General features: G+C 65.7%; 53 protein-coding genes, 1 tRNA gene and 1 pseudogene (2 of these 55 cut by a window edge). 31 read left to right on the top strand and 24 right to left on the bottom strand.

Annotated elements, in window-relative coordinates; all coding sequences use genetic code 11:
* The 4 genes from BDOA9_RS07095 to BDOA9_RS07080 all read left to right on the top strand — a co-directional run.
* Positions 1-2,476, top strand: the 3' portion of a protein-coding gene (locus tag BDOA9_RS07095; RefSeq protein WP_025033244.1) for a bifunctional diguanylate cyclase/phosphodiesterase. Its footprint begins 665 nt before the window's first position; only the last 2,476 of its 3,141 coding nucleotides appear in the window; the start codon falls outside the window, past its left edge; the stop codon is at positions 2,474-2,476.
* Entirely contained in the window at positions 2,476-3,513 is a 1,038-nt protein-coding gene (locus BDOA9_RS07090; protein WP_025033243.1) for a sensor domain-containing diguanylate cyclase, read from the top strand. Before BDOA9_RS07095 ends, BDOA9_RS07090 begins: the two co-directional genes overlap by 1 nt.
* A 62-nt stretch (positions 3,514-3,575) precedes the next feature.
* Positions 3,576-3,652 (top strand) — tRNA-Arg (locus BDOA9_RS07085).
* Positions 3,653-3,931: 279 nt separating this feature from the next.
* On the top strand, positions 3,932-4,702 hold the full coding sequence (locus BDOA9_RS07080; protein WP_042335572.1) for an alpha/beta fold hydrolase: 771 nt from the start codon (positions 3,932-3,934) through the stop codon (positions 4,700-4,702).
* 99 nt (positions 4,703-4,801) lie between these two features.
* Here the strand turns inward: BDOA9_RS07080 and BDOA9_RS07075 are convergent, their stop codons facing one another.
* Positions 4,802-5,011 (bottom strand): hypothetical protein, encoded by a 210-nt coding sequence (locus BDOA9_RS07075; RefSeq protein WP_025033242.1) that lies wholly within the window; start codon positions 5,009-5,011, stop codon positions 4,802-4,804.
* A 207-nt stretch (positions 5,012-5,218) separates the two neighbouring features.
* Here BDOA9_RS07075 and dinB point away from each other — a divergent pair, with 207 nt between their 5' ends.
* Positions 5,219-6,319, top strand: coding sequence for a DNA polymerase IV (gene dinB / locus BDOA9_RS07070; protein WP_025033241.1), 1,101 nt, complete (start codon positions 5,219-5,221; stop codon positions 6,317-6,319).
* Positions 6,320-6,419: 100 nt separating this feature from the next.
* On the opposite strand, the gene BDOA9_RS07065 is transcribed toward dinB, so the two are convergent.
* Positions 6,420-6,710, bottom strand: a complete 291-nt coding sequence (locus BDOA9_RS07065; protein WP_025033240.1) for a hypothetical protein — start codon at positions 6,708-6,710, stop codon at positions 6,420-6,422.
* A gap of 203 nt (positions 6,711-6,913) precedes the next feature.
* A complete protein-coding gene (locus BDOA9_RS07060; protein WP_025033239.1) occupies positions 6,914-7,600 on the bottom strand; it encodes a DNA-3-methyladenine glycosylase I in 687 nt (228 codons plus the stop codon).
* A 207-nt stretch (positions 7,601-7,807) separates the two neighbouring features.
* On the opposite strand from BDOA9_RS07060, the gene BDOA9_RS07055 reads away from it, so the two are divergent.
* On the top strand, positions 7,808-8,635 hold the full coding sequence (locus tag BDOA9_RS07055) for a metallophosphoesterase family protein (protein ID WP_025033238.1): 828 nt from the start codon (positions 7,808-7,810) through the stop codon (positions 8,633-8,635).
* On the opposite strand, the gene BDOA9_RS07050 is transcribed toward BDOA9_RS07055, so the two are convergent.
* The 4 genes from BDOA9_RS07050 to BDOA9_RS07035 all read right to left on the bottom strand — a co-directional run bounded on the left by BDOA9_RS07050 (position 8,574) and on the right by BDOA9_RS07035 (position 10,908).
* Positions 8,574-9,059, bottom strand: coding sequence for a Crp/Fnr family transcriptional regulator (locus BDOA9_RS07050; RefSeq protein WP_025033237.1), 486 nt, complete (start codon positions 9,057-9,059; stop codon positions 8,574-8,576). The two genes, BDOA9_RS07055 and BDOA9_RS07050, sit on opposite strands and share 62 nt — an antisense overlap.
* Before the next feature lie 101 nt (positions 9,060-9,160).
* The gene (locus tag BDOA9_RS07045; protein ID WP_025033236.1) at positions 9,161-9,901 is read right to left on the bottom strand and encodes a di-trans,poly-cis-decaprenylcistransferase; all 741 of its coding nucleotides are present in this window, start codon (positions 9,899-9,901) and stop codon (positions 9,161-9,163) included.
* A 28-nt stretch (positions 9,902-9,929) separates the two neighbouring features.
* The gene (locus BDOA9_RS07040) at positions 9,930-10,304 is read right to left on the bottom strand and encodes a transcriptional regulator (protein WP_025033235.1); all 375 of its coding nucleotides are present in this window, start codon (positions 10,302-10,304) and stop codon (positions 9,930-9,932) included.
* The gene (locus tag BDOA9_RS07035; RefSeq protein WP_025033234.1) at positions 10,291-10,908 is read right to left on the bottom strand and encodes a hypothetical protein; all 618 of its coding nucleotides are present in this window, start codon (positions 10,906-10,908) and stop codon (positions 10,291-10,293) included. The genes BDOA9_RS07040 and BDOA9_RS07035 overlap by 14 nt, the downstream gene beginning before the upstream one ends.
* Before the next feature lie 205 nt (positions 10,909-11,113).
* Here BDOA9_RS07035 and BDOA9_RS07030 point away from each other — a divergent pair, with 205 nt between their 5' ends.
* Entirely contained in the window at positions 11,114-12,358 is a 1,245-nt protein-coding gene (locus BDOA9_RS07030; RefSeq protein WP_025033233.1) for a S1C family serine protease, read from the top strand.
* Between the two features lie 23 nt (positions 12,359-12,381).
* Here the strand turns inward: BDOA9_RS07030 and BDOA9_RS07025 are convergent, their stop codons facing one another.
* From BDOA9_RS07025 to BDOA9_RS07010, 4 genes and pseudogenes are all read right to left on the bottom strand, one after another.
* Entirely contained in the window at positions 12,382-13,119 is a 738-nt protein-coding gene (locus BDOA9_RS07025; protein ID WP_025033232.1) for a DUF899 domain-containing protein, read from the bottom strand.
* Positions 13,120-13,136: 17 nt separating this feature from the next.
* Positions 13,137-13,472 (bottom strand): annotated as a pseudogene (locus BDOA9_RS07020) (SRPBCC family protein); the annotation flags it as partial.
* Between the two features lie 8 nt (positions 13,473-13,480).
* Positions 13,481-13,933 (bottom strand): ArsR/SmtB family transcription factor, encoded by a 453-nt coding sequence (locus BDOA9_RS07015; protein ID WP_025033230.1) that lies wholly within the window; start codon positions 13,931-13,933, stop codon positions 13,481-13,483.
* A 105-nt stretch (positions 13,934-14,038) separates the two neighbouring features.
* Positions 14,039-15,013, bottom strand: coding sequence for a Bug family tripartite tricarboxylate transporter substrate binding protein (locus tag BDOA9_RS07010; RefSeq protein WP_025033229.1), 975 nt, complete (start codon positions 15,011-15,013; stop codon positions 14,039-14,041).
* Positions 15,014-15,137: 124 nt separating this feature from the next.
* Between BDOA9_RS07010 and BDOA9_RS07005 the strand changes: the two genes are divergently transcribed.
* Entirely contained in the window at positions 15,138-15,542 is a 405-nt protein-coding gene (locus BDOA9_RS07005) for a VOC family protein (RefSeq protein WP_042335570.1), read from the top strand.
* 233 nt (positions 15,543-15,775) lie between these two features.
* Complete coding sequence (locus BDOA9_RS07000; protein ID WP_025033228.1) at positions 15,776-17,356, top strand: AMP-binding protein; 1,581 nt, start codon at positions 15,776-15,778, stop codon at positions 17,354-17,356.
* 125 nt (positions 17,357-17,481) lie between these two features.
* On the opposite strand, the gene BDOA9_RS06995 is transcribed toward BDOA9_RS07000, so the two are convergent.
* The 3 genes from BDOA9_RS06995 to BDOA9_RS06985 all read right to left on the bottom strand — a co-directional run bounded on the left by BDOA9_RS06995 (position 17,482) and on the right by BDOA9_RS06985 (position 21,734).
* On the bottom strand, positions 17,482-18,576 hold the full coding sequence (locus BDOA9_RS06995; RefSeq protein ID WP_025033227.1) for an HD-GYP domain-containing protein: 1,095 nt from the start codon (positions 18,574-18,576) through the stop codon (positions 17,482-17,484).
* Positions 18,577-18,960: 384 nt separating this feature from the next.
* Positions 18,961-21,246, bottom strand: coding sequence for a xanthine dehydrogenase family protein molybdopterin-binding subunit (locus BDOA9_RS06990; RefSeq protein ID WP_025033226.1), 2,286 nt, complete (start codon positions 21,244-21,246; stop codon positions 18,961-18,963).
* Complete coding sequence (locus BDOA9_RS06985) at positions 21,243-21,734, bottom strand: (2Fe-2S)-binding protein (RefSeq protein ID WP_025033225.1); 492 nt, start codon at positions 21,732-21,734, stop codon at positions 21,243-21,245. The genes BDOA9_RS06990 and BDOA9_RS06985 overlap by 4 nt, the downstream gene beginning before the upstream one ends.
* 501 nt (positions 21,735-22,235) lie before the next feature.
* On the opposite strand from BDOA9_RS06985, the gene BDOA9_RS06980 reads away from it, so the two are divergent.
* From BDOA9_RS06980 to BDOA9_RS06970, 3 genes are all read left to right on the top strand, one after another.
* Entirely contained in the window at positions 22,236-23,000 is a 765-nt protein-coding gene (locus BDOA9_RS06980; protein ID WP_025033224.1) for an alpha/beta fold hydrolase, read from the top strand.
* 23 nt (positions 23,001-23,023) lie between these two features.
* Complete coding sequence (locus tag BDOA9_RS06975) at positions 23,024-23,359, top strand: hypothetical protein (protein WP_025033223.1); 336 nt, start codon at positions 23,024-23,026, stop codon at positions 23,357-23,359.
* Between the two features lie 165 nt (positions 23,360-23,524).
* Positions 23,525-24,196 carry a dienelactone hydrolase family protein gene (locus tag BDOA9_RS06970; protein ID WP_025033222.1) on the top strand — a complete coding sequence of 224 codons (672 nt, stop codon included), beginning with the start codon at positions 23,525-23,527 and terminating at the stop codon, positions 24,194-24,196.
* Between the two features lie 147 nt (positions 24,197-24,343).
* Here the strand turns inward: BDOA9_RS06970 and BDOA9_RS06965 are convergent, their stop codons facing one another.
* Complete coding sequence (locus BDOA9_RS06965) at positions 24,344-25,090, bottom strand: polysaccharide biosynthesis/export family protein (protein WP_025033221.1); 747 nt, start codon at positions 25,088-25,090, stop codon at positions 24,344-24,346.
* A gap of 207 nt (positions 25,091-25,297) precedes the next feature.
* Complete coding sequence (locus BDOA9_RS06960; RefSeq protein WP_025033220.1) at positions 25,298-25,615, bottom strand: hypothetical protein; 318 nt, start codon at positions 25,613-25,615, stop codon at positions 25,298-25,300.
* A 423-nt stretch (positions 25,616-26,038) separates the two neighbouring features.
* On the opposite strand from BDOA9_RS06960, the gene rpsT reads away from it, so the two are divergent.
* From rpsT to murA, 12 genes are all read left to right on the top strand, one after another.
* Positions 26,039-26,305, top strand: coding sequence for a 30S ribosomal protein S20 (gene rpsT / locus BDOA9_RS06955; protein ID WP_024338506.1), 267 nt, complete (start codon positions 26,039-26,041; stop codon positions 26,303-26,305).
* 1,271 nt (positions 26,306-27,576) lie between these two features.
* On the top strand, positions 27,577-28,986 hold the full coding sequence (gene dnaA / locus BDOA9_RS06950) for a chromosomal replication initiator protein DnaA (RefSeq protein WP_025033219.1): 1,410 nt from the start codon (positions 27,577-27,579) through the stop codon (positions 28,984-28,986).
* A 270-nt stretch (positions 28,987-29,256) separates the two neighbouring features.
* Positions 29,257-30,375, top strand: a complete 1,119-nt coding sequence (dnaN, locus tag BDOA9_RS06945; RefSeq protein WP_025033218.1) for a DNA polymerase III subunit beta — start codon at positions 29,257-29,259, stop codon at positions 30,373-30,375.
* 56 nt (positions 30,376-30,431) lie between these two features.
* A complete protein-coding gene (locus BDOA9_RS06940; protein WP_025033217.1) occupies positions 30,432-30,719 on the top strand; it encodes a GIY-YIG nuclease family protein in 288 nt (95 codons plus the stop codon).
* Between the two features lie 46 nt (positions 30,720-30,765).
* Complete coding sequence (recF, locus tag BDOA9_RS06935; protein WP_025033216.1) at positions 30,766-31,902, top strand: DNA replication/repair protein RecF; 1,137 nt, start codon at positions 30,766-30,768, stop codon at positions 31,900-31,902.
* A 118-nt stretch (positions 31,903-32,020) separates the two neighbouring features.
* The gene (locus BDOA9_RS06930) at positions 32,021-32,764 is read left to right on the top strand and encodes a hypothetical protein (protein ID WP_025033215.1); all 744 of its coding nucleotides are present in this window, start codon (positions 32,021-32,023) and stop codon (positions 32,762-32,764) included.
* A 115-nt stretch (positions 32,765-32,879) separates the two neighbouring features.
* Positions 32,880-35,030: a hypothetical protein gene (locus BDOA9_RS06925; RefSeq protein WP_025033214.1), complete on the top strand. Its 2,151-nt coding sequence runs from the start codon at positions 32,880-32,882 to the stop codon at positions 35,028-35,030.
* Positions 35,031-35,151: 121 nt separating this feature from the next.
* The gene (locus tag BDOA9_RS06920; protein WP_025033213.1) at positions 35,152-35,835 is read left to right on the top strand and encodes a hypothetical protein; all 684 of its coding nucleotides are present in this window, start codon (positions 35,152-35,154) and stop codon (positions 35,833-35,835) included.
* 281 nt (positions 35,836-36,116) lie between these two features.
* Positions 36,117-38,552 carry a DNA topoisomerase (ATP-hydrolyzing) subunit B gene (gene gyrB / locus BDOA9_RS06915; RefSeq protein ID WP_025033212.1) on the top strand — a complete coding sequence of 812 codons (2,436 nt, stop codon included), beginning with the start codon at positions 36,117-36,119 and terminating at the stop codon, positions 38,550-38,552.
* A 124-nt stretch (positions 38,553-38,676) separates the two neighbouring features.
* Positions 38,677-39,690: an IS5 family transposase gene (locus BDOA9_RS06910; protein ID WP_025033211.1), complete on the top strand. Its 1,014-nt coding sequence runs from the start codon at positions 38,677-38,679 to the stop codon at positions 39,688-39,690.
* Between the two features lie 369 nt (positions 39,691-40,059).
* Positions 40,060-40,527 (top strand): hypothetical protein, encoded by a 468-nt coding sequence (locus BDOA9_RS06905; protein WP_025033210.1) that lies wholly within the window; start codon positions 40,060-40,062, stop codon positions 40,525-40,527.
* Between the two features lie 127 nt (positions 40,528-40,654).
* Positions 40,655-41,947, top strand: a complete 1,293-nt coding sequence (gene murA, locus BDOA9_RS06900; RefSeq protein WP_025033209.1) for a UDP-N-acetylglucosamine 1-carboxyvinyltransferase — start codon at positions 40,655-40,657, stop codon at positions 41,945-41,947.
* Between the two features lie 2 nt (positions 41,948-41,949).
* Here the strand turns inward: murA and BDOA9_RS06895 are convergent, their stop codons facing one another.
* From BDOA9_RS06895 to BDOA9_RS06875, 5 genes are all read right to left on the bottom strand, one after another.
* On the bottom strand, positions 41,950-42,252 hold the full coding sequence (locus BDOA9_RS06895; protein ID WP_025033208.1) for a hypothetical protein: 303 nt from the start codon (positions 42,250-42,252) through the stop codon (positions 41,950-41,952).
* 78 nt (positions 42,253-42,330) lie between these two features.
* Complete coding sequence (locus tag BDOA9_RS06890; RefSeq protein WP_025033207.1) at positions 42,331-42,780, bottom strand: periplasmic heavy metal sensor; 450 nt, start codon at positions 42,778-42,780, stop codon at positions 42,331-42,333.
* Positions 42,777-43,202 (bottom strand): hypothetical protein, encoded by a 426-nt coding sequence (locus BDOA9_RS06885; RefSeq protein WP_025033206.1) that lies wholly within the window; start codon positions 43,200-43,202, stop codon positions 42,777-42,779. The genes BDOA9_RS06890 and BDOA9_RS06885 overlap by 4 nt, the downstream gene beginning before the upstream one ends.
* Positions 43,199-43,765, bottom strand: coding sequence for an RNA polymerase sigma factor (locus BDOA9_RS06880; protein ID WP_025033205.1), 567 nt, complete (start codon positions 43,763-43,765; stop codon positions 43,199-43,201). Before BDOA9_RS06880 ends, BDOA9_RS06885 begins: the two co-directional genes overlap by 4 nt.
* A gap of 79 nt (positions 43,766-43,844) precedes the next feature.
* On the bottom strand, positions 43,845-44,573 hold the full coding sequence (locus tag BDOA9_RS06875) for an outer membrane protein (protein WP_025033204.1): 729 nt from the start codon (positions 44,571-44,573) through the stop codon (positions 43,845-43,847).
* Between the two features lie 157 nt (positions 44,574-44,730).
* On the opposite strand from BDOA9_RS06875, the gene BDOA9_RS06870 reads away from it, so the two are divergent.
* From BDOA9_RS06870 to BDOA9_RS06860, 3 genes are all read left to right on the top strand, one after another.
* Entirely contained in the window at positions 44,731-46,131 is a 1,401-nt protein-coding gene (locus BDOA9_RS06870; RefSeq protein ID WP_025033203.1) for an MATE family efflux transporter, read from the top strand.
* Positions 46,128-46,616, top strand: a complete 489-nt coding sequence (locus BDOA9_RS06865; protein ID WP_025033202.1) for a DUF2867 domain-containing protein — start codon at positions 46,128-46,130, stop codon at positions 46,614-46,616. The genes BDOA9_RS06870 and BDOA9_RS06865 overlap by 4 nt, the downstream gene beginning before the upstream one ends.
* A 134-nt stretch (positions 46,617-46,750) precedes the next feature.
* On the top strand, positions 46,751-48,064 hold the full coding sequence (locus BDOA9_RS06860; protein ID WP_025033201.1) for an SMI1/KNR4 family protein: 1,314 nt from the start codon (positions 46,751-46,753) through the stop codon (positions 48,062-48,064).
* A 6-nt stretch (positions 48,065-48,070) separates the two neighbouring features.
* Here the strand turns inward: BDOA9_RS06860 and BDOA9_RS06855 are convergent, their stop codons facing one another.
* The gene (locus tag BDOA9_RS06855; protein ID WP_025033200.1) at positions 48,071-49,186 is read right to left on the bottom strand and encodes an FUSC family protein; all 1,116 of its coding nucleotides are present in this window, start codon (positions 49,184-49,186) and stop codon (positions 48,071-48,073) included.
* A gap of 117 nt (positions 49,187-49,303) precedes the next feature.
* On the opposite strand from BDOA9_RS06855, the gene BDOA9_RS06850 reads away from it, so the two are divergent.
* Entirely contained in the window at positions 49,304-50,671 is a 1,368-nt protein-coding gene (locus BDOA9_RS06850) for an MmgE/PrpD family protein (protein WP_025033199.1), read from the top strand.
* A gap of 68 nt (positions 50,672-50,739) precedes the next feature.
* Here the strand turns inward: BDOA9_RS06850 and BDOA9_RS06845 are convergent, their stop codons facing one another.
* Both BDOA9_RS06845 and BDOA9_RS06840 read right to left on the bottom strand, forming a co-directional pair.
* Positions 50,740-52,167: a serine hydrolase domain-containing protein gene (locus BDOA9_RS06845; protein WP_025033198.1), complete on the bottom strand. Its 1,428-nt coding sequence runs from the start codon at positions 52,165-52,167 to the stop codon at positions 50,740-50,742.
* 143 nt (positions 52,168-52,310) lie between these two features.
* Complete coding sequence (locus tag BDOA9_RS06840; protein WP_025033197.1) at positions 52,311-53,366, bottom strand: helix-turn-helix domain-containing protein; 1,056 nt, start codon at positions 53,364-53,366, stop codon at positions 52,311-52,313.
* A 292-nt stretch (positions 53,367-53,658) separates the two neighbouring features.
* On the opposite strand from BDOA9_RS06840, the gene BDOA9_RS06835 reads away from it, so the two are divergent.
* The 3 genes from BDOA9_RS06835 to BDOA9_RS06825 form a co-directional block, all read left to right on the top strand.
* The gene (locus BDOA9_RS06835) at positions 53,659-54,576 is read left to right on the top strand and encodes a pirin family protein (RefSeq protein ID WP_025033196.1); all 918 of its coding nucleotides are present in this window, start codon (positions 53,659-53,661) and stop codon (positions 54,574-54,576) included.
* 63 nt (positions 54,577-54,639) lie between these two features.
* The gene (locus BDOA9_RS06830; RefSeq protein WP_025033195.1) at positions 54,640-55,554 is read left to right on the top strand and encodes a phosphoribosylaminoimidazolesuccinocarboxamide synthase; all 915 of its coding nucleotides are present in this window, start codon (positions 54,640-54,642) and stop codon (positions 55,552-55,554) included.
* 150 nt (positions 55,555-55,704) lie between these two features.
* On the top strand, positions 55,705-56,227 hold the 5' end (the start) of the coding sequence (locus tag BDOA9_RS06825; protein WP_025033194.1) for an SLC26A/SulP transporter family protein. The gene runs 1,688 nt beyond the window's last position; only the first 523 of its 2,211 coding nucleotides appear in the window; its start codon is at positions 55,705-55,707; the stop codon falls past the right edge of the window.

The raw sequence follows: 56,227 nt of genomic DNA, 5'->3' as shown, positions 1-56,227 counted from the left end.
ATATTTCGCATCGGTCGCGCTCGCCGAGGGCACGGCCATCTCGCTGTTCGATCGCGAGGGCAAGATGCTGGCGCGCTATCCGCATGTCGAGGAGCTGATCGGGCGGAGCTTCAAGGAGGGGCCGCTGATGCAGAAGGTGCTGGCCCAGGGCGGTCAGCTGACGCTCCGCGGCAAGAGCCCCATCAACGGCGAGGAGCGGCTCGGCTCGGCCGCGTCGCTGAAGCATTTCCCGCTGGTCATCATCGCCACCAACACCACGGCAGCGGCACTTGCGGACTGGCGCCAGCAGACCGGCTTGCTGGTGATGACCGCGATGCTCTCGGCCGCAATCATCGCGATGATCCTCTATCTGATCATTCGCCAGATCAACCGGCAGAACCGCGAGGCCCAGCAGCGGATCGAGGCCGAACGGCTGCGGCTCGACACCGCCCTCAACAACATGTCGCAAGGGCTGATCCTGTACGACGCCGCCGGATACATCGTGACCTGCAACCGGCGCTATGCGGACATGTTCGGCCTGTCCCACGACGTCATCAAGCCCGGCTGCCATATCCGCGAGGCGATGTACCATCGCCAGGAGCGTGGTGCGTTCGACGGCGATGTCGAGGAATTTTGCGCCGACGTGATGAGGGTCGTCGCCGAAGGCACGGTCTCCACGAGAGTTCATCAGCTGGCCGACGGCCGCGCCTTCCAGGTCATCAACACCCCGCTCGCGCAGGGCGGATGGGTCGCCACCATCGAAGACATCACCGAGCGCCGCAACCTCGAACAGGAGCGCGACCGCAACTATACCTTCCTGCGCGAGATCATCGACCACATCCCCTCCCGGATCACCGTGAAGGACGCCCGGACGCGTCGATACCTCCTCGCCAACCGGGTGGCCGAGGAACAGCTCGTCGACTCCACCGGGACCATCGTCGGCAAGACCGCTTTCGACCTCTACCCGGCACACGACGCCGGAGTCATCACCCGGGACGACGACAAGCTGCTGCAATCGCCGGACGGGCTGTTCCTGGATGAACACATCTGGAATACGCCGGCGATCGGCCGGCGCTACATCACCTCGCGCCGGATCGGCATCCGCGACAAGACCGGGGAGCCGCGCTACATCATCAACGTCGTCGAGGACGTCACCGAGCAGCGACGGGCCGACGAGAAGATCGCGCACATGGCGCACTACGATGCGCTGACCGACCTGCCGAACCGCACGCTGTTCCGCGAGCAGATCGAACGCCAGCTCGCGCATCTCGCGGACGGCTGCCAATTCGCGCTGCTCTACATCGACGTCGACGAGTTCAAGGGCATCAACGATTCGCTCGGCCACCACGTCGGCGACGAGCTGTTGAAGGCGATCGCTTCCCGGCTGCGCGGCTGCCTGACGCAGGGCGACCTGATCGCGCGGCTCGGCGGCGACGAGTTCGCGGTGATCCAGACCGGGATCCAATCGCCCGCGGACGTGATGTCCTTCGTGGCGAGGATCTACCAGGCGATCCGGCAGCCCTTTCATTGTCTCGGCCATCAGCTCTCCACCGACGCGAGCATCGGGATCGCGCTGGCGCCGCAGGACGGATTGGACCTCGATCAACTCATCAAGAATGCCGACCTCGCGATGTACGGCGCCAAGGCCGAAGGACGCCGCACCCACCGGTTCTTCGAGCCGGCGATGGATGCGAGCGCCAAGGCGCGCCTGACCATGGAGCAGGACCTGCGCCAGGCCCTGGTCAACGGCGGCTTCGAGATTCACTATCAGCCGCTGGTCGACCTGCGCTCAGGCGAAGTCTCCGGCTGCGAGGCGCTGCTGCGCTGGCGCCATCCCGAGCGCGGCATGGTGTCGCCGGCCGAGTTCATTCCGGTCGCCGAGGACACCGGCCTGATCACCGAGCTCGGCGAATGGGTGCTGCGCATGGCCTGCAACGAGGCCGCGACCTGGCCGGCGCATGTGCGCGTCGCGGTCAACGTCTCGCCCGTGCAGCTCAAATGCGACACGCTGGCGCTGCGGATTGCGAGCGCGCTGGCCGCCTCCGGGCTGGACCCGCGCCGGCTCGAGCTCGAGATCACCGAGGCCGTGCTGATCCGCGACGACGAGGCGGCGCTCTCGATCCTGCACCAGCTGCGGTCGATCGGCGTGCGCATCGCGCTCGACGATTTCGGCACCGGCTATTCCTCGCTGAGCTATCTGAAGCGCTTCCCGTTCGACAAGATCAAGATCGACCGCTGCTTCGTCGTCGACATCGCCGAGGCCACCGGCTCGCCGGTCATCGTGCAGGCCGTGGTCAACATCGCCGCCGCCAGCAACATGACGACGGTCGCGGAAGGCGTCGAGACCGAGGCGCAGCGCGACATGCTGCGCGCGCTCGGCTGCACCCAGATGCAGGGCTATCTGTTCAGCGCGCCGAAGCCGGCCAGCGAGGTACGCAAGCTGTTCGGCGCAGGCGATGGCTCGCCCGGGGCCATGCCCGTGGCCGCGGTGGCCTGATGGCGAAGTCGCGCAAGACGCTCGATGTCGCCGATTCCTACGCGGTGCGGCTGATGCAGCACCTGGTGGTGCCGACCTTCGTGATCGACCCGAAACGCCGGGTCGTGATCTGGAACCGGGCCTGCGAGCGGCTGACCGGCGTCGGAGCCGCCGAGGTGATCGGCACCAGCAGGCACTGGCAGGCGTTCTACGAGACCAAGCGCCCCTGCCTTGCCGACCTCGTCGCGCTCGACCGGCCCGAGCAGCTGCCGGAGTACTATTCGGAATACGCCGCGCGCGGCCACAACGGGCTCGGCTTCTCCGCCGAGAACTGGTGCGTGATGCCCAAGCTGGGCAGCCAGCTCTATCTCGCCATCGACGCCGGCCCGATCCACGACGAGGCCGGCAATTTGATCGCGGTGGTGGAGACGCTGCGCGACCTCACCGACCAGAAGCGCGCCGAGATGGCGCTGAAGGAGCTCGCCACAAAGGACGGACTGACGAGCCTGGCGAACCGCCGCGCCTTCGACCAGATGCTAACGAGCGAATGGGTCCGCGCCCAGCGCACGCAGAAGCCGCTGGCGCTGCTGTTCGTCGACGTCGACCATTTCAAGCTGTTCAACGACCAGCACGGCCATCAGAACGGCGACGAATGCCTGCGCGCGGTCGCGGCCGTCGTCAGCCGCCACGCGGTGCGCCCGCTCGACCTCGCCAGCCGCTATGGCGGCGAGGAGTTTGCGCTGATCCTCCCCGAGATGGATTGCGACAGCGCCTGCGTGGTGGCCGAGGAGATCCGCTGCGCCGTGATGGCGTTGGCGATCGCCCATGGCGCGATGGGCGCGGGCGATCACGTCACCCTCAGCGTCGGCGTCGCCAGCCACATTCCCGGCGGTGACGACGGCGGCCCCGACCGGCTGCTCGGCGCCGCCGACGAGGCGCTCTATGCCGCCAAACGCCTCGGCCGCAACCGCGTCGTCTGCGCCGAACGGGCGCTTGCCGAATTCGCCGCCCTCGGCGGCAAGCGGGTTCCGGCCCCGTTCAGGCGCAAAACGGCCTGAAGCGCGCTACGGCGAGAAGCGGTTGCCCGCCCCGCGCCAATCGGCTAAGGAACGTTCCACTAGCACCCGTAGCTCAGCCGGATAGAGCGTTGCCCTCCGAAGGCAAAGGTCACACGTTCGAATCGTGTCGGGTGCGCCAGCTCAGGAATTTGCGCGAGGCCGCGTGATTCTCCTAGAAGCACGATGCGATTGAGATGAGTGGTCATCGCGCTCTAGGTGGTTGTTTGAACATCGTCTTTCCGGAAAACCGCTTCACACTTTTCCGGACCACGCGCTAGGACACGCCTCGAAGATTGGCCATACGCGATTGCAAGGAGCCGTTTGAGGCTTGACGTCAGCGATCGACGGGTCGCCCCAGCCCCCTTACCCGCATCATTGCCCGAGAAGCCTGGAATGCCGGTGGATACGGAGATGACCAATGAAGCTCGCGCGTGAAGGTATCCAACTGTCGTTCGATATCGCCGGGAAGGGATCGCCTCAGTTCCTGTTCGTCCATGGCCTTGGCGGGGATCGCACCCACTTTGCGCCACAGATGGAGTACTTCGGCCGGCACGGTCGTGCATTGAATGCCGAGCTGCGAGGACACGGTGAGAGCGACAAGCCGCACCAGGACTACTCGATCGAAGGCTTCGCCGAGGATCTCGTCTGGCTGTGTGTCCGCCAAGAGATAACGAAGCCGGTCATCGTGGGCCAAAGCATGGGCGGCAACATGGCACTCGAAATTGCGGCCCGTTACCCGGATTTTCCCGCCGGGCTGGTGCTGCTCGATTCCGGGGTGCTCTTCCCTGCCTCGGCGGGAGCGGTGTTCACCAGCTACCTGGAGGGCCTGCAGGGGCCGAACTTTGCGGACGAGGTACGAAAAATCGTGACTGACTCCTGTCTGCCGACCGACAGATGCCACGCCCATGTCGAACAGACCTTCCTGGCGACGCCACAGCACGTGCTGGTGTCGACGTTCAAGAGTCTGTTTCCCTGGGATATGCATCGGGCGGGTCAGTGCGCCCAAGCATGCCGCGTCCCGGTGCTGTATATCGAAGCCGCCCATCGGCTCGCCGATCTGGACCGCTTTGCGGCACTCTGCCCGCAACTGGTTACGGCCAAGGCCGTTGGCTCCGGGCATTTCCTGTCGCTCGAGGTGCCGGAGCAGATCGACGCCATGATCGATCGATTCATCTCGCTTTACGTGTGAAGACGCGAATGAACTTTGCATGAGCGTGACCTTTGCCAACCGCGACGAGGACAACACATTGGCAGGGCGGACCAAGATCGGACGAGATCGTGCCGACACTCACGTCAGCATCGCCACAATCGCCTGGAGCTGATCGGACGCAGCCGTCACCAATCCGTCGTACGAGGTCTGGCCGTGTGCGGCGGCCTTCAGGATGCATTCGGCGACGGCCGCTTTCAGGCCAAACACGGATTGATGGGCCGGCACGCTCGCCATCACGGCCTCCAGCGCTTGACGCATCGTGTGAATGAGCTCGGAGCTGTATTGCATGAACCTGTCCTCCGCGGGCTCATATGGGACCACCTCCCTGGGCTTGCCACTCACAAGACTGAGATTGATCTTTGAACCCGTCGAGGCTGAACGCCTCGATTCGAACGCCGGATGGCCGCACTGAGCACGCCGGCAAAGGCGACTCGCATCGACAACTGACGCACCCATCACCTCGCGCTTCTTTTCACGCGATTGTATCATCTTGCCATGAGCGAATCCGATACGATGCCTGGCGCCCCCGTGGCCGTGCGCAAGATCATCCATATCGACATGGATGCGTTCTACGCGTCGGTGGAGCAGCGCGACAATCCGGAGCTGCGCGGCAAGCCGGTCGCGGTCGGCGGCTCCGCGGCACGCGGCGTCGTCGCGGCCGCGAGCTATGAAGCCCGCAAGTTCGGCGTGCGCTCGGCCATGCCGTCGGTGACGGCGAAGCGGCAATGTCCCGATCTGATCTTCGTCAGGCCGCGCTTCGAGGTCTACAAGGCGATCTCCAGGCAGATCCGCGACATCTTCGCCGAGCACACGCCCATCATCGAGCCGCTGTCGCTGGATGAAGCCTATCTCGACGTGACGGAGAACCTGCAAGGCATCCCGCTGGCGCGGGACATCGCGCTGAAGATCCGCGCCAAGATCAAGGCCGAGACCGGCCTCACCGCGTCGGCCGGCATCTCCTACAACAAGTTCCTCGCCAAGCTCGCGTCCGATCATCGCAAGCCCGACGGCCAGTTCGTGATCTCGCCGGAGATGGGACCGGCCTTCGTCGAAACGCTGCCGGTCGGCAAATTCCACGGCATCGGTCCGGCGACGGCGGCGAAGATGAACGCGCTCGGCCTGTTCACCGGCCGCGACATCCGCAACCAGTCGCTGGAATTCATGAACGCGAATTTCGGCAAGTCGGGCGCGTATTATTATTGGATATCACGCGGCGTCGACGAGCGGCCCGTGCGCGCCAACCGGACCCGCAAATCCGTCGGCGCGGAGAACACGTTCTCGACCGACCTCGACGCCTTCGATGCGCTCGTCGCCGAGCTCAGGCCGCTCGTCGACAAGGTCTGGCGGCATTGCGAGGCGACCGGCAATCGCGGCCGCACCGTCACGGTGAAGATCAAGTTCGCCGACTTCGAGATCATCACGCGCAGCCGATCCGTCGCGGCGGCCATTGCCGGACGCGACGAGCTGGAGCGGCTGGCCTGCGGCCTGTTAGAAGCCGAGATGCCGCTGCCCAAGCGCGTCAGGCTGCTGGGGGTCTCGCTTTCCTCGCTCCACACCGCCGGCGAGGCGGAGCCGCAGCTGACGCTGGGCATCTGAACGCGGCCCAAGCTTCGGCGACGGAGCGCACCAAGCGTGACGAACGGCGGCGGATCGTCCGATCCGCCACCCATGGAGGTCGATCGCGCTCGGGGCCGTTTCAATGCTTCATCTGCTCGAACACCACGATCACGCCGGTCGGCTCGGGCTCATGCGCCATCAACCGCGTCAGGTCGGAATCGCCCCAATCGGCGAGGCTGACGACCTCGCCGCTCTGGTCGCTGCCGGGCGACGCCGTCGGCTCGAGAACCTTGAGTCCCATCTCGTCGACGAAGAAGGTGTGCTCGCCGAACATGCTGTTGAGCTGCGGCATCGCCGGATGTTCGTCGGGCAGCACCTGAGCGCCGAGCTGGTTGACGGTCTGCTTCACCTGTTCAGATGTGAGCTTCATGAGCTGCTCCGTTGTTGTATCCGCTTTCATCGAGCCAGGCGGGAGCGAGCATTCCCTGCGCCCTTGTGCGCCTGGCTCAGAGTCCCGAACAGGGGCTGCGGACAAATGTTCCTGCGAAATGTATTTCGTGATCGCGCGGTTTCATCGGCCGCGTTCGCAGCACAAGATCGCCACAGGATTTACACGATCGGTCGATCGACGCGCTACTCGCTGCTGTTCTCGCCGACCGACAGCGCGCAGATGCGCGACAGATAGGTGTACGGCAAGCCGGTCTCCTCGGCCCAGGCATTGAACTGCGCCTGCACCTTGGCGAGATCGCCCTTCGACTTGACCTCCTCGGCGATATCAAGGCCGGCATCGCGCAGGCAGGCCACCACGTCCTTCGACGTCACGAAGCCATCCCAGCCGACGAAGCGCAGCAGCATCTGGCCGGTGTTGCCGCCCAGCCGGCTGCCGCGCTTGGTGAGGAGATCGAGCAGGCCGATCTCGTCGGACGACGGCCACTTCGCCAGAAACTTGCCGAAGCTGCCGTGCTCCTTCGCGATCTCCTGCACGAAGGCGGCATTGTCGCGCACCGACATGATCTTGGCACCGTTGCGCACGATGCGCGCGTCGCGCAGCAGGCCTTCCCAATAGTCTTCGGGCTGGAAGGTGAGCTTGGCGGGCTGGAAATGCAGGAAGGCGTGTTCAAAGCCGTCCCATTTCGAATCGATCACGCTCCAGGCAAAGCCGGCGCAGAACACCCGCTTGGTCATTTCGGCGAGGATACGATCGTCCCCGAGCTTCGCCAGCCGCTTGAGGTCCGGCTTGGCCGGCATCAATTTGTCCAGCGCCTTGGGCCCGCCCTTGCGCTTCTCGGCGCGAGCGCGAATGGTCTTGAAGGGGGTCATGTGAACACAGGTGTTGAGGCAGGCCACGACACCAGAATTCGGCGATCCGGTCCAGCCCCCGCGTTGCCGCCCCTTGCGCTCCGCGCCGGGACGCAGCATGCTGTCGCTCATTGGATTGACGCAAAGGGGCGGCCGGGCTGGTCTGCTTCTTGCTTTATGCCGTTTTGGAATTCCCTGACATTTTGATCTCTGGCCGTCGGATTTTCCATGCGCTGCCTGGTCGTGGCCGACCTGCACTATTCGCTGCCTCAGCTCGACTGGCTGGTCAGCGCGGCGCCGCGATTCGACCTCGTGATCTTCGCCGGCGACGCGCTCGACATCGGCTCGATGGTGGATTTCCGCGCCCAGATCGTTGTGGTGAAGAAGTACCTCGCGCTGCTCGCCGCGACGACCCGCGTGATCCTCTGCTCGGGCAATCACGACCTCGACGAGCGTAACGCCGAAGGCGAGAAGATTTCGCGCTGGATCTCGGAGGTGCGCGAGCTCGGCATCGCCTGCGACGGCGACAGCCTCAACGTCGGCGATACCCTGTTCACCGTGTGCCCGTGGTGGGATGGACCTCAGGTCAAGCAACGTCTCATCGCGCAGTTGCGTGATGCCGCGGCCGTCAGACCTCCGCGCTGGATCTGGGCGCATCACGCGCCGCCGGCGGATTCACCGACGAGCTGGGGCGGCAAGCGCTTCTTCGGCGACGTCGAGCTGGTGCAGTGGATCATGCAATACCAGCCGTCGATGGTGATCTCGGGCCATGTGCATCAATCGCCCTTCATCAGCAATGGATCGTGGTTCGACCGGCTGAGCCAGACCTGGGTCTTCAACACGGGCCTGCAACCCGGCCGTCCCCCGACCTACATCGTGCTCGATCTCGATGCCGACAAGGCCTTCTGGCTGGCGGCCGGCGAGGCGCAGTGGATCGACCTGAGTGCGCCGCTGCAGCGGCCCGCCGCCGCCATCGAGGCGCCGCCGGACTGGCTCACATTCTTGGATCGGATTGCCGATCCGAGCCTGGCGAAACCTCAAGCGGCGGCAGGTTGATCATGCTCTGGAGCACCTCGCCGACCATGGCCAGATGCGTGCCGTGGTCGGCATATTGCCGTTTCAAATCGGCGAGGTAGGTATTGGCGACGTTGAGCCGCTGCGCCAGCATTTTTGCGATCAGCAAGGCGATGCCCGGCTCCTGCTTGAGGAAAGAGGCGGCGTCCTCGAATTCATAAATGACGGCATCGGAGCAGGCGCGCACCGTCGCCGTATGCGGCTGGCCCAGCAGCACGGACATCTCGCCCAGCACCGCTCCGGGCTCGGTGACGGTGGCGACCACCATCTCGCCCTTGAGCACCTCGAGCCTGCCTTGCATCAGCACGAAGAGATGGCCGGAGGTGCCCCCCTCGGCGACGATGATCGTGCCGGCGGCAAGCTGCCGCTCCGTTCCGCCGGTGCAATAATCGAGGACTGCACGCATCGTACGAAAGCTCCCGTCGCGGGGGTACCCAGTCGCCGGAATACTAGAGCACGATCCATGCCAGGCGGCAATCGGCGGGGAGCCGGCTGGCGCGAGGCGCGTCAGACCCGAGAGAGAGAGGGCACCTCGCCGGGCAGGATGGCCTGCAGTCCGCCGAAGCGGCGCTCGCGGTTGTGGAAGGCGGCGAGCGCCTCGGCAAGATCGCCCGCATCGAATTCGGGCCACATCCGATCGGTGAAGTGCAGCTCGGCATAGGCGCCTTCCCAGAGCAGGAAGTCCGACAGCCGCTTCTCGCCCGAGGTGCGGATGATGAGGTCGACGTCGCGAAGGCCAGCCTCGCCGGTCACGAGCTGCGAGAACGCTTCGCGGGTGAGGCTCGTCAACGCAGCCGCCTTGGCCGCAGCATTGAGGATGGCCTCGCGCGCGGAATAATCGACGGCGATGCGCACATGCAGCGCGCGGCCGTCGGCGGTGGCTGCCTCGGCGCGCGCGATCGCGGCGGCGATGCCCTCGGGCAGGCGATCGCGGCGGCCGATGACGGAGAGGCGCACGCCATTCTTGACGAGGCTCTGCACCTCGTTGGCGAGATACAAGCGCAGCAAGGTCATCAGCGCCGCGACCTCGGCCTTCGGCCGCCGCCAATTGTCGGTGGAGAAAGCGTAAAGCGTCAGCGTGCCGATGCCCTGCTTGGGCGCGGCCTCGACGATGCGGCGGATGGTCTCGACGCCGGCCTCGTGGCCGCGCACGCGCGACAGGCCGCGGCGCGTCGCCCATCGGCCGTTGCCGTCCATGATGATGCCGACATGAAGCTTCTCGTCACGGGACGTGATGTCACTTTGCATTGCAAAGTCTCCGGTCAAAAGGGGGAGATCAGGTCGAGGCGATGCCGAGGCGGCCGAGCGGCGGCGCCTCGCGGCCGGCGGCCTTCGCCGCGTCGCGCACCAGGCGTTCGAGCACGGCGAGATAGTCGAGGAAGCGGCGGCGGCCGGCCTTGGTGAGGCGGCAGGTGGTGTGCGGGCGATTGCCTTCGTAGCCCTTGGTCACCTCGACGAGCCCGGCCTCCTGGAGCACGGCAAGGTGCCGGCTGAGATTGCCGTCGGTGAGGCCGCAGAGCTGCTTGAGATCGCCGAAGGCCAACCCCTTGGGATGCGCCATCAGCGAGGTCAACAGGCCGAGCCTCGCCTTCTCGTGGATCACGCGGTCGAGCCCTTCATAGGAGAAGGGCGCGCTGTCAGTCTTCGACATCGTTGTCTCCGGACGCGAAATGCAGAATGGCCGCCATCACCGATTGCCCGATCACGAAGGGCAGCCCCATGGTCCATGGCGACAGCGTGTGGGTTCGGCTCGCGAGCACCACGACCGCAAACCCCGACACGAAATACCAGGCGCCCGCGAGCGCGACGGTGCGCGGCAGCGAGCGGACCGAGGCGAAGATGCCGAGCGACACCAGTATCTGCCACAGGCCCGGCAGCAGCCACAGCGTCTCGCTCGCGAACTTCCACATCACCACGGCGAGCAGAATGCCGGCAACTCCGGCCGGCAGGAACTGCTCGACCGCCTGGTGAATCATCGCGTCGGCAAGACCGGAATGATGCCGTCGCGACCGCGCCCGCATCTCGATTCCGATGATCAGCCCCGAAAGCGCGGCGGCGATGAACCAGCCGATGAAGAAACCGAGCGGCTCGCCGGTGGGATCATCCAGCAGCCAGAATTGCAGAGCGGCGGTGACGAGCGCAACAGCGCCGGTCGCAGCCATGGCTGCCGGGCCGTAGCCGCGGAAGGCGGTGCCCGCCGCGATCTGGCTGCGGATCGCCACGATGTCGGCCAGCGCCTTGTCTAGATCGCGCATCGGCAATGCCAAAACCTCGTTCCACCCGGGCATTCACGGGACAGCCGGTCCCGTTACTTTGTGTTGCAAAGTATACGGCACTACAAAGTAAATGCAAGGCCGAATCGCTGCGGGGCCGCCGCACGATCGGGGCAGACAACTGACGGTTGCGCCTCGCCTGCCGTCGCGGATAAGATGGATGCGAGTGCGTTTGCCGGGGGTTGGTATGTGGTTGAGGTCGCTGGTCGTTGCGTTCGTGTTGCAGGTGAGTGTGGTCGGGGCGAACGCGGCGGGGCCTTTCGGCACCGTCAATGTCGGCAATTGGATCGGCGGCGCCTTCAGCAATGACGAGACGGGCGCCTTCTCCCATTGCGCGGCGACGGCCCCTTACGCAAGCGGCGTCATTCTCGTCGTCGGTTACAATTCCGTCGGCACCTGGACGCTGGCCTTCGCCAGTCCGAGCTACCGCTTCAACAAGGGCGAGAGCGCCGCGATCGACGTAACCTTCGACGGCCGGGAGCAAGCCAGGCTGTACGCCACGGCGTATCAGTCCAACATGCTCACGGCCGTCATGCCGCTCAATGTCGTGCGTACGTTCCAGAAGGCGAGCCTCATGGTGGCGACAGCCGGCCGCGCCGTCCTGAATTTCGATCTGACCTCGACCGGGCCGGTGATCGCGGCATTGACCAATTGCGTGAGCAAGGTCAAAGCCGACGGGCTCGACAAGGCGGGCGATTTCACCAAGGGTGCGGCCAAGCCGGCGGCGACTGCGGAGAAGCAGGCGGCACCGCCCTCCGGCGGCAAGCCTGCCCGAGCCAGGAGCGGCACCGGCTTCGTCGTCAGCACGGGCGGGCACATCGTCACCAACCACCATGTGATCGACGGCTGCGTCGGCGACATCAAGGGCAACCTCACCGGCGAGGCCGCCATGGTGCTGCGCATCGTCTCGAGCGACGCCAACAACGATCTCGCTTTGTTGCAGGCGCCGTCGACGACGACCTTCAAGGACTTTGCCCGGATCCGCGACCGCTCGATTCGCTCCGGCGATTCCGTCGTCGCGATCGGCTTTCCCTATCACGGCATCCTGACCTCGGACTTCAGCGTGACCACCGGCATCGTGAGCTCGCTCAGCGGCATGCGCAACGACTCGCGCTTCCTGCAGATCAGCGCCCCCGTGCAGCCCGGCAACAGCGGCGGACCGCTGTTCGACGGCACCGGTCAGGTCGTAGGCGTGGTCACCGGAAAGATCCCGGCCCTGCGTATCGCCGTGGCGACCGGCAACATCCCTGAGAACATCAACTTCGCCATCAAGACCGGCATGCTGCGCGATTTCCTCGACAATTCGATCGTGCCCTATCAGACCGCCGAGCCGAAGAGCGAGCTGAAGACCACCGACATCGCCGTCAACGCCCGGCCGTATACGATGCTGATCTCGTGCAACGCGACGGAGCAGGCGGACGCGAAGCGGTAGGAAGGCGACGCGACCAGCTCCCCTCACCCGTGGCAGCACGCCGCCTTCGCCGGCTGCGGCTCGTACTGGTCGCGCAGGCGCACCCAGTCCATCGGATAGGGCAGGCCTTCCTCGTGACGGCCGAGCGGGGTGAGATCGAGATATTGATAAGCGGCGTTCATCATGTCGAGGCCGCGGGCGAAGCAGGAATAGGTGTGGAAGATCGCGCCGGCCTCGTCGCGGTAGAACACGCTGATGCCGGGCAGCTCGGCGCCGTAGAGCGGCGTGGTCCCGAAATTGTACATCGGCTTGCCGGTCGCGACCTCTTCCTGTGAGAACGTCACGCCGTAATCGCGGTTGAAGTCGTTGCGGCCTGACGAAACCCAGTCGAAGGTCCAGCCCATCCGCTTCTTGAACGCCTCGAGCTTTGCGCTTGGCGCCAGCGAGACCGCAACCATGGCGGTGTCGCGCGCGGCCAAATGCGGCACCATGCGCTCGAACCCGTCGGCCCAGAACGAGCAGCTCTTGCAGGCCGCGTCCCAATCGGGTGCGAACATCACGTGCTGCACGATGAGCTGCGGCCGGCCCTCGAACAGGTCGCCCAGCGACACAATGCCGTTCGGCCCTTCGAATTCGTACGCCTTGGAGACCTTGACCCAGGGCAGCCGGCGGCGCTCCTCGGCAAGCCGTTCGCGGGCCTGCGTCAGCTCCTTCTCATGGGCCAGAAGGGCCTTGCGCGCGGCGATCCATTGCTCGCGCGAAACGATCTGATGTTGCTGCATGGCGTTCTCCTTGGCGATCAGGCGACGAAAGCATCGAGCTTGTCGAAGAACGAGCTCCAGCCGCGCTGGTGGTTGTCGCGTGCGGTCTCGTCGAAGAACTGGGCGTGATGGAAGATCATCAAGGTGCCGGCGGCGTCCGGCTTCAGCGAGATCGTCACCAGCGACTCGCGCTCCGGCGTCGAGTGCCAGGCCCAGGTGAAGACCAGAAGCTCGTTCGGCACCACCTCGCGATAGCGGCCGCCGGCCTCGAAATATTCACCGTCGTCGCCGGTGAAGCTGATGCGAAACCGGCCGCCGACGCGAACGTCGAGCTCGGCTTGAAGCGTCGCCGGCTTCGTGTTCGGCGGCCCGAACCATTGCGCTAGCTGCGCGGCTTGCGTCCAGGCGGCGTAGACTTTTTGCGGCGGCGCGCGGAGCCGGCGCGTGAGCGTGAGGCTTGGTCGTTCTGCCGGGCGTTCGGCGGCGTTGGCGGCGGCGTTGGCCATGTCTCTTCCTCCACGAAGGCGGCGAGGCGATCGAGATTGTGGGACCAGAATTGCGCATAGCGATTGAGCCAGTGCATCGCCTGCTCCATCGGTTGCGCGGTCAGCCGGCAGGCGACCGTGCGCCCGGTCTTCTCGCGCACGATCAGCCCGGCATCGGTGAGCACGTCGAGATGCTTCATGATCGCCGGCAGCGACACCGGAAACGGGGCCGCCAGTTCGCTCACCGACAGGCCGTCCTGCTCGCCGAGGCGCGCCAGCAAGGCGCGCCGCGTCGGGTCGGACAGCGCCGCAAAAGTCCGGTCCAGCGTCTCGTCCCCATACTTAACCATGTGGTTTAGTATAGACGCGAGCGCGACAACGTCAAGCCGGAACCCGCAGCCAAGAAAAAAGCCCTGCCGAACGGCAGGGCTCTCTTTACGGTCATTGCGAGATCCCTACTCGACCTTCAGGCCGGCGAACTCGACGACCTTCCTCCACTTCTCGGTCTCGGCCTTGATCTCCTCGCCGAACGCCTCGGGCGTCTGCACCCGCGGCTCGCCGCCGAGCTCGACCAGGCGCTTGGCCATGTCGGGCTCCTTGATCACCGCGTTGACCTCGGCGTTGAGCTTGGCGATGATTTCCTTCGGCGTGTTCTTCGGCGCTCCCATGCCGAACAGCGCGCTCGCCTCATAACCCTTGACGGTGTCGGCGATCGGCTGCACGTCGGGCAGCTGCGGCGAGCGTTCGGTTGTGGTGACGCCGATGGCGCGCAGGCTGCCGGAGCGGATGTGCTGGATGATCGAGGGCATGTTGTCGAAGATCACTTGCACTTGGCCGGCGAGCATGTCGGTGATCGCGGGCGCCGCGCCGCGATAGGGCACGTGCTGCATCTTGCAGCCGGTCATGGCCATGAACATCTCGCCGGACAGATGCACCGAGGTGCCGTTGCCGGACGAGGCCATGTTCACCTTGCCGGGATTGGCCTTCACGTACTCGATGAACTCGGCGACGGTCTTGGCCGGCACGTCCTTGTTGACGGTCATCACGTTCGGCACGCGCTGGAACGAGGCGATCGGCGCCATGTCGTTCACGAAGTTGAACTTGAGATTCTTGTAGAGCGAGGCGTTGATGTAGTTGGCCGGGTTGACCAGCTGCAGCGTGTAGCCGTCGGGCTCGGCATTGATGACCGATTCGGTCGCGATGTTGTTCCCGGCGCCCGGCTTGTTCTCGACCACGAATTGCTGGCCGAGCTTTTCGGACAGCCGCTGGCCGATCAGCCGCGCCAGAATGTCGGTGGCGCCGCCCGGCGGATAGCCCACCACCCATTTCACCGGCCGGGCCGGATAATCGGCGGCAAGGGCCTTCGACAGTGGGGTGGCAGCAAGCGGACTGGCGGCGAGCAGGCCCAGCGCGGTACGGCGAGTGATCATCTCAAGGGTTCTCCCAGTGTTGTTCTTGAAAGTCGGATGGCTTGAAGGCCGCGGCGCCGCGGTTGTAACAAAGCTTACGGAATGCGGAAAGTGCGCGGGGCGCATCACGACGAAAGGATGAGACATGCCGGTCAAGGTTCACGCCCTGGATCATCTGGTGATCAATGTCAGCGACGTCGCGGAAAGTGCTGCGTGGTACCGCAAGATTCTCGGCATGGAAGTCAAGGTGTTCGATCCCGGCGGCGGCAAAGCGCCGCGGACTTTCCTTGAATTCGGTAACCAGAGGATCAACGTCCGACAACGCGATGCCGACAGGGGGGAATGGTTCACCGCGGACCAACCGACGGCGGGCAGCGAGGACCTGTGCTTTCTCACCTCGGCCACGCCGGACGAGGTGGTGGCGCATTTGCGGGCACATGGCGTCGCAATCGAGGAAGGCCCTGGCCCAAGGCAAGGCGCTCGCGGCACGCTGCGCTCGGTCTATTGCCGGGATCCCGATGGCAGTTTGATCGAGATCTCGTCGTACTAGGATTGAGGCGCGCGCCGTACCTCAGGCTCCGTCATTGCGAGCGCAGCGAAGCAATCCAGAATCCTTCCGGGGAGGCAGTCTGGATTGCTTCGTCGCAAGTGCTCCTCGCAATGACGAGGAGAGAGCGCCGCCCCACGCGCATTCCCCGATTGCTCTCCGCGTCGTCCGGTGGCAGGAAGACGCAATCATCAGAAGACAGCCGCCGGCAAGATGCGGCTGCACCGGGAGGAGCCATGCCAGTTCAACAGACCACAGCTGGAATCGTCGGCCCGTTCGACGGGCTCGACGTGCCCTGGCTCTTGAGGATGCGCGCCGAGGTCCGGCGTGACCATCCGTTCCTGATCTGGGCGCCGTTCGACGCGCCGGCGCGGCGCTGGAGCTACGGCGAGTTTCACGACCGGGTCGGCGCGCTCGCGGCCGGGCTCGCCAGGCGCGGCATCAAGCCGGGCGAATATGTGCTCATTCATCTCGACAATTGCATCGAGGCGATGCTGGCCTGGTTCGCCTGCGTCGAGCTCGGGGCCGTCGCGGTCACCACCAACACGCGCTCGGCGCCGGCCGAGATCGCGTATTTCGCCGATCATTGCGCCGCGGTCGCCGCGATCACGCAGCCGGCCTATGCGGAGGCCGTCGCGCAGAGCTGCCGCAATATCCGCTGGCTGGCGGTGACCTCGCACGATGCGGGCGCGGCGCCCCCGCAAGCGGTCTCGCGCGGCGACAGCTTCGAATCGCTGTTCGCCGATAGTGCCGATCGTCCCCGGCGCGCGACCGATCCGCTGGCGCCATGCAGCGTGCAATACACCTCGGGCACGACGTCGCGGCCCAAGGCGGTGCTGTGGACCCATGCCAACGCGCTGTGGGGCGCCAAGATCAACGCCGCGCACGAGGACCTTCACGCCGGCGACGTGCACCAGGCATACCTGCCGCTGTTCCACACCAATGCGCTGGCCTATTCCATGCTGGCCACGCTGTGGGTCGGGGCGACTTGCGTGATCCAGCCACGCTTTTCGGCAAGCCGTTTCTGGAGCGTCGCGCGCGAGCATGGCGCGACCTGGACCTCGACCATTCCCTTCTGCATGAAGGCGCTGCTCGAGCAGGAGATCCCGAAGGACCACAAGTTCCGCCTGTGGGGCACCGCCATCAACGAGCCGCCGGCGTTTGCCGCCTTCGGCGTCAAGATGATCGGCTGGTGGGGCATGACCGAGACCATCACCCACGGTATCGTCGGCGAGGTCGACCAGCCCAACATCCCGATGTCGATCGGCCGCGCCGCACCCGAATATCAGATCCGCATCACCGACGACGACGGTTGGCCGACGGAGGTCGGCGACACCGGCAATCTCGCGATCAAGGGCATCCCGGGCCTGTCGCTGTTCGCCGAGTACCTGCACAACGAGAAGGCGACGCGCGAGAGCTTCGACGAGCACGGCTTCTTCCTCACCGGTGACCGCGTCGAGCGGCTGCAGAACGGCTTCATCAAGTTCGGCGACCGGGCCAAGGACATGCTGAAGGTCGGCGGCGAGAACGTCGCGGCCTCCGAGATCGAGCAGGTGATCGCGGTGGTGCCGGGCGTGCGCGAAGCCGCGGTGGTGGCGAAGACGCATCCGATGCTGGACGAGGTGCCTGTGGTCTTCATCATCCCGCAGGGCGGCGTCGCGGGCGCTGCGCCCGACCTGCAGGATCGCGTGATGGAAGCCTGCCGCAAGAGCCTCGCCGACTTCAAGCTGCCGCGCGAGATCAGGCTCGTCGACGACATGCCGCGCTCGACGCTGGAAAAGGTGGCGAAGGCGGAGCTGCGGAAGATGGTGGGGTGAGGTGCGGTGCCGCCAAGCGAAAACTGCCGTAGGGTGGGCAAAGGCGCGTCAGCGCCGTGCCCACGTTTTTGGAAGTGGTGGGCACGCTTCGCTTTGCCCACCCTACGGCCGCGGGGAATACCGAACTAGAACGACCCCAGCGCGACCGGGCGGAACGCCTGCAGCAGCTGCTGGTCGAGCTTGCCGCCCATGCCTTCCATCATCGTGAAGGCGCGGGAATGGGTGAAGGGCATGCGGTAGGCACGCTTCTCCACCAGCGCGGCGTAGATGTCGACGATCGTCGTCAGGCGCACGATGTCGCTGATCTGATTCGACGACAGGCCGTTCGGATAGCCGGAGCCATCGAGGAATTCGTGGTGATGCAGCACCACGTCCAGCATCTCCGGCGGGAAGCCGCCCTGAGCGGCGAGCGCGTCATAGCCGCGGCGCGGATGCTGGCGGACCTCGGTCATCTCCTCGTCGGTAAGCTTGCCGGGCTTGTCGAGCAGCCAGGCCGGAACGAAGGCCTTGCCAACGTCGTGCAGCAGCGCGGCGCGGGTCAGGCGGCGCTGGTCGTCCTCGCGCATGCCGAGATGCTGGGCGAAGGCGACGGCAAAGCCGGTGACGAACAGGCAATGGCGATAGCTGCCGACATGATGACAGCCGACCGTGGTGAGCCATTCGCGCAGCGAGGAATGCTTGATCGCCTTCAGGATCTTGCTCTCGGCGGCGACGACGTCGTCGAAGGTCAGGGCCACGCCGAGCGGCAGCTTCTCGAACATCTTGATCAGCACCGCATGCGCCGCCTCGACGCCGCGGTTGAGCGTCTTGCCGCGATCGGTCGCGTCATAGGCGGCGGTGTCCGGGAAGGCAGCGCGGATGCGCTGCAGGATGGCGTCGGCCTGGAGCGGCCGTGAGATGGTGTCGGTGGCCCCGAGGGCCCAGGCCTGCATGGTGCCGTGATGCAGGGCGTCCGCGAGCACGAACAGCCGCGGCATCGAACGATAGGCATCGCCGCGCAGCTTGTTGCGAACCCGCTGCACGCTATCGGGCGAGCGCAGGTTGATGTCGACCACGAGTCCGGAGAGATCGCGCGACGGCTGGACGGGGATCTCGTCCGTCTTCACCGTGGAGACGTCGCCGACCGCCTTCAAGATACTGGCGAGCTCGCTGCTCCCGTCGCTCCGATCGGAGGCGAGTAGAAGCCGGCGTTTGGCGGCGGGTTTGGCTGAGGCGTTCATGGCTTCCCCAAAAGTACCGAGAACTCGGGCGTATTGGCGCGTGAGCCTAAGCCGGATCAGGTTCTCTGGCCCTTAAAAGGCGTGCTCAATGGAGCCTTGGGAAATTGGGTGCAATTTTAGGGATCGGGGTTCCGGGGGGAACTTCACCAACCTACGAAAACAACCCCATGCACAGTAGGACGGCCATTGATGGATAAGGGGAATTTTCTCTTCATCATGGCCGGGCTCGTCCCGGCCATCCACGGCCTTGGCCTGGACGTGCGAAGAACGTCGATGCCCGGGACAAGCCCGGGCATGACGGCGAGGCGTTCATCTCACCCCAAAAACAAATCCGCCGGAGGTTGCCCTCCGGCGGATCATCTCATTTCGCACCGCGGCTCAGCCTTACGCCTTCATGCTCGCCTTCACGGCTTCCGCCGTGATCGGCAGGGCGCGAACGCGGGCGCCGCTGGCATTGAAGATGGCGTTGCCGATGGCCGGCGCGACCACGGTGACCGCGGGCTCGCCGACGCCGGTGGCCTTCTCGCCATTGGCGATCACGGCGATGGCGACCTCCGGCGTCTGGCTCATGCGCAAGGGCGTGTAGCCATCGAAATTGGTCTGCTCGATGCCACCGTCCTTCAGCGTCGCCTTCTCGTACATCGCCAGCGACAGGCCCCACAGCGCCGCACCCTCGACCTGGGCGCGGATGTTGTCGGGATGCACCTGCGTGCCGACGTCGGTTGCGACCGTGAGCTTCTTCACGGTCACCGCGCCCGACGGCGCCACGGCGACGTGAGCCACGCATGCCGTCCAGCTCGCCGACGCGCGCTCCTGCGAGGAGACACAGGCGACGCCCATGCCCTCGCCTTTCGGCAATTGCCGGGTGCCGTAGCCGGACAGGCCCATCGCGGCGAGCAGCGTGTTGCGCAAGCGCTGCGCGCCGCCGTCGTTCTTGCCGGCGCCGTCGAGCAAGGAGATGCGGAACTGCGCGGGATCCTTGCCCGTCGCCGCCGCGATCTCGTCGATCATGCTTTCGACCGCCCAGAAGGTCCAGCCCGGCGCCACCGAACGAAGCTGGCCGGAGGGCGTGGCGTTGTGCGCGAGCTCGTTCTTGATCGCGCGCACATAATGGTTGGGCACGGTGTAGAAGAAGTCCGCGCCATTGACCGTGAAGCTGTCGAGCGGGCCCTTCTTGTCGACCGAGGGCGTCAGGAAATCGGGGATTCCCCAGCGTGCGGTCGGCCAGGCCGAGACCACGTCGTGGCTGATCGCAACGAGCTTGCCATCGCCGTCCACACCGGCCTTGACCTTCTGGTAGGTGAGCGGACGCGAGAAATCCATCGTCATGTCGTTCTCGCGCGAATAGATCACCTTCACCGGCTTGCCGACGGCTTTCGCCGCCTGCACCGCCGGCACCATCATGTCGGCATCGAGCCTGCGGCCGAAACCGCCGCCGAGCCACATCTGGTGCATCACCACGAATTTCGGATCGATCCCGGCGGCGCCCGCCGCAATCGCGCCTGAGCGCGTCGCGAACTGGTTGCCGGAATAGACGTGCAGGATGTCGCCCTTGAACTCCGCAGTGGCGTTCATCGGCTCCAGCGGCGCGTGGATGTTGATGCTGGTGGTGTATTCCGCCTCCAGCACCTTGGCCGCCGAGCCGAAGGCGGCATTGGGATCGCCGTCCTTGACGAAGAACTGGCCGGAGTCATCGAGCTTCTGCAGCCGTTTCGCTTCATCGAGCAGGGTCTCGCTCGAGACTTTTGCGTTCGGACCGGCGTCATAGGCGATCTTGAGCGCCTGTGCCGCCTTCTTGGCGTTGGCATAGGTGCTGGCGACGGCGACGACCCAGCCCGACGTCGTTGCGGTCTTGTCGTCGAGCGTGACGGCCTTGATGAAGCCCGGCACTTTCTTTGCCGCGCTGTCGTCGACCGATTTCACCGTGGCGCCGAAGCGCACCGGCGGCGTGACCACCGCGCCATAGACCATGCCCGGCAGCATCACGTCGATGCCGTACTTGGCCGTGCCGTTGGTCTTGGAGGGGATGTCGAGCTGCGGCACCGAGACGCCGATCATGGTGTATTGATCGGGCGTTTTCAGCTTGATCGCCTTGAGCTCGTCCGGCGTGAAGGTTTTCGTCGCCTTGCCGCTTTTCACGACATCGGCGAACGACATCTGCTTCTTCGATTTCGGATGCACGATCATGGAATCGCGCACCACCAGCTCCGACGCCGGCACGCCCATGGCGGCGGCGGCACCTTCGGTCAATGCGATCCGCCCGGCCGCACCGGCCCGGCTCATCGCCTCGAAGTTCATCATGGTCGACCAGCTGCCGCCGGTGATCTGCGCGCCCAGCACGGGATCGTTGAACTTGGGATCGTTGGAGGCGAGCTGCACGCGCATGTCGCTCCATTTCGCGCCCAGTTCCTCGCAGACGATTTGAGCCAGGGTGGAGGCGATGTGCTGGCCCATGTCGGCCTTGCCGCAGGTCACGGTGACGAGACCGTCCGGCGATATCGAATACCATACGCTCGGCGCGAAATTGGCCGGGGCCGCGGCTGACGCAGCATCGATGCCGGGCACGCCCGCATAGCCGAGCACGAGGCCGGTCGCGGCGGTGCCGACGAGGAAGGAGCGGCGACTGAGATCGGTCGTCTCAGCTGTCACGCTTTTCACGTGCTCGTTCATGTGGGCCTCCGCTCGCTCGAGGTGGCGGATGCCGTGCGCATCTCGGATGCGGCGCGCATGATCGCCTTCTGGATCCGCGAATAGGTCATGCAGCGGCAGAGATTGCCGTCCATATGCGCGACCACCTCTTCCTTGGTCGGATTGGGATTCTTCGCGAGCAGCGAAGCCGCCTGCATGATCTGGCCGGACTGGCAATAGCCGCATTGCGGCACCTGCTCGGCGATCCAGGCCTTCTGCAAGGGATGATCGCCCTTGGCGGAGAGACCTTCGATGGTGGTGATCTTCTTGCCGGCGACGTCACTGAGCATGGTCTGGCACGAGCGCACGGCTTCGCCGTTCACGTGCACGGTGCAGGCACCGCACAGCCCGGCACCGCAGCCGAACTTGGTGCCCGTCATCTGCAATTGCTCGCGGATCGCCCAAAGGAGCGGCGTGTCGTTCGCCGCATCCACGGACAGACTCCGCCCGTTGATGGTGAGTGTTGGCATAGGCGTCTTCCCCTGCCGGTGCATGAAGCCGCTTACGGCGGCAACTTGAATGGCGGACGCCCACCGGGCCGGCGTCAGCCTTGCCGGCGAGAATGATCGGGTTCATGGCCAGAGGCAAATGCAATTTGGAACGAGTCGAAAGAACGATCGCCACACCCGCTCGTTGTGCGCCGCGCCAAAGGCGGCGACGCAGCCACTGAACGCGACAGCGACGTGCGTCAGGCATGCGTGCCATCGCATTCAGGCAGTTTCTTCGAGGTAACTCGGCGAAGTAGAATGAACCCAACGGCGAACCTTACCCTCCCCTGGAGGGGGAGGGTCGATCGCGCGTAGCGCGAGCGGGGTGGGGTGATCTCTCCCCTCGGGCAGTGTCGGATGAGGAGAGACCGTCACCCCACCCCGTCACGTGATCTCGCTTCGCTCGATCACGTGCCGACCCTCCCCCTCCAGGGGAGGGTGAAGCACCGCGGTAGCGGCAAGAGAAAAGAAAGGTGGGAAACAATGCCGAAGATCGATCGGGACGGCGTCGGGATCTACTACGAGGTTCATGGCAACGGGCCGCCGCTGCTGCTCACGCACGGATATTCCTCGACATCGGCGATGTGGCATGGACAGATCGACGCGCTGGCAAGAGACCACACGCTGATCCTGTGGGACATGCGCGGACACGGCCAGTCCGATTATCCCGATGATCCCGGCGCGTACAGCGAAGCGCTCACGGTCGGCGACATGACGGCGATCCTCGATGCGGTCGGCGCAAAGCGCGCCATCATCGGCGGGCTCTCGCTCGGCGGCTACATGTCGCTCGCATTCTATCGCGCACATCCGAACCGAGCCCGCGCGCTGCTGATCATCGACACCGGCCCCGGCTTCAGGAAGGACGATGCGCGCGAGGCCTGGAACGCGCGGGCGCTTGCCACCGCCGACCGGCTCGACCGCGAAGGCCTCGATATGCTGAAATCGGCGACGCGCGAGCGCGCCACCGCCAGCCATCGCAACGCCAGGGGGCTGGCGCTCGCCGCGCGCGGCATGCTGACCCAGCGCGATGCGCGCGTGATGGAGCTGTTGCCCGACATCAGCGTGCCCAGCCTGATCGTGGTCGGCGCCGACGACACCCCGTTCCTCGCGGCGTCCGACTACATGGCCGCCAAAATCCCCGGCGCACAAAAGGTCGTGATCCCCGCGGCCGGACACGCCGTCAACATCGATCAGCCCCAGGCTTTTGTTGACGCGATCGTGCCTTTCCTGAAGAACTTGCCGGCATAGGCCGACCAAGTGGAGACATGGCGATGAAGCTGATGATGCTGGCTGCAGGCACGATGCTGCTGTCGCTGTCTGCGCAGGCCGAGCCGATCGGCGCCGTGCCGCCGCGCCAGCCCTTCGTCAACACCCTCTCCAACAACGTTCCCCTCGCCTTCGGCATGGATGCCGATCAGACCGCACGCGCGCTCGGGCAGAAGCTGCAATATGTGCGGGGACGCCCCGGCCACGAGATCTATCTCGCGCTTCGCAACATCGGCGGCAGCGGCCTGATCCCCTATCGCCACCGCTTGTTCCTGCAATTCCGTCATGGACGGCTGGCAGGATGGAAGGAGGATTACGGCGAGAACTGGATGTGGGAGTAGTGTTGAGCGCCGATATTTCCGGATCGTCATGGCCGGGCTTGTCCTGGCCATCCACGTTCTCTCGCGCTGAGACAAGACGTGGATGCCCGGGACAAGCCCGGGCATGACGAGCGCGTGAAACGAACGCGACCTCGGATCAAATACCAACCAAGAAGGACAACCCGCGTGGGACAAGACATCAAGCTGACGGCCTCGGACAATTTCCAGCTCGGCGCCTATCGCGCCGATCCCGCCGGCACGCCGAAGGGCGCGGTGGTGGTGATCCAGGAGATTTTTGGAGTCAATCACCACATCCGCTCGGTCTGCGACCGCCTTGCCGGGGAAGGTTATGTCGCGATCGCGCCGTCGATCTTCGACCGCACCGCGCCGAACTTCCAGTCGGGCTATTCGCCCGACGAGATCGCGGAGGCGCGCAAATTCGTGGCCAATCCCGATTGGGCGGCGATGCTGCGCGACACGCAGGCCGCGATCGATGCTGTGAAGGGCATCGGGCCCGTAGGTATCATCGGCTTTTGCCTGGGGGGCAGCATCGCGTTCGTCGCGGCGACGCGATTGACCGGCCTGAAGGCCGCGATCGGCTATTACGGCGGCGCGGTGGTGCGCTTTGCCGACGAGACGCCGAAGGTGCCGACCCAGCTGCATTTCGGCGAGAAGGATGCCGGCATTCCACTCACCGACGTCGAGACCATCAAGGCCAAGCGGCCCGAGGTCGAAGTCCACATCTATCCGGGCGCCCAGCATGGCTTCCATTGCGACGAGCGCGCCAGCTACGACAAGGCCAGCGCCGACATCGCCTGGCCGCGCAGCATGGCGTTCTTCGCGACGCATTTGAAATAGGGTGCGGACGTCTGTCCGCTGTCATTCCGGGATGCGCCGACAGGCGCAGGCCCGGAATCCATCGTGCGTCAGAGGTGGTGGAGAAATGGATTCCGGGTTCGCGCTATGCGCGCCCCGGAATGACGGAGGAGAGAGTCGGGCTGGGATCTAGAACCAGCGCTCGCCGACGAACACGGTGTCGCCGGGCGCGAGCGGCGTGCCGAGCGGCACCACGGCGCGCATGGCGCCGCCGTTCTCGCTGTGCGTGACGGTGACGACGTCGCGCTTGGCGCGCGGCGAGAAGCCGCCGGCGATGGCGACCGCGCTCTCGACCGTCATGTTCGGCACGTAAGGATATTGGCCGGGCGCCAGGACCTCGCCGAGGATGAAGAACGGACGATAGGTCTCGATCTCGACTGCCACCGAAGGCTCGCGGATGTAGCCGTTGCGCAGGCGCGCGGCGATCTCGCCGGCCAGCCCAGCCGTGGTGCGGCCGCGGGCCGGCACCGCGCCGATCAGCGGCATGGTGATGGAGCCGCCGGCGTCGATCGCATAGCTGTTGGTGAGACCTTCCTGGCCATAGACCACGACGCGAAGCTTGTCGCCGGCGTCGAGATGGTAGGAGGCGCCATTGCGCACCGGCACCGCCATCGGCGCGGCGTAGCCGACCGGCATCGGTGCGGGCGAAGCGGCAAAGGAATTGCTGAGCGCCGCGATGGCGCCGCCGCCGTTGCTGGCGACGACGACCGGCTGCGGCGCGTTATAAGGCTGGCCGTAGGCCATGGCGTCGAGATCGGAACGAGGCTGCACCATCGCAACGGGGGTTGCGGTCTGCATGCAACCGCCCAAAGCGAGCGCGGCGGACGCTGCCAAGGACGCCAAGTTCGACCATCGAAACGCGCGTGCAACCGGCACCGGACCCATCCCTCGAAACGAGACAGCTGCAGTGATGCACCGGTTATGGTTAATAAAGCGTTGAGTGGCGATGACGGTGCCACCCTCCCCTGGAGGGGCCTGGAGGGGGAGGGTAAGCGACACCTCGTTCGCGGCGAGCTTACCCTCTCACGCCGATACCGATTGCACTTTTCCCGATCGTGCTTTGGTCGCGGAAGAGTTGAAAGCTCAATCCCGAGAATAGCCGATCAGCGGTTTCCGCGGCCGGAACAGGATCATCAGCAGGATGCCCAGAATGCCGAGGACGGCGAAGACCGGCTGCTCCAGCACCAGGCGGATCACCGAGGTCCAGAGCCAGGGCGCCTTGGCTTCGACCCAGGTGCGGAAGGCCGATTGGCTGGCCTGATTGATGTCGTTCCAGAACTGGCCGAAGCGGGTGAATTTGAGGGTCTGGTCGGCCACCCAGCGGGCGCCGTCATAGACCATGAAGATGAACCCACCGGCGAGCAGCAACAGCCCAATCAGTCGGAAAAAGCCGCGGATCATGCCTCACCTGCGATGGCCGCCCGACCGGGCGACCTTTTCGGAACGATGCCAGCCAATACCCGGGCGCCGGCAGAAATTCAACCTCTTCAGGGCGTTAGGGCACTCATCCGGGCCGCCACGGGCGACTTTCCGGCCCCCCGAAAGCGTTGACGGTGCGAAAGACCCTCTCTATAAGGGCGCCAACTGGCGGTGGGCGCAATCCCGCCGCCGCTGTTCTTTGAGCAGTTGCAGGCACCCTGGGCTTCAGGACTCATCCGAGCTTGAAGACACCTTGGAGCCTCAGAGACAGCCGCAAGGCGGTCGCTCATGTTCCGGGAACGGCCAGCAACCGAACACCCTAAATCCGAGCGTCGATTACGCGGTCAAGCAAGCCGGCGCTACCCGACCAAGACGCGACCGGTACCCGCAAAGGACATTGAGACCATGGCCAATACCACTTCCGCCAAGAAAGCGACGCGCAAGATCGCCCGCCGCACCGCCGTCAACAAGTCGCGCCGCACCCAGATGCGTGGCGCCGTGCGCACTGTCGAGGAAGCCATCAAGAGCGGCGATCGCGCCGCTGCCGTGAAGGCACTCGCGACTGCCGAGCCCGCCCTGATGCGCGCCGCCCAGCGCAATATCATTCACAAGAACAACGCCAGCCGCAAAGTCTCGCGCCTCACCGCGCAGATCGCCAAGCTCGCGAAGTAGTCTTGCGAAGTAATCTCAGCGACACCGTCTGATCGGTCGATCCGGTCAGCGCATCAAAAGCCCGGCCTCGCGCCGGGCTTTTTCGTTGGCTGTCATGTTGACGCAAGCAATGCCGCGGAGCTCACGCGTGGCTTGGACGATTGACATCGTCTGCGTCAGTCTTCATTCCGTAGTTCTACCTGCCCGTGTTCTGCAACAGAGGAAGCTTCACTGCGTTGCAAAAAACCCCTGCGAGGCGGGCGCGAATTGAATCGGTGGCCGACGAGAGTTCTGCACACCGTAGATTCACCGGAACGCGTGCGAGCGTGGAGTTACCCTGCAAAACGAGTCTCGAAAAGCGATGACTCGATAATCACTTATCGACATAGCAGCGACAAGCATTTGGAAAATTCGCCCGCACGTCGGGCGCATGACGAAATTATAAAAAAAATTTGGCGCTGAACGAGAATTGTCACATGACGCGTGGCCTTCTCGATTCTGTGCACGGATTCAAAAACTTGCTTCGCGGCCTGTGAACAACTCCTGTGCGACGTTAACCGAGGTCAAGTTTTTTGACGGCTCAACTGTGAATCAATTTCGTTGCGAGTCTTTCCGCATAGTGTATTCCTTAACCCAGTCAGCGGCGCCCACGATCTTCAGACCAGCGCGGTTTAGGAAACGGGGCGAGCGTGCAAATCGGCGGCGGTGTGCACGTAGGCGACGCTTCAACAAGTGATGTCGGTGCAAAACCCACAGCAATGTGGGAACGGTAGCTCTTTGTCTGAATGTTTCCAAGCGGGATATTTCCTGCTCGCGCCGAGCGCATCTACGCGCGACGGACGCATATGAGAGACATCGCAAAGCTACCCCGGCGCGCAAGGTGGCGAAGTCGAACGGACGACTAGTACATTTGGGCAGACATCCGCGACAGGAGTACGGCGCGGTTGTCTTCAGGACACGCAGGACCTTGTCGTGAGCGATCACGGCAGGATGGGGAGGTATCATGTCTTACGGACTCAACGCGGTATTGCAGCACGTTTCCTTTTCCAACGATCCCGTTTCAGCCCCGTCCGATCTCCAGCCTCCCGCGTGTGACGGAGCGCCGAGTACGCGCTGACCTCGCGACCAATCCATCTTCGACATCGCTGATCTGACCCGCGGCGTTCGCGCCGAACGGTCGATGCATGCCCGATGATGGACTCGCTCGAGGTCGCGCCACGTCAGGGACCGTGGCAGGAACCCTGCATGGCGCTCACAACGCAACTATATCTCTCAAGAGAAGTTTTCTGACGATGACAATGGAACAGGATCGCTGGTCACGCGTGAAGGGTCGGCTGCGCTCGAGCGTTGGCGAGGACGTCTACACAAGCTGGTTTGCGCGCATGGATCTCGAAGACGTTCAGGACGAGAGCGTGCGTCTCTCGGTGCCGACGCGGTTCCTGAAGAGCTGGATCCAGGCCCATTATGCCGAGCGCGTGCTGTCGTGCTGGCAGGCCGAGATGCCGGAAGTGCATCGCATCGACCTCACGGTGCGGTCCGCCGTGCGCCCCTCGGCGCAGCCGAAGGAAGCGCCCGCGCCGGTCGAGGCGCGCCGTGCGCCGACGCCGGAATTGCGCTCGACCGCGACCGCGCCGGTCTCGGCCAATCACGACGCGCTCGGCGGCTCGCCGCTCGATCCGCGCCTGACTTTCGCGAGCTTCGTCGTCGGCCGCTCCAACACGCTGGCCCATGCGGCCGCGCGCCAGGTCGCCGAAGGGCGTCGCGGCGACCCCGTGATGTTCAACCCGCTCTACATCCATGCCGGTGTCGGCCTCGGCAAGACGCATCTGTTGCAGGCGGTGACCTGGGCCGGCAATTCCGGCAACGAGCGCAAGGTGCTGTATCTCACGGCAGAAAAGTTCATGTACGGCTTCGTCGCCGCACTGAAGACGCAGACGGCGCTGGCCTTCAAGGAAGCGCTGCGCGGCATCGACGTGCTCGTCATCGACGACCTCCAGTTCCTGCAGGGCAAGTCGACGCAGGCCGAGTTCTGCCACACGCTGAACGCGCTGATCGACGCCGGCCGTCAGGTCGTGATCGCGGCCGACCGTCCGCCGTCCGATCTCGAAAGCCTCGACGATCGCGTGCGCTCGCGGCTTGCCGGCGGCCTCGTGGTCGAGATGGGATCGCTCGGCGAGGAGCTGCGCCACGGCATCCTGAAGTCGCGCGTCGCGGCGGCCCGCGCCCATCACGCCACGTTCGAGGTGCCCGAGGAGGTGCTGCATTATCTGGCGCGGACCATTACCCATAACGGGCGCGACCTCGAAGGCGCGATCAACCGGCTTCTTGCTCACTCGAAACTCAACAACCGGCCGGTGACGCTGGAGATGGCCGAGCACGAGGTGCGCGACCTGGTGCGGCCGCAGGAGCCCAAGCGGATCAAGATCGAGGACATCCAGCGCGTCGTGGCACGGCAGTATAATGTCAGCCGCTCCGACCTGCTCTCCTCGCGCCGCACCGCCAACGTGGTGCGCCCGCGCCAGGTGGCGATGTATCTCGCCAAGACGCTGACCCTGCGCTCGCTGCCCGAGATCGGCCGCCGCTTCGGCGGACGCGACCACACCACGGTGCTGCACGCCGTGCGCAAGATCGAGGCGCTGGTCTCCAAGGACACCGCGCTGTCCGAGGAAGTGGAATCGCTGAAGCGCCAGCTTCAGGAATAAAGGCCTATACCGCTTCTGCCATCCTGCCGCCGTCCCGGCCTCGCTGGGCGGCGGTTTTCGTTTGGGCGGTAAATCGTGGGAATCCTGCGGAACTAGCCCCCGATCTCTTGAATCCCGTGGCCATCCGAGCCACCTTGCGCGACCCTGGCGGCTTTGGTCATATCGGTTGGACGACCCGGCCGGCCGGGGTGTCATCGGTGTCGCGGCGGGTTTTTCCACCGCCCGGCTTCTTCAACGTGATGTCTTCTTGGGGATCGGGCGAGTAGTGCAATGAAGGTTACGGTCGAACGCGCGCAATTGCTGAAGTCGCTGGGCCATGTCCACCGCGTGGTCGAGCGCCGCAACACGATCCCGATCCTCGGCAACGTGCTGGTGCGCGCCGAGAACGCGAAATTGTCGCTGAAGGCGACCGACCTCGATCTCGAGGTCACCGAGACGCTGCCGGCGGAAACCGCGACCGCGGGCTCCACCACCGTGCCGGCGCACATGTTCTACGACATCGTGCGCAAGCTGCCGGACGGCTCGCAGATCGTGCTGGAGGCCGACGGCGACCGCGCCGTGCTCGCAATCCGCGCCGGCCGCTCGCGCTTCACGCTGCAGACGCTGCCGGAGAACGATTTCCCGGATCTGGCGGCCGGCGACATGTCGCATTCGTTCTCGCTCGCCGCCAAGGACGTCAAGCGGCTGATCGACCGCACCCAGTTCGCGATCTCGACCGAGGAGACGCGCTACTACCTCAACGGCATCTATCTGCATGCCGCCGGCACCGCGAAGGCCGCGACCCTGCGCGGTGTCGCCACCGACGGCCACCGCCTCGCCCAGCTCGACCTCGTCCAGCCCAAGGGCGCCGAGGGCATGCCCGGCGTGATCGTGCCGCGCAAGACCGTCGGCGAGGTGCAGCGCCTGATCGAGGACGCCGAGGCCGAGATGATGATCGAGCTGTCGCAGGCCAAGATCCGCTTCACCATCGGCAACGTCGTGCTGACCTCGAAGCTGATCGACGGCACCTTCCCCGATTACGGCCGGGTCATTCCGCAGAACAACGACAAGGAGCTCGTCGTCGACAAGAAGGATTTCGAGAACGCGGTCGACCGCGTCTCCACCATCTCCAGCGAGCGCGGCCGCGCGGTCAAGCTGTCGCTGTCGGCGGGCAAGCTGGTGCTGTCGGTGACCAACCCGGATTCCGGCAGCGCGACCGAAGAGCTCGAGGTCGAATACGCCTCCGACGCCCTCGATATCGGCTTCAACTCCCGCTACCTGCTCGATATCGCCGCTCAGATCGAAGGCGACGTCGCAACGCTCCGCCTCGCCGACCCCGGCTCGCCGACCCTGGTGCAGGACCGCGACGACAAGAGCGCGCTGTATGTGCTGATGCCGATGCGGGTGTGAGGCGAATTCTCTCTTCTCGTCATGGCCGGGCTTGACCCGGCCATCCATCGAACAAGATGACCTATTGGGTGTACATCCTCGCTAGCAAGCCCGGTGGAACGCTCTACATCGGCGTCACGAACAATCTGGTCCGGCGCGTCTATGAACATCGCGAAGGCTTGGCAGACGGCTTCACCAACCGTTACGGGGTAAAGACCCTGGTCTATTTCGAGGCGCATGACACGATCGCCGCTGCCCTTCAGCGCGAAAAGAACATGAAACACTGGTCGCGCGAGTGGAAGATCGATTTGATCGTGAAGGGCAATCCCACATGGCAAGACCTATATGATGAAATTGCCCGCTGACGCGGGCGATGGATTGCCGGGTCAAGCCCGGCAATGACAGAGTGATATGACCCCCTCCCGCATTCATCGCCTGACGCTGACGCATTTTCGCAATTATCGGGCGGCGGGGCTCGAGACGGCGGCTGACCTGGTGGCGCTGGTCGGGCCGAACGGGGCGGGCAAGACCAATTGCATCGAGGCGATCTCGTTCTTGTCGCCGGGCCGCGGCCTGCGCCGGGCGACGCTGGAGGATGTCGCCGACAACCAGGGCGACGGCTCCTGGGCGGTGTCGGCGCAGGTCGAGGGCGCGCTGGGGCTCGCCACGCTCGGCACCGGCATCGATGCGCCGCGCGCGGACGCCGCGGTGAGCCGGCGCTGCCGCATCGACCGCGAGCCGGTGGGCTCGGCCAGCGCCTTCGGAGACCACATCCGCATGGTGTGGCTGACGCCGGCGATGGACGGGCTGTTCATGGGCGCGGCCTCCGAGCGCCGCCGCTTCTTCGACCGTCTCGTGCTCGCCATCGACAGCGAGCATTCCAGCCGGATCAACGCGCTCGAGCGTTCCTTGCGTTCGCGCAACCGCCTCTTGGAGACGCGCAATTACGACGACCATTGGTGCGACGCGATCGAGCGCGAGACCGCGGAGCTCGCGGTCGCGGTCGCGGCCACGCGCGGCCAGACCGCGGCAAGGCTCACCGGCATGCTCAACGCGCGCGCGCAAGCCTCCGCATTTCCGTCCGCCCAGATCGCGCTCGACGGCTGGATGGAGAATGCGCTGCTTCAGGAGACCGCGACCTCGGTCGAGGACCGCTACCGCCAGATCCTGCGCGACAACCGCCCGCGCGATGCGATCGCCGGCCGCACCACCGACGGCCCGCATCTCACCGACCTCCAGGTGGTCTATGCGCCGAAGAGCATGCCGGCGCGCGATGCCTCGACCGGCGAGCAGAAGGCGCTGCTGATCGGTCTCGTGCTGGCGCATGCGAGCCTGGTCGCCGAGATGACCGGCATCGTGCCGCTGCTGCTGCTCGACGAGGTGGTTGCGCATCTCGATCCGAACCGCCGGTCGGCGCTGTTCGACGAGCTGAAGACGCTCGGCGCGCAGGTGTGGCTGACCGGCGCGGATCCTGCCGCCTTCGCCGAGATCGGCGCAGGGGGCGAAGTGTTTGACGTCGAGAGCGGACGAGTCTCGGCCCGCCTCTAGGCCGCCGCATTGAACCCGGCCGTTTCCCTTCGCGACTAGGTTCCTGAGGCCGCGACAATGTGTGGCGACCTCGGTCGACGCGCAGTGACAGGGCGCGAGAAAATCCTGGAGATGCGAGATGCGGACGGTAGGGACCGGGGCGCGAGCCTCGGCACGAGGGCTGGCGTTTGCCTGCGGCCTGTCTTTCCTGGGGATCTGCATGTTCGCGGCAAGCGCGAGCGCCTGGATGCCGCATCTCTCGGCGCTGTTCTCGGCCGAGCTGGCGCCGGATCCCGACACCAAGCTGCCCGCGCCGACCCGCTACAGCTACAGGGGCATCCACACCACCATTGTCCAGGGCGTTGAAACGCCGCTCCGCACCAGGCTGGAGGCCACCGTGCCGGCCGGGCTCGGCAATGTGCTCGCCTTCTATCGCACCGAGCTCGGCAAGCTCGGCTGGCAGGAACAGCACGATGGCGCGGTCATCTCCGCCGATCACGTTCAGCTTGCCTTCGTTTCTCCGGTCGGGCCCGGCATGCTGGTGCTCGATCGCAAGGACTCCGGCACCGCGATCAACCTCGTGCAGAAGAACGCGTCGGTCGCGGCCAACGCCAACGTCATGCCCGAGCCCGGCCAGGCGATGCTGGTGTTCTCGAATATCAGCGACACGGACGCCGCGCTCACGATCGACCAGAGGACCCTCAGGCGCGCCGCCGGCACCCGCGCGGTATCGCTGGATTTGCAGCCCGGCAAATATTCCTACGAGGTCAGCGTGCCGGGCCATCAGGCCATCACGAGGATCCTCAACGTCGCTTCCGGCGAGACCTGGGAGCTCACCGTCGGGCGCGACGGCGAGGCATGGTCGCCGCTCCTGCTGTATTGACCTCTGTTGAACCTCGCCGGTTCCTGCCGCGACTTCTCGTCTGAGGCCGCGCCGATGGGGGCGTCGCCTGCAATTGCGCGGGCATGACGGCCCGCGCCAATCCAGGAGCTGGACGATGTCGATGATCCCGCGCGGGGCGCAAGTCCCGGCACGATGGCTGCTGGCCTGCGGCCTTGTCCTGGCGGCGAGCTGCAGAATCGCGGCTGCCGCCGATGGCGGTATCGTCGATGTCCACACGCTGCCCAAGCTCGAGGGCGCGGTGGAGGACACCTCGCGGTCCGAATCCTGGCGCCTCGAATATCGCATGCCGGCGCCGCAAGCCGTGACGGCGCCTGCGTTGAAAAAGCTCCTCGGCGCCGACGGCTGGGTGCCCTATCTGCGGCCGCTGGACGAAAAGACCACGACGCTGAATTTCAAGAAGGGACGTCAAGGCCTGTCGGTTCACTTCACGCAAGGCCTCGGCCGGCCCGACCAATCCATGGTTACCTACTCCGCCGACCGGATTTACGGCAACGTGCCGTTCCCCGATGGTGCGACCGACATCATGTTCGATGGCACGAGGCCGTATCTCGGCTGCATCGCGCCCAATGCGCTCGACGCGACGTCGGATTTCTTCGGCCGCGAGATGGCTGCGATCGGCTGGCAAAAGCTCACGCCGGACACCGCTGCGCGCTGGACCAGCAGCCTGGACGAGACCGTCCCCAACGGCCTGCGCGCGTATTACACGCACCCGGATAACCAGGAGATCGGCTTCTCCAGGCAGAAGCCGGTGATGCTGACCTTGACGCGCCGCGACGACGGAAGGACCGATGTCGAAATTCGGGTCGCGCCGTTCGCGCTGCCGGAGGTACTCGAGGCCGACAGCGAAATGGCCGGCCTGCCGCGGCCGAAGCCGACCAAATCTGCGCGGAGCCTCGGCAGCGACAGCTCCAACAAGCGCGAGATCTCGGCCGCTGTGATCGCCGAGCTGCCGGCCGTGCTCGCCTTCTACCGGCGCGAGCTCGCCGCGCGCGGCTGGCAGGAGGATGGCCGCGCCCCGCTCGCGCCCGGCGACGAGGTGGCGATCAAGCTCTCCACCACCGATGAGGACGGCGTGCTCAGGCTGGGCCGCAAGTATGATTTCACCATAGTCAGCCTGACCGCGCAGGTGAAGGACTCCGCGCTCGCCGCCCGCGCCAGGGCGAAGAAGGAGGCCGATGCGAGGTTCCTGAGCGATGCCCTGGGTACGGCTCAGCAGCTCATTGCAGCCGATGATATCAGACGCAAGACGCAGGCCGCCTCCCTGCCGGACGCCCCGCTCACGGCGCTCCCTGACAGCAAGACGCCGGTGCCGCTGCCCGAAAACGCCGAAGGCGTGACATTCGAGGGCGGCGACGGCCATCTCGAATTCTCCTCCACCGCGAGCGTGAAGGCGCTCAGCAGCTTCTATCGTACCGCGCTGAAGAGTTCGGGCTGGAAGGAGCAGCCCTCCGTCATCAACCAGCCGAACATGGCGGTGATGGCGTTCTCGAAAGCCGGCAAGTCGATCTCGATGACCGTGATGCAGATGGGCCCGAAGGTGAATGTTCGCGCCGACGGATCGGGCCTGGTGATGGCCGCAGCCAAGGCGGCGGCCGTCCCTGAAGTGCAGGCCAAGTCCGCCGAGCCGCTCAAGCCGGATCCCGAATCCCCGCTGCCGGTGCCGACGCAGCGCTCGTCGAAATCGCTCGCCACCTCGAAGATGCCGGGCAGCGAGACGCCGGTCCGCCGCGAGCTGGAGGCCAGCATCCCCGCGTCGCTCGAGGAGGTCCTCGCCTTCTACCGTGCGGAGCTTGCAAAGCTCGGCTGGCAGGAAAAAACCGACGGCGCAGCCGTGTCAGCGGAACGCGCGCAGATCGACTTCACCTCGCCGCAAGGCCCGGCCGTGCTCAAGCTCGGCCGCGCCAGGGGCGAGACCATTGTCACTCTGGCGCAGAAGAACGCGGATGCCGCCGCCAGGGCCGACATCATGCCGAAGGCGGGACAGGCCCGGGTGATGATGGGCAACATGGGCGACAAGGAAGCCTCGCTCACGATCAACAAGCAGACCATCAAGATCGCAGCCGGCGCCGGCGGCCCGCAATCGCCGAAGGGCCCGATGCTCGACCTGCCGCCCGGCAAATACGCGTACGCGTTGCGCCTGCCCGGCCGCCCTGCGCGTAGCGAATCTCTGACCGTTGCCGCCGGCGAGGCCTGGGGCCTCCTGGTCGGCCCGGGCGGAGACGTGCTGCCGCTGCAGATGTATTGAGGCTGCCGTCTCCGGAACGGCCGGGTTGAACCTATCGGGTTCGCAGTACGACTAGTGCCGAGAGGCGGCGACCGTGTCGCAGCCGCCTCGCCACGCAAGACTGCATCCCCGGAGAGTGGGCATGACGACGGCAAGGCGCGGGACGAAGGTCCGGGCGGGATGGCGGCTGCTGGTGTGCGCCTTCACTCTTCTCGCAGGCTGTTCGAACGAGCCGCTCACCGCAGATCCCGGCGTCGAGATGCCTGCGCCGAAGCAAAGCAGCTTCAGTCAATTCCGGTCCACGCATGCGCGTGGTTCCGAGACCCCGGTCCGTCTCGAGATCGAAGCTCGCGTGCCCGCCGAGCTCAGCGAGGTGCTTGCCTTCTACCGTAGAGAGCTCGGACAGCGCGGCTGGCACGAGAAGCCGGATGATGCGGTGATCGCCGCCGATCGCGTGCAACTCGCCTTCGCCTCTCCAAAGGGCCCGGCCACGTTGAAGCTTGGCCGCGCCGAGGGCGAGACCATTGTCAACCTGGCGCAAAGGAATCCGGAAGCCGCGGCCAAGGCCGATGTCCTGCCGACAGCAGGACAAGCGCGGCTGATATTCGGCTATCTCGTGAAAGACGTGGCTTCGCTTGTGATCAACGATCAAACCATCAAGATCGCGGGCGGCGAAAATCATCCACAAGTGCTGGATCTGCCGCCCGGCACGTATTCCTACGCGCTGCTTGTGTCGGGTCGTCGGATGCGCACCGATACCATCACCGTGGCCGCAGGCGAGGCATGGTCCCTCAGCGACGATAAGAAGCCGTCCCAGGTCTACTGAACCCAGTGCCTGTTGCGGGCCTAGCGACGCCTCGGAACAGGCCGCTGCGCCCCGCAAGAACCACGCTTTCCGGAGCCCCAAAACCGCCCTTCGAATCGGGCTTTTTGCAGCGCCCCAAATCGCCCTTCAGAAGCCTTGAAAGCTTGCCAAAAAATCCTATCTGATCAAAGGGTTGCCGGAGGATACTTTGCGCTAGGCGCTAAGCGTCTTTCATGGCACAAATAGCCCCGCAAATCAGCGCCTTTGCGCCGCTGATTCGGGCGACATCTCGAAGGCCTCTCATGACCGAACCTGCTCGGCAGCACGCTGCCGAAAACGAGCCCTCCAATCCGAGCGATTACGGTGCGGAATCGATCCGCGTGCTCAAGGGTCTCGACGCCGTCCGCAAGCGCCCGGGCATGTATATCGGCGACACCGACGACGGCTCGGGCCTGCACCACATGGTCTACGAGGTCGTCGACAACGCCATCGACGAAGCGCTCGCCGGCCATGCCACGCGCGTCGAGGTGATCCTCAACGCCGACAATTCCGTCACCGTGCGCGACGACGGCCGCGGCATTCCCGTCGACATCCACAAGGGCGAAGGCATCTCGGCGGCCGAGGTCATCATGACCCAGCTGCACGCCGGCGGTAAGTTCGACCAGAACTCCTACAAGGTTTCCGGCGGCCTGCACGGCGTCGGCGTGTCCGTCGTCAACGCGCTGTCGAGCAAGCTCGGCCTGCGCATCTGGCGCGACAACAAGGAGCATTACATCGAGTTCGCCCACGGCGATGCCGTCGCACCGCTGAAGGTCGTCGGCGATGCCCCCGGCAAGCGCGGCACCGAGGTGACGTTCCTGGCCTCGACCGAGACCTTCAAGAACATCGAATATGATTTCGCCACGCTCGAGCATCGGCTGCGCGAGCTCGCCTTCCTCAATTCCGGCGTCAACATCGTGCTCTCCGACATGCGCCATGCGGTCGAGAAGCGCGAGGAGATGTTCTATTCCGGCGGCGTCGAGGAGTTCGTCAAATATCTCGACCGCAACAAGAAGGCGCTGGTGCCGGCGCCGATCATGGTGCGCTCGGAAGCCAACGGCATCGGCGTCGAGGCCGCCTTGTGGTGGAACGACAGCTACCACGAGAACGTGCTGTGCTTCACCAACAACATCCCGCAGCGCGACGGCGGCACCCATCTGGCCGGTTTCCGCGGCGCGCTGACGCGCCAGGTCAACGGCTACGCCGAGGCCAATGCGAAAAAGGAAAAGATCGCGCTGACCGGCGACGATTGCCGCGAAGGCCTCACCGCCGTTCTCTCGGTGAAGGTGCCCGATCCGAAATTCTCGTCGCAGACCAAGGACAAGCTGGTGTCCTCGGAAGTGCGCCCGGTGGTCGAGAACGTGCTCAACGAGGCGCTTGCCGCCTGGTTCGAGGAGCACCCGTCCGAGGCCAAGATGATCGTCGGCAAGGTGATCCAGGCCGCGGCGGCCCGCGAAGCTGCGCGAAAAGCGCGCGAACTGACGCGCAAGAGCCCGCTCTCGGTCTCCTCGCTGCCGGGCAAGCTCGCCGACTGCCAGGAAAAGGATCCGGCCAAGTCCGAGCTCTTCATCGTCGAGGGCGACTCGGCAGGCGGCAGCGCCAAGCAAGGCCGCAACCGCGAGTTCCAGGCGGTGCTGCCGCTGCGCGGCAAGATCCTCAATGTCGAGCGCGTGCGTCCCGACAAGATGCTGTCGAGCGAGCAGATCGGCACGCTGATCACCGCGCTCGGCACCGGCATCAGCGACGAGTTCTCGATCGAGAAGCTGCGCTATCACAAGATCATCGTGATGACGGACGCGGACGTCGACGGCGCCCATATCCGCACGCTGCTGCTGACGTTCTTCTACCGGCAGATGCGCGACATCATCGACGGCGGCTATCTCTACATCGCCCAGCCGCCGCTCTATAAGGTCAGCAAAGGCAAGTCCGAGCAATATCTGAAGGACGAGCGCGCACTGGAAGATTATCTGATCGACGCCGGCCTCGACGATTGCGTCTACATCCCCGGCACCGGCGGTGACCGCTCAGGGCGCGATTTGCGCGCGCTGGTCGATGACGCCCGCGTCGTCCGCAGCATCCTGCGCAACCTGCACAGCCGCTATAACCGCAAGGTGGTCGAGCAGGCCGCCATCACCGGCGTGCTGAACAAGGAGATCTACGGCGATCCCGAGAAGGCGGCAGCCGCGGCGCAATACATCGCGAGCCGGCTGGACAGCCAGGCCGAGGAGGTCGAGCGCGGCTGGGCGGGACAATTCGTCGAGGGCCAGGGCTTCCAGTTCGAGCGCACCGTGCGCGGCGTCAAGGAAGCCGCAATCATTGACGACGCCCTGCTCGGCTCGGCCGAGGCCCGCAAGCTCGACGAGTACACGACCAGGCTCCAGGACGTCTATGCCCGGTCCGGCAAGCTGCGGCGCAAGGATTCAGAGCACGTGGTCCACGGCCCGGTCGATCTGTTCGAGGCCGTGACCGACGCGGGCCGCAAGGGCATCAGCCTGCAGCGCTACAAAGGCCTCGGCGAGATGAACCCGGAGCAGCTCTGGGAGACGACGCTGGACACCGAGGCGCGCTCGCTGCTGCAGGTGAAGGTCAAGGAGGTCGACGAGGCCGACGACATCTTCACCAAGCTGATGGGCGACGTCGTCGAACCCCGCCGCGATTTCATCCAGGAACATTCGCTGAGCGCGACGATCGATATTTGATTGCCTCGCCAGCTCGTAGCTCGCGGTGCCAGCCAAGCGCTCGCTGCACCTCTCCCGCTTGCGAGAGCTTTGCATAAGAGGAGGATTTGCGATTCTCTAGGGCCTGTGGTGGAGGCGGATTCGGATGGCATATCGAGAGGTTGGGCAACCGAGCTTCGCGGACGCGCTGGTATCGCGGCGGGGGAAGGGTAATGCGGTGCTGAAGCGGATTGGCGAACTGGTCGACTGGGCGGCTGTGGAAAGAGTGCTGGGTGGTCTTCCGGAGCCGGAGCGCGGCCCTCCGCCCTATCCGCGACTGGTGCTGTTCAAGGCGCTGCTGCTGCAGCAATGGTATGGGCTTTCCGATCCGGCGCTCGAGGAAGCGCTCGACGACCGGGCCTCGTTCCGCGCCTTCTGCGGCTTTGTGCTGAGCGACGAGACGCCTGACCACACGACGATCTGGCGATTCCGCGAGGCTTTGCAGCGAGCCGGTCTGGACGAGAAGCTGTTCGCCGAGATCCTGCATCAGATCGACGCACGCGGGCTGGTGCTGCGCCGGGGCACATTGATCGATGCGAGCCTGATCTCGGCAGCAGTAAAGCCGCCGAAGCCGCCAGAGGACCCGCAGCCGCCCGGCCCGGACGGCCGTGAACCGAGCAAGCTGGTCAACAGCAAGCGCGATCCAGATGCACGCTGGACCAAGAAGGGCGGCAAGCGGTACTTCGGCTACAAAGCCCATATCGGCATGGATCAGAGTTCGGCCATCGTCCGCCGCAGCAAGCTGACCGACGCTGCGGTCAACGACACAGTGCCCGCCGACGAACTGGTCTGTGGTGATGAGAAGGCGGTCTATGCCGATCAAGCCTATGACAAGCACGAGCGCCGCAGCGGGCTCGCCGCGCGGGGAATCAAGCCGAGGCTGATGTTCCGGCCCAACAAGCATCATCCGCTCACCGAGCGGCAGAAGCGCTTCAACGATGCCGTGGGAAAGCGCCGCGCACCGGTCGAGCAGGTCTTCGCGCGCCTCAAGGGCAGCTATCGCTGGGCGCGCGCTCGCTATCTGGGTTTGGCGCGCAATCAGACACATCTGCGCCTGATCTGCCTCGCCATGAACCTCAAACGATGGGCGGTGCTGTGCCCGATAGGAGCCGCAGCGTGACCACCACCCGCCGCTACCCCGCGGCCACGAAAACCAGACGCCCCACCCCTCTGGGGCTACGTGAGGCCGTTCAAAAAAAGCTCCAGATCGAACTTCACTCCAGCACAACTCATTACGCAAAGCTCTCGCTTGCGGGAGAGGTCGACACGCTCGCAGAGCGTGGCGGGTGAGGGATTTCTCCTCTAGGGGATTGTCCCATTGCGGAGACACCCTCTCCCCCGCCCTCCCCCGCAAGCGGGGGAGGGAGCGCACCGCTGTCCTGGCTACGAGCCGCACGGCTCTCTAGGCGCCCCCTGAACCTCCCCACCCGCCATCGCGACGAAACGGGATGACCCCGCAAGGCCAATTCCGGCCGGGAAGTGTCGCGCCATGTCCGCCTCCGCTACGACCGGCTCCGCCGCGCCCTCACGCCGTCTCGGCATCATCGGCAGCATCGTCGGCGTGCTGGCGCTGATGGCGGCGGTGCTGCCGCATTGGGTCGTGCCGATGGTGTTTCCGCCGCCGCCGGCGGACAAGGTGATCGTCGACACCGGACATCGCATCAAGGACCGCATCGTCGCGAAGGTGAAGGGCGTGGAGTATCAGGCTCCGAGGCCTGAGAAATCGGCGGGACGAAGCTGGAGCGAAACCGCATCGGTCACGGCCATCTCGCTCGGCCTGCTCGCCATCCTGCTTTCGGTGCTCTCCCTGATCTTCCGGGAGGAGCGGCTCCTCGCCGCCGTCGCCGCCACGCTCGGCACCGGCGCCATCGCCATTGAAATCTCCTTCTTCATGATGGGGGCGCTGATCCTGATCGCGATCCTCTACGTGATCGGGAATATCATCGGACTGTTTTGAGGGGCGCTTGCCACTAGCGCCGGACGGACAGGTGCGGGTCGCAGCCAGCACAATTGCTCCCGCGCTCAAATCTCTGTAGTTTCCGCCCGAAACAGGCCCTCCCACTCAACAGGACAGCGAGAACCCCGTGGCGCCCATCCAATACATCGTCGAGGGCGGTCACCGGCTCTCGGGCTCGATCGAGCCGTCCGGCAACAAGAACTCGGCGCTGCCGATCATCGCCGCCGCGCTGCTGACCGAGCATCCGGTCGTGCTGGAGAACGTGCCGCGGATCCGCGACACCGAGACGCTGGTCGAGCTGGTCCGCTCGGTCGGCGCGTCGGCCGAATGGTCCGCGCGCAACACGCTTCACATCCACGCCAAGAGCATCCGCGCCGCCGACCTCGACCCCGAGCTGTGCGTGCGCATTCGCGCCTCGATCCTGCTCGCCGGGCCCCTGCTCGCCCGCTGCGGCGAGGTGATGCTGCCGCCGCCGGGCGGCGACGTCATCGGCCGCCGGCGCCTGGACACCCATGTGCTCGCGCTGGAGCAGCTCGGCGCCAAGGTCACCGCCACCGACCGGCTCGAATTCCGCGCGCCAAGGCTTTCGGGCGCGGACGTGTTTTTGGACGAGCCGAGCGTCACGGCCACCGAGAATGCGCTGGTCGCGGCGGTCGCCGCCGACGGCGTCACCTATTTGCGCAACGCGGCCTCCGAGCCGCATGTGCAGGACCTCGCCAATTTCCTGGTCGCGCTCGGCGCCAGGATCGAAGGCATCGGCACCAACACCATGATCATCCATGGTCCAGCGACGCTCGGCGGGGCGACCTACCGGATCCAGCCCGACCATATCGAGGTCGGCTCGCTGATCGGGCTTGCCGCGGTGACGCGCTCGCCCTTGCGCATCACGCGCGCGGGCGTCGAGCATCTGCGCTCGATCCGCATGGGCTTCGAGCGGCTCGGCATCGTCTGCCGGACCGAGGGCGACGACCTCATCGTGCCCTCCAACCAGACATTGAAGATCCAGGACGATTTCGGCGGCCATGTGCCCAAGCTGGAGGACCAGCCCTGGCCGGCGTTCCCGGCCGACCTGATGTCGATCGCGATCGTCACCGCGACGCAATGCGAGGGCGTGATCCTGATGTTCGAGAAGATGTTCGAATCCAGGATGTTCTTCGTCGACAAGCTGATCGCGATGGGCGCGCGCATCGTGCTGTGCGACCCGCACCGCGCCATCATCGCCGGCCCCAGCCGCCTGCACGGCGCGACGATGACCTCGCCCGACATCCGCGCCGGCATGGCGATGCTGCTCGCGGCGGTCTGCGCCGAGGGCACCTCCACCATCAACAATGCCGACCAGATCGAGCGCGGCTATGAGCGCATCGAGGAGCGGCTGAACGCGCTGGGTGCGAAGATCCAGCGCGTGCCGCCGCGGAGCTAGACCTATTTCGGCGGACGTGCGTCGAGGGCCTGTTTGCAGGCCGCAGACAATTCCGCGTAATTGTCGCTGAAGCATTTGCGAATGCGGCCGCCGCCGGGCATCGTTCCCGCGCAGAGACGCGAATAATCGGCCTTGCAGGCCTGCTTCGACTCGCTACGCGCGTCCTCCGCGGAAGCTTGCGACAGGAACAGAACGAGAAGCCCGATCAAACTCGCGGCCGCAAGAGCCGCACGGACATACACCGCCGCCCGCCGCGAGAAGCTCGTCACCGGCCCGCTTGCCGTCCGGCCAAATCGTTGCACCATGTCACCTCCATCAATTCGCAGACATCGATGTAGGTGATACGTCTGGACGGACCGAATCCCTCGTTCACCCTGCGTGGCTCAGCGAAAGTAGCCGCCGACGAGTTGTCGGCGTCCTTTCGCTGAAATTCGTTCCAGCATCTCGACGAAGGTCGTGACGACGAGGTCGCCAATCTTCAGGCGCTTGTCGCGGGCATCCTTGACGGCGGCCTCCAGCTCGGCCTTGTCGAGATTCGTCTGCGCCGCCGTTTTCATCGCCTTCATCAGCGCGAGACGGTACTCGGCCTGGAGCGGCGCCAGCTCCGCCTCCTTGCCGCGATAGATGCTCCACAGGATCTCCGCATCTTCCGCCGGAAGTCTCTCGGCGACACGCTCGATCATGCGCAGCGGCACGCCCGCGCCCGCACCCGGCATGAAGCCGCCGGGCCGCAGCCATTGCACCGAGACATAGGTGAAGAGGATGACGTTGACGCACAGCGACAACAGCATGAGCGCCCGCCAAGGAGTGGACCATTCTCGCCAGAACTTCATTGCACCGATCCAAATCCCATTGCGTAGACGTCGAAGACGCCGCTCATGACGGACAAGGGGTCCGACGGCGAATGGACATAAGGCATCGCCCCCGCCAGCCACACGCCGACCAACGCGGAGCAGGCGAGGCTTGCGGCGGGAACGAGCGCGGGCCAGCGCAGCAGGCGATACCATGCCGGCCGATGCGGTTGCGGCATGTCGGCGAGCCTTTGCAGGACAAGAAAGCTGGAGCGATCCGCCCTCGCCGTCTCGATCTCCGGAGCGACGGCAAGGAGCCGGTCGAGGCGCGCCTGCTGGTGCAGGACCGCAGCGCCTTCCGCAGTCGCCGCAATCCGCCGCGCGGCCTCGCGCGTCGGTGCGGGCCAGCGCTCGACGTCGCCTCCCCATGTCTCGGCCAATTGTCTGAACTGTTCGGGCGTCATACGTGGCTCCCCGTCTGCTGTATTTTCTGAACATTTGCCTTGAGCGCCGTGCGGGCGCGGCCCAGCAGCGACTCGAACGCCTTGGCGCTGAGATTCATCGCGTTCGCCGCCTCCTCACCGCTCAATCCCTCCATGTGGAAGAGCGCGATCGCGCCGCGTTGCCGGTCCGACAGGCCGGCCATCGCACGGTTGAGGAGGCGAAGCTCCTCGTCGGCGATGAGCCGTTCGACCGCGTGCGGTCCCGTGTCGGGCACATCGCCGGCGTCTTCGAGGGGCTGGAACGTTCGGCGCCGCGTGCGGTCGAACGTCAGGTTGAGGACGATGCGGTAGAGCCAGGTGGTGAATTTCGCAACCTGCGGGTCGAAAGAGGCTGCGTGGGTCCAGACGCGCATGAACGCCTCCTGGCCGATGTCGTCGGCCTCGACCGGGTCGCGCACGATCCGCTGCGCGACCCGCAGCGCCCGCGGCATATGGCGCCGCATGAGGACACGAAACGCATGCTGCCGCCGCGCCGAAACCTCCGCCATCAAGGCCTCGTCCGATGGCTCTTCCATCACATCGATCTGTTGCTCTGGCCTGCGGACATCGTAGCCGAAAATTGCGAACCGATCCTACCAGGCGACAGCCGCCTCCAGCCGAGCATCAAAAGCGCCAGTAGACGCCGGCCCGCACCGTGTGCGTATCGAGCCTGGACTCGCGCGCGCCGAAAATCGTCGCGCCGACCGTCTGGGCAGCCAGCGTCTTCGAGCCGTAATTGTCATAGAGATATTCAAGCCGGACCGAGGCCTGCGGTGCGAAGCGGAATTCCCCGCCCGCTCCGATCGACCAGCCGATCCGTGCATCGCTCCAGCTCGCAACGGCCCCGATCCCATTGTCGAACGCCTTGCTCTCGACGCCCGCGACGGCAAGGCCGCCGGCCACGAACAGCAGCGCCCGGTCGAAACCATAGCCGATCCGTCCACGGAGGTGGCTGTTCCAGTTGACCGCGGATTGAAGCTGCGTGACGGCGGGTGTCGGCGCAAAACCGGTATCGATCGTCGCCCGCGCATCGACGAAGTTCACGTCACCCTCGAGCCCCGCGACGATCCGGCCCCATTGCGCCGAGAAGCCCGCCGTTGCACCCACGATCGCACCCTTCGGATCGACAAAGTGGAATTCACCCGTCGCCGGCAGCGAGATATCGGAGCGGCCCGCAAGATAGCCGGCCTGAACGCCGAAATAGGGCCCTGCCCAGCTCAGCAGGGCTGCCGGCGCCGCCTGCGGGGGCGGTGCTGCGGGCAGCCTCAGGTCGGCCGCTGCAGCGGCGCCAGCACTCAGGATGGCGGAACCGGTGAACAGCGCGGCGAACGTCCGTCTAACTCTCGTTGTCATGCTCAATTCCCGATGTGAGACCGGCCCAGATTCGCCGCACATGACGAATACGGCGCAACCCGCACTTTCCTTCGCCTGAGCTCGCCTTTTTTCAGCGATCCCCGCCCTCACGCTTCTTTGCCGTTACTTCGCCGATCGAGGCTGCTATGTCCCCGGCATGACCGAGCTTTTGGATGCCAAACAGCCGTACCGGGCACGCCTGGACGCAACGCAAAACTACCTCGCCGACGAGTTCGTCGAGACGCTGCGGCTCGCCGTGCCGATGATGCTGACCCAGCTCGGGCAGATCGCGATGATCACGACCGATCTCGCGATGATCGGCCGGCTCGGCGAGGAGGCGGTGGCCGCGGCGGCGCTGGCCCATACGGTCTATTTCGTCAGCTTCACCTTCGGGCTCGGATTGACCTCCGCGGTGTCGCCGCTGGCGGCGCAGGCGTTCGGCGCCGGCGACGTCAGGCGCATTCGCCGCTCCTTGCGCGTCGGTCTGTGGGCCGCGCTGCTGATCTCGCTGCCGATGATGGCCTCGCCGCTCTATGGTGAGCAGATCCTGCTCGCGCTCGGCCAAGCGCCGCACACGGCCGCGCTGGCGCAGCATTATCTGAACGGCCTTGCCTGGGGCATCGCGCCGGCGCTCGGATTCATCGCGCTGCGCGGCATGATGAGCGCGGTGAACCGACCGCAGGCGCCGCTGTGGATCACGCTGGCGGCGATCCCGATCAATGCCGCGCTGGTCTATGTCCTGATCCACGGCCTGTTCGGCCTGCCCGAGCTCGGCCTGTTCGGCGCGGGGCTCGCGACGACGCTGGTCAATCTCGGCACCTTCCTCGCTGCGCTTGCGATCGCCGCGCTGCGCAAGCCGTTCGCAGACTATCATCCGCTCGCCCACCTGTGGCGGATCGACTGGCCCTTGATGCGCCAGTTGATCGTGATCGGCGCACCGATCTCGTTTTCGCTGCTGCTGGAATATGGCCTGTTCTCCTCGGCGGCGCTGCTGATGGGACTGATCTCGACCGCCGCGATTGCCGCGCATCAGATTGCGCTCCAGGTGACCGCCGTGCTGTTCATGGTGCCGCTCGGAATCGGCATGGCGGCGACGGTGCGGGTCGGTCATGCCTTCGGCCGCGATGATCCGGCGGCGGTGAAGCGCGCAGGGCTCGTCGCAGCCGTGCTCGGCCTCGCGCTGGTCTTCGCGTTGACGATCGCCATCGTGATCGGTCGCTACGAGCTCGGACGGCTGTTCTTCGGCGCCGGCAACGAAAGCGCGGCTACCGTCGAGCTGACGGGAACGCTGCTGCTGGTCGGGGCCAGCTTCTTCATCGCCGACGGCCTTCAGACCATCATGGGCGGCGCGCTGCGCGGCATCAACGACACCCGAATGACGCTGCTGTTCGCGGCGATCGGCTATTGGGCAGTCGCCTTTCCCATCGGCTGGATGCTGGCGTTCCACACGGGGCTCGGCGCGGTCGGCGTCTGGATCGGATTCTCGATCGGCACGTTCGTCTATGCCGGGCTCCTGATCTTGCGTTTCCGGATGCTGACGCGCAAAATGGCGGGATGAGAGCAACGGTCCACGAAGTCGCGCCTGAAGTCGATGCCAATGCGCTGCTCGCCGGCGCAGAGTTCATCGATGCGTTTCGCGTCGACATCGGTGCCGCGGCGGTGAATGCCCGCGAGGCCTGCACCAGGATGGTGCTGCACGGGCCGCGCTGGATCGACGCGCTGCTGCGCCTGCGCAACATTCTGGTGAGGCCGTTCGGGCTGAAGACCTCGGGCGAAGGTGCGCCGGCGCCGCACGGCCTGATCGGCCTGTTTCCGGTGCTGAGCGAGACGCCGGAGCAGCTGGTCGCGGGCTTCGACGATTCGCATCTCGATTTCCGTATCGTGGTCGACGTTTCAGGCGATGCCGCAAGCCGGCAAGTGACCTCGACGACGGTGGTGCGCACGCACAATCTGCTCGGCCGAACCTACCTTGCGCTGATCATGCCCTTCCACAAGCTCGTGGTCCGCAACATGATGGGACGCATCGTGGCGCCGGCCCGATGATGCTGCCCGTCGGCCTCCTCTACGCCTGCCGGAGCCCTGACAGCCAAGCGCCAGCGCAGCTGACGTGAACCGGTTTCCTGGAGCGAGCGACTGAGACGTGGTGCCCCAATGGCGGCGGCGCCATCGGAGGTCGCATGCATCTGGCAAAGTTCTTTCACCGTCCGCCCGGCGACGACGATCGTGAGCTGATGCTGATTCCAGACGACGATCCCAGGGTAATCGGCGTCCGCATGAACCGGGAGGACGATCCGGACTCGGGCCAATATCTGTGCGAGGAATTTTCCGACATTGACGACGCCATCGCGGCTTTCCGCCGTCATGCCGCCGAGCTCGTCGCGGCCGGCTATGTCGAGACCGATCATACCGACTACACGCTGCGTAACCTCGGACCCGATCCGCAAGCCAAGCCGGACTGGCAGAAGGGGCTCGATGAGCTGATGCTGCTGGTGCTCGGTTCGTCGCTGGCCGAGCAGGCGAAGCAGATCGCGGTGCTCAGGGGCACGCCGGCCGAGCACGAGCCGTTTTACCTGTTGCTCGCCGCCGACCACGGCAAGACCGCAGGCGAGGACTTCGCGCAGACCCTGCGCTATGCCGAACAGGCGCGCGATGCGCTCAACGCTCGGCGGGCCGCCGGACAGGCGCATTATGCATGGTCGATCTCGGAGCGGGAGCTCGAAGGCGAGCTCCTGGAGTTGCTGAGCGGACTCTATCTTCTCGCCAGCAACCCGGCCGCCGCGCTGGCGATCGTCGAGCGTTTGTGCCGGACCGCACCGAACCATGATCGCATCCGGCAGCGCGCCGAGCTGCTCTGCGGCTTCTTTCCCGAACGGCGGGAGGAGGCCTTCGACGACGCCTATCAATGGTCGCGCTTCGGCGGCTACGACGTCATCATGCTGTTTCCCGAATATGCGGAATATGTAGCGCGGCGCAAGGCGGGGACATCGGCCAAGGGCTGGCGCTGGAGGCCCGCCACACCGATCAGCGACGCGGACATCAGCGCCGCGGAGCAGACGCTCGGCGTCCAGCTGCCCGACGACTATCGCAATTTCCTGCGGACCCGCGGCGAGGCCGAGCTATTGGTGCGACTGCCCAAATCCTCCGCCGAGCTGCGTTTCTATGCACCGGGCGAGCTCGCCACGCAGCTGCGCAATGTCCTCGATTTCATCGCCTATTCCGACGACGAGCTCGAGGAGGCCTGCACCTATTTCCGCAAGGCGTACGGCGTTTCATTGAAGCATCTGATTCCGATCGCCGAACCCTCGCAGGTCAGCCGATGCCTGCTGCTCCATCTCGAGCCCGGTGAGCGCTATGGCTGGTGTTTCCAGTGGGACCATGACGGCGCGTGGGAATTGGAGCAGAAGCAGCCGAGTTTCGACATCGCGCTGAAAGCGCTGACTGACGGCATCGAGCGGCGTGATGCAGCGCAGCTCGCGTTCTTCGATCTTTAAAGCGACCTATTCCGCCACCCGAACGGACTTGTCGCTTGCTGATTCCGACCATTCGCCGACGACGCGGTCGAGGTCGCAGAGATTCTGGTGCATCTGCTCCAGGGAGAAGCCGAGCGCGAAGAAGCGCTCGGCGGTGTCGCTGGGGTGGCCGCGGATCAGGCCGTCCTGACGGACGGACGCGACCGCCTCGGCATAGTGCTGGAGCGCGACATGGACGGGGTGGATCGGCGGCGCGCCGGCGCCCTCGCGCAAGGCGCCAGCGGCCGAGCGCAGGAAGCGCGCGATCACGGTCGACACTTCCGTCAGGGGCGCGGCCAGCCGCAGCTGCACCTCGACCGGCAGCGGCACCACCGTGGCACGGCCGATCATCACGACGTCGTGGCGCAGCCGCAGGATCGTTCGCAGCAACGGGCCGGTGTCCGGGCCGCTCGACAGCCGCGCGGCGCGCTCGCGCTCGGCTTCGGAGCCGATCGCATTCAGGTTGACCATCGCACTGCCGATGCCATCCTGAATCCGGTGCAGCGCGTCGTTGTCGCGGCCGCGCGTGAGGCCGGCGAGCAGCTCGGCGAGGGCATCGGCGATCAGCTCGAGCAGAACCGCCGCGCTGGCGCGAATCTGCCGCACCGCGCGCGAGGGCAGCACCAGGAAGGAGACCAGCAATCCCGTGACGGCGCCGACGCCGACCTCGCTGACCCGATCGATCGCCGAGGTCAGGGGATCGGCATGATGCAGGGTCGGAACCAGGAGCACGATCACGGCAGTGACCGTGGCGGCGCTGAGGCTCGGATTGATCGCGGCGATGAAGGCGAGCGGGGCGACGGAGAGGACCAGCAAGCCAAGGAGACCGGCTTCGCTGGAATAGGGAATCAGGATGGCGATGGCGCCGCCATAGATCGCGCCGCCGATGGTGCCGAGCATGTAGTCGCGCGTCGCCTTCAGCGAGCGGCCGACGCTCATCTGGGTCACGATCAGCGCGGTCAGCACCGCCCAGAGCGGCAGCAACAGATGCAGCGCGGTCGCGATCGCATAGGCCGCGGTCGCGGCGACCGTGACCCGGATCGCCAGCCCCAATTGCGTCCGCCGCGCGCGAACCCGCTCGAACAGCTGCCTTGCGCGCGTCATACGGAATATCCCGATCCTTTTCGCCCAAGCAAAAGCATGGCTGATCCCCGCCCCCGCAAGGCCGCTTGAAAGGCCAAATCAGCCCGCCTAATTTGCGCGCCAAATCGAGGAAACACGATGGCTCACGAAACCGCAACGCTCGCCGCCTATGTCTTCAATCTGAAATACCAGGATATTCCGGCAGAGGTGCTGGAGCGCGCCAAGGTATTGACGCTGGACTTCCTCGGCAGCGCCATCCGGGCGCGGCGCGAAGCGGAATCGACCCCGTCGATGCTGAAGATGCTGGAGGCGCTGGCGCTCGACACCAGGGGCGAATCCACCGTGTTCGGCGATGGCAAGACCTGGACGCCGGCGGTCGCGGCGCTGCTCAACGGCGCGCTCGGGCATTCGCTGGATTTCGACGACACCCACGCCGATTCCTCGCTGCATCCGAGCGCGCCGGTGGTCCCGGCCGCCTTCGCCGTCGGCGAGATGGTTGGCGCGTCAGGGCGCGACGTGCTGACAGCGATCGTTGCCGGTTACGAGGTGTGCTGCCGGCTCGGCAATGCGCTCGACCCGACCTCGCATTATGCACGCGGCTTCCACCCGACCGCGACCGCCGGCACCTATGGCGCCGCCGCGGCGGCGGGCAAGCTGTTCGGCCTCGGCGAGAAACAGCTGATTGCCGCGTTCGGCGTCTCCGGCAGCCAGGCCGCGGGCTCGCTGCAATTCCTCGTCAACGGCGCCTGGAACAAGCGCTACCAGGTCGGCGCCGCCGCGATGAACGGGGTGATCGCCGCGACGCTGGCGCGCAATGATTTCGTCGGCGCGACCGAATCGGTCGAGGGCAAGCACGGCCTGCTCGCCGGCTATACCGACGACGCACATCCGGACAAGGCGGTCGCCGAGCTCGGCAAGACCTACGAGACCATGAAGATCGGCGTGAAGCCCTATCCGAGCTGCCGCTACACCCATGCCGCGATCGACGCGCTGATCGCGATGCGGCGCGAGCACAATCTGACGCCCGACCAGGTCAAGCGCGTCGAGATCGGCCTGCACCGCAACGGCATCACGCTGACCGGCGACGCCGCGACCAAGCGCCATCCGCGCTCGATCGTCGGCGGCCAGTTCTCGATGTTCTTCACCGGCGCGCTCGCGCTCGACCAAGGCTCGTTCGGCTGGGACGATTACAACCGTCTCGGCGATGCCGCGATCGACGCGCTCGCCGACAAGTTCGACGTCGTGCAGGACGATCGCCTCGAGGTCGGCCGCACCCATCCCTTTGGCGCGCGCGTCAGCATCACGACGGACGACGGCGTGCACGAGCGGCTCTATGCCGATCCGTCCGGGGAACCGAATTCGTTCCCGGACACCCAGGCGATGCAGCAGAAGTTCTTAACGCTGGCCCGTCCCGTGCTGAACGCGCGCGCGGAGAAGTTTGCCGACGCGATCATGAGCCTGGAGCGGTTCGACCGCGTGGCGCAGGCGACGGAATTGGGGAGGTAGACAGGTTCGTCGCAGCGCTTCGCTTACCCTCCCCTTCATGGCCCCTCCAGGGGAGGGTAAGAAAGACCTCAATCCACCCCCGCCAGCTTCCCCTTCTCGCGCGTTGCTGCGACCACGTCCCGCACCAGATCGAACACGCCGTCGGCTTGCGGCGGTGCATTCGGCGAGCGGCCCATGCGCACGATCACCAACTGCTCCGACGGGATCACGATGGTGTACTGCCCGATCGTGCCCTTGGCGAAGAAGGCATCGCGCGGCCAGCCGTTGCCTGCGCGAAAGTTTGCGCCAAAGCTGTCGCCCCGGTTGGTCCAAAAGCCGGCGCCGATGCCGACCCACGCGTTCGGCGTGGCCGTCGCCGAATAGGTCACCCACCCTTCCGGCAGGATGCGCTTGCTGCCGGCGACGCCGTCATTGAGATAGAGCTGGCCGAAGCGCGCCCAGTCGCGCGCGGAGGCGAGCATCTCGCTCGACCCTTCGATCGTGCCGGCGCCGTCGAGCTGGAGCACGACATGGCGCATGCCGAGCGGGGCGAACAATTCGCGGCGCGCAAAGCGCAGCGCGTCCTGCGGTGCGCCGCCGGCGGCATCACGGATCAGATGCGAGAGGATGAGGATATTGCCGTCGTGATAATTCCATGCGGTGCCGGGCGCGGTTGCGAGCGGGATGCTCTCGGCATAGGTGGCCATGTCCTTCTCGGCGAATTTCATCTGGTTGACCGGCTCGAAGGCGGAGCCGAGCGAAGCCTGCAGCGAGCTGCCGAGCGCAAGGCCCGCGGTGTGGCGCAGCAGCTGGTCGACGGTGATGGCATGGCGCGGATCGTCGGGATCTTTCCAGGCGGCGACCGGCGCGGGACCTTCGAGCTTGAGCTTGCCCTGGCGCACCAGGACGCCGATCAACGCCGAGATCACCGACTTCGTCATGGAGAAGCCGAGCAACGGCGTCTCGGGTCCGATGCCGTCGGCGTAGCGTTCGGCGACGACGCGGCCCGCCTTCATCACGACGATGGCGCGGGTGCGGCGATAGGGCGGCTCTGCGGGCTCGGCAAAGGCCCGGTCGAGCGCGGCGGCGAGTGAGGGGCTTTGCGGCCTCACGATCGCGGGGCCGGCAATCTCCGGCAGCAACGCCGGCCGTTGGTCGTCAGGCGGCAGCTCGACGGAAGCAATGCCAGCGCCATGCTCGAGCGTGCAGCCGAGGCCCTCGCGATAGACGGCGTGGCTGCGGCCGAGGCCGAACAGCGTCACCGTGACATCCTTGCGGACGGGATCGACCCTGTACTCCATCGCCCAGCTGATCAGGCCCGCTCCGGGCATGGCGTCGGTGGTCTCGGCGAAGTTGCGCCTGGGATCGAGGCCGGAGACGAACGTCTCGGCGCACAGGATGTCGGCGACGAAGCCGGTCGCGACTTTCGGCACGTCGCGGGCCCGGGCCGCGCCGAGCACGAGGCCGGCGGCGGCGATGGCGGTGGTGAGAAGGAGGATCTTGCGGCGGCGGGTCACGGGCTTTCTCCGGCTGGGGAATATGCCGGGGAGGAAGCGGGATGCGGACGGGGGATGCTCGCCGGATTTGGAAAACGGGCTGGTCGAAACCGGACCGGCCTTGCCGATTCCAGAATTTCGGTGTGATTAGAAGGGCTTGGAAGCTAGGCCGTACTCGTCTTCAGCCGCCGGTATTCCGTCGGCGTCACGCCCGTCACCGCCTTGAACGCCCGGTTGAACGGCCCCAGTGACTGGAAGCCGGCGTCCATCGCGATGGTGATGACGGGGACCTCGGTCTGAGCGGGATCGGCGAGCGCGGCCTTGGCTTCCTCGATGCGGTGATTGTTCAGGAACACATTGAAGTTGCGATAGCCGAGCCGCTGGTTGATCAGCCGGCGCAGCCTGTATTCGGGAATCTTCAGCCGGCCCGCCAGCACACCGATGGTGATGTTCTCCAGGCGATAGATCCGCTCGTCCGCCATCAGGCGCATCAGCGCATCGATCAGTTTCTGGTCGGAGTCCTCCGCCAAAGGCTGGACCGGCGCCATCGCCGGTGCGGGCTCTGGCGCAATCGGAAACAGATCGGCGCCATCGACGCGCATCATCGCACAGGCAATCGCTGCCACGATGCAGGCGAGCACGCCTGCATTGGTCGTGTCGGCGACATCGCCCGCGCTGAAGGCAACGAGGATCTGGAGCAGCGCATTCAACCCGCCATAGAGCGCGGCGGCGCAGACGACGAAGACGCGCACGCGGCGGCGCCGCTCGACCAGATCGGCGGACCATGATCGGATCGTCTGCGCCACCGCGAGCGCGATGAAACCGAGCACGATCAGGTTCACCGCCGTCACGGAGAACCGCGCGTTGCCGCCGGGCGCGATCCAGAGACACCCGACGAAGCTGAAGGCGGTCACCGCAGCCCAGATCAGGCCGTGCCACCAGCGCAACCGGAATTCGTCGTCGAACAGCGCGCGCGTGAACAGCCAGAACACGACGATATTGCCGGTCGACAGCGCAATCAACGGCGCGTGCCAGATCGGAACGAGCGACGACACGCCAATGGAATAGCTCGCGGCATGCGCCGCCGACCCGAGCGCGAAAGCCGCGCCGAGCCGGGCCGCCAGCACATTGCGGAACTCGGAGAGCAATGACGCCGCCAGCACCAGCAGCAGCGCGACGCTGGCAGCGCGGAAGGCGAGCTCGGTTGCGGCAAGGGTCATCGGCTGGGGCGAACGGTCGCGGTTGAAGGCAGCCGAACATCGTTCGTTGCGCCCGTTTTTTCAAGCACCATCCGCATGCCGCCGTTCAAGCCGCATCTACCGCTGTCATCGCCCGCGAAGTCGGGCGATCCAGGACTCCGAGACGGCAGCGGTTGAAGCGATGGGCTGCGGCGTAATGGATGCTCCGGTCAAGCCGCGACATGACAGCGGAGTTCGAGGAGCCGGCTTTGTCGCGACGCTGATGCGAAAGTCTGCTACCGTCGCGTCCAACAAAGCCAAAAGGAGTCCCCCCATGAGCTGGCAGCCCTCGAACGATCCCGTGCTCGGCGATCCCATGTCCTGCGATGCGCTCGACCTCGTCATCGTGCCGCGGACGCGCGATCTCGGCGACGGGTTCGCGGTGCGGCGGGCTTTGCCGCACGGCAAGCGGCAGATGGTCGGGCCCTTCATCTTCTTCGACCATTTCGGCCCGGTGCAGTTCGTGTCCGGCAAGGGCATGGACGTGCGGCCGCATCCGCATATCGGGCTTGCCACCGTCACCTATCTGTTCGACGGCGCGATCATGCATCGCGACAGCGAGGGCAACGTCCAGGAGATCGCGCCCGGCGCGATGAACCTGATGACGGCGGGGCGCGGCATCGCGCATTCCGAGCGCACGCCGGATGCGCAGCGCGCCTCGGGCCAGAAGATGCTCGGCCTGCAAAGCTGGATCGCGCTGCCGGCGGGCTCCGAAGAGATCGCACCGTCGTTCCAGCATTATGCGGCGGGCGATCTGCCGATGATCTCCGAACGCGATTTCACCGCGCGGGTGATTGCGGGCTCCGCCTTCGGCATCGCCTCGCCGGTGTCGATGGTCTCGCCCTGGTTCTACACCGAGGTCACGGCGGTCGCGGGCGCGAGCGTGCCGCTCGACCCCGATCACGAGGAGCGCGCGATCTATGTGGTCGATGGCGAGGTCGAGATCGCGAACGAGCGCTACGAGGGGCCGCGCCTCCTGATCTTCCGCCCCGGCGACCGCATCACCGTGAATGCGCTGAAGGCCACGCGGATGATGTTTCTCGGCGGCGATGCGCTGGAAGGCCCGCGCCACATCTGGTGGAATTTCGTCTCCTCCAGCAAGGAGCGGATCGAGCAGGCCAAGCAGGACTGGAAAACCGGCCGCTTCGCGGCAGTTCCGCAGGAACATGAGTTCATTCCGCTGCCGGAATAGGCTAATCCGGTCCCCGGCCGCGCCATCAGACGCGGCCGGATGTCCTGTGCGAAGGCTTTGCCGATGACCACCATGCTCTCCAGCGACCTGCCGCTCTCCAAGATCGGACGCGGCAAGGTGCGCGATATCTACGCCGTCGACGACGACCGCCTGCTGCTCGTCACCACCGACCGCATCAGCGCCTTCGACGTTGTGATGGGGGAGACCATCCCGATGAAGGGCGCGGTGCTGACCCAAATCAGCGCGTGGTGGTTCAATGAGCTCGAGGGGGTGGTGCCGCATCACATGATCAGCGCCGACACCGACGAGATCATCGCGGCCGTGCCGGCGCTGAAAACGCACCGCGCCGAGATCCTCGGCCGCGCCATGCTGTGCAAGCGCACCAGCGTGTTTCCGATCGAATGCGTCATTCGCGGCTATCTCTCGGGCTCGGCCTGGAAGGAATACGCGGCCAGTGGCACGCTCGCCGGCGAGAAGCTGAAGCCGGGCCTCGCCGAAAGCGAGAAGCTGGAGCCTGCGATCTTCAGCCCGGCGACGAAGGCCGAGAGCGGCCATGACGAGAACATCACCATCGCGAAGATGCAGGCAGTGGTCGGCGCGGAGGTCGCCTACGCGCTGGAGAGCATGACGCGGGCGATCTACACGCTCGGCGAGGAGCTCGCCCGCGAGCAGGGCATCATCATCGCGGACACCAAATTCGAGTTCGGCCGCGACAAGGACGGCCGCATCATCCTGATCGACGAGGTGATGACGCCGGATTCGTCGCGCTTCTGGGCGGTGGACGCCTACAAGCCGGGCCAGCCTCAGGCGAGCTTCGACAAGCAGCCCCTTCGCGACTATCTCGACGTCGAGCGCCGCGCCGGCCGCTGGAACGGCGACGCCCCGCCGCCGCCATTGCCGGCCAGCGTGGTGGATGCGACCAGCAAGCGATATCTGGAAGCGTATCGGCGCGTGACGGGGGCGGAGCTGAAGATTTAAGCCCGGCTGTTCCGCCTCGCTCCGTCATCGCGAGGCGCATTCCCTGCCGGACCGCGGCAGAACCGCGGGATATCGGATGGCGACAAAAAGCCTGTTGCGCTAAGCCTTTCATCGTCTCAAACAGGACTTTTCAGGGGCGAGCGCCAGGACGTGACCGACCCAATCATTACTCTCAGTCCGCACCCGCGGTTCAAGCCAGAGCTCAAGCGTGCGCTGAACGACATATTGGGTGGCAGCGCTGCCAGCGTCCTGACCATCACCTTCGGGCTCTCCTACGCATTGCTGATCTTTACGGGTCCGCTGTCGCCCTATCTGTCCTACGGCATCGCAGCAACCTTCATCAGCTCCGCGGCGCTTGCCGCCGTCGTCGCGCTCGGCAGCTCCCTGCCCTTCGCAGTCGCCGCTCCCGACAGCTCGACCGCCGCCGTGACCGGAATCCTGGCGGCCTCGGTGCTCGAGCGGATCGAGGCCGCCAATCCGTCGGCGCCGCTGCTGTCGTCCATCCTGATCACGCTCGGCTTGTCGACTGTGCTGACCGGCGTGGTGCTGTGCGGATTGGGCCTGACGCGGATGGGCCGCGCCATCCGCTACGTGCCCTATCCCGTGGTGGGCGGCTTCCTCGGTGCCACCGGACTCCTGATCGTCATGGGTGCGATCCGGGTCATCACCGATC

The organism is Bradyrhizobium sp. DOA9, from assembly GCF_000617845.2.
GTDB lineage: Bacteria > Pseudomonadota > Alphaproteobacteria > Rhizobiales > Xanthobacteraceae > Bradyrhizobium.
This window is presented reverse-complemented; position numbering and strand designations above follow the sequence as displayed.

Bases quoted from the DNA above. Each gene is read 5' to 3' on its own strand.
- BDOA9_RS06855 (WP_025033200.1), bottom strand. From the start codon at position 49,186: ATGACGCGCGCAAGGCAGCTGTTCGAGCGGGTTCGCGCGCGGCGGACG.
- BDOA9_RS07045 (WP_025033236.1), bottom strand. From the start codon at position 9,901: ATGCAAAGTGACATCACGTCCCGTGACGAGAAGCTTCATGTCGGCATC.
- BDOA9_RS07030 (WP_025033233.1), top strand. From the start codon at position 11,114: ATGTGGTTGAGGTCGCTGGTCGTTGCGTTCGTGTTGCAGGTGAGTGTG.
- BDOA9_RS07025 (WP_025033232.1), bottom strand. From the start codon at position 13,119: ATGCAGCAACATCAGATCGTTTCGCGCGAGCAATGGATCGCCGCGCGC.
- BDOA9_RS07060 (WP_025033239.1), bottom strand. From the start codon at position 7,600: ATGACCCCCTTCAAGACCATTCGCGCTCGCGCCGAGAAGCGCAAGGGC.
- BDOA9_RS06995 (WP_025033227.1), bottom strand. From the start codon at position 18,576: ATGAACGCCTCAGCCAAACCCGCCGCCAAACGCCGGCTTCTACTCGCC.
- BDOA9_RS06920 (WP_025033213.1), top strand. From the start codon at position 35,152: ATGACGACGGCAAGGCGCGGGACGAAGGTCCGGGCGGGATGGCGGCTG.
- BDOA9_RS07065 (WP_025033240.1), bottom strand. From the start codon at position 6,710: ATGAAGCTCACATCTGAACAGGTGAAGCAGACCGTCAACCAGCTCGGC.
- recF (WP_025033216.1), top strand. From the start codon at position 30,766: ATGACCCCCTCCCGCATTCATCGCCTGACGCTGACGCATTTTCGCAAT.
- BDOA9_RS06930 (WP_025033215.1), top strand. From the start codon at position 32,021: ATGCGGACGGTAGGGACCGGGGCGCGAGCCTCGGCACGAGGGCTGGCG.
- dinB (WP_025033241.1), top strand. From the start codon at position 5,219: ATGAGCGAATCCGATACGATGCCTGGCGCCCCCGTGGCCGTGCGCAAG.
- BDOA9_RS06985 (WP_025033225.1), bottom strand. From the start codon at position 21,734: ATGCCAACACTCACCATCAACGGGCGGAGTCTGTCCGTGGATGCGGCG.
- BDOA9_RS07080 (WP_042335572.1), top strand. From the start codon at position 3,932: ATGAAGCTCGCGCGTGAAGGTATCCAACTGTCGTTCGATATCGCCGGG.
- BDOA9_RS07005 (WP_042335570.1), top strand. From the start codon at position 15,138: ATGCCGGTCAAGGTTCACGCCCTGGATCATCTGGTGATCAATGTCAGC.
- dnaA (WP_025033219.1), top strand. From the start codon at position 27,577: ATGACAATGGAACAGGATCGCTGGTCACGCGTGAAGGGTCGGCTGCGC.
- BDOA9_RS07090 (WP_025033243.1), top strand. From the start codon at position 2,476: ATGGCGAAGTCGCGCAAGACGCTCGATGTCGCCGATTCCTACGCGGTG.
- BDOA9_RS06980 (WP_025033224.1), top strand. From the start codon at position 22,236: ATGCCGAAGATCGATCGGGACGGCGTCGGGATCTACTACGAGGTTCAT.
- BDOA9_RS06910 (WP_025033211.1), top strand. From the start codon at position 38,677: ATGGCATATCGAGAGGTTGGGCAACCGAGCTTCGCGGACGCGCTGGTA.
- BDOA9_RS06925 (WP_025033214.1), top strand. From the start codon at position 32,880: ATGTCGATGATCCCGCGCGGGGCGCAAGTCCCGGCACGATGGCTGCTG.
- BDOA9_RS06870 (WP_025033203.1), top strand. From the start codon at position 44,731: ATGACCGAGCTTTTGGATGCCAAACAGCCGTACCGGGCACGCCTGGAC.
- BDOA9_RS07040 (WP_025033235.1), bottom strand. From the start codon at position 10,304: ATGTCGAAGACTGACAGCGCGCCCTTCTCCTATGAAGGGCTCGACCGC.
- BDOA9_RS06860 (WP_025033201.1), top strand. From the start codon at position 46,751: ATGCATCTGGCAAAGTTCTTTCACCGTCCGCCCGGCGACGACGATCGT.
- BDOA9_RS07050 (WP_025033237.1), bottom strand. From the start codon at position 9,059: ATGCGTGCAGTCCTCGATTATTGCACCGGCGGAACGGAGCGGCAGCTT.
- BDOA9_RS07015 (WP_025033230.1), bottom strand. From the start codon at position 13,933: ATGGTTAAGTATGGGGACGAGACGCTGGACCGGACTTTTGCGGCGCTG.
- BDOA9_RS06990 (WP_025033226.1), bottom strand. From the start codon at position 21,246: ATGAACGAGCACGTGAAAAGCGTGACAGCTGAGACGACCGATCTCAGT.
- BDOA9_RS06885 (WP_025033206.1), bottom strand. From the start codon at position 43,202: ATGACGCCCGAACAGTTCAGACAATTGGCCGAGACATGGGGAGGCGAC.
- BDOA9_RS07055 (WP_025033238.1), top strand. From the start codon at position 7,808: ATGCGCTGCCTGGTCGTGGCCGACCTGCACTATTCGCTGCCTCAGCTC.
- rpsT (WP_024338506.1), top strand. From the start codon at position 26,039: ATGGCCAATACCACTTCCGCCAAGAAAGCGACGCGCAAGATCGCCCGC.
- BDOA9_RS06850 (WP_025033199.1), top strand. From the start codon at position 49,304: ATGGCTCACGAAACCGCAACGCTCGCCGCCTATGTCTTCAATCTGAAA.
- BDOA9_RS06895 (WP_025033208.1), bottom strand. From the start codon at position 42,252: ATGGTGCAACGATTTGGCCGGACGGCAAGCGGGCCGGTGACGAGCTTC.
- gyrB (WP_025033212.1), top strand. From the start codon at position 36,117: ATGACCGAACCTGCTCGGCAGCACGCTGCCGAAAACGAGCCCTCCAAT.
- BDOA9_RS06890 (WP_025033207.1), bottom strand. From the start codon at position 42,780: ATGAAGTTCTGGCGAGAATGGTCCACTCCTTGGCGGGCGCTCATGCTG.
- dnaN (WP_025033218.1), top strand. From the start codon at position 29,257: ATGAAGGTTACGGTCGAACGCGCGCAATTGCTGAAGTCGCTGGGCCAT.
- BDOA9_RS07000 (WP_025033228.1), top strand. From the start codon at position 15,776: ATGCCAGTTCAACAGACCACAGCTGGAATCGTCGGCCCGTTCGACGGG.
- BDOA9_RS07075 (WP_025033242.1), bottom strand. From the start codon at position 5,011: ATGCAATACAGCTCCGAGCTCATTCACACGATGCGTCAAGCGCTGGAG.
- BDOA9_RS07035 (WP_025033234.1), bottom strand. From the start codon at position 10,908: ATGCGCGATCTAGACAAGGCGCTGGCCGACATCGTGGCGATCCGCAGC.
- BDOA9_RS07010 (WP_025033229.1), bottom strand. From the start codon at position 15,013: ATGATCACTCGCCGTACCGCGCTGGGCCTGCTCGCCGCCAGTCCGCTT.
- BDOA9_RS06940 (WP_025033217.1), top strand. From the start codon at position 30,432: ATGACCTATTGGGTGTACATCCTCGCTAGCAAGCCCGGTGGAACGCTC.
- BDOA9_RS06905 (WP_025033210.1), top strand. From the start codon at position 40,060: ATGTCCGCCTCCGCTACGACCGGCTCCGCCGCGCCCTCACGCCGTCTC.
- BDOA9_RS06835 (WP_025033196.1), top strand. From the start codon at position 53,659: ATGAGCTGGCAGCCCTCGAACGATCCCGTGCTCGGCGATCCCATGTCC.
- BDOA9_RS06875 (WP_025033204.1), bottom strand. From the start codon at position 44,573: ATGACAACGAGAGTTAGACGGACGTTCGCCGCGCTGTTCACCGGTTCC.
- BDOA9_RS06840 (WP_025033197.1), bottom strand. From the start codon at position 53,366: ATGACCCTTGCCGCAACCGAGCTCGCCTTCCGCGCTGCCAGCGTCGCG.
- BDOA9_RS06865 (WP_025033202.1), top strand. From the start codon at position 46,128: ATGAGAGCAACGGTCCACGAAGTCGCGCCTGAAGTCGATGCCAATGCG.
- BDOA9_RS06960 (WP_025033220.1), bottom strand. From the start codon at position 25,615: ATGATCCGCGGCTTTTTCCGACTGATTGGGCTGTTGCTGCTCGCCGGT.
- BDOA9_RS06975 (WP_025033223.1), top strand. From the start codon at position 23,024: ATGAAGCTGATGATGCTGGCTGCAGGCACGATGCTGCTGTCGCTGTCT.
- BDOA9_RS06830 (WP_025033195.1), top strand. From the start codon at position 54,640: ATGACCACCATGCTCTCCAGCGACCTGCCGCTCTCCAAGATCGGACGC.